50 protein-coding genes (1 of these 50 running past the window's edge) are annotated in these 57,041 nt (G+C 72.2%); 29 read left to right on the forward strand and 21 right to left on the reverse strand.

The genetic code is table 11. From position 1 onward, the window contains the following. Positions 1-341: 341 nt before the first annotated feature. Both AB0C96_RS06635 and AB0C96_RS06640 read left to right on the forward strand, forming a co-directional pair. A complete protein-coding gene (locus tag AB0C96_RS06635; RefSeq protein WP_362914353.1) occupies positions 342-1,070 on the forward strand; it encodes a ComEA family DNA-binding protein in 729 nt (242 codons plus the stop codon). Further along, complete coding sequence (locus tag AB0C96_RS06640) at positions 1,067-4,015, forward strand: ComEC/Rec2 family competence protein (protein WP_362914355.1); 2,949 nt, start codon at positions 1,067-1,069, stop codon at positions 4,013-4,015. The genes AB0C96_RS06635 and AB0C96_RS06640 overlap by 4 nt, the downstream gene beginning before the upstream one ends. On the opposite strand, the gene AB0C96_RS06645 is transcribed toward AB0C96_RS06640, so the two are convergent. Continuing rightward, positions 3,945-5,474, reverse strand: a complete 1,530-nt coding sequence (locus tag AB0C96_RS06645; protein ID WP_362914357.1) for a substrate-binding domain-containing protein — start codon at positions 5,472-5,474, stop codon at positions 3,945-3,947. The two genes, AB0C96_RS06640 and AB0C96_RS06645, sit on opposite strands and share 71 nt — an antisense overlap. Before the next feature lie 286 nt (positions 5,475-5,760). On the opposite strand from AB0C96_RS06645, the gene AB0C96_RS06650 reads away from it, so the two are divergent. Both AB0C96_RS06650 and AB0C96_RS06655 read left to right on the forward strand, forming a co-directional pair. Further along, the gene (locus AB0C96_RS06650) at positions 5,761-6,246 is read left to right on the forward strand and encodes an Rrf2 family transcriptional regulator (protein WP_362914359.1); all 486 of its coding nucleotides are present in this window, start codon (positions 5,761-5,763) and stop codon (positions 6,244-6,246) included. Further along, positions 6,246-7,052 carry an arylamine N-acetyltransferase gene (locus AB0C96_RS06655; RefSeq protein WP_362914361.1) on the forward strand — a complete coding sequence of 269 codons (807 nt, stop codon included), beginning with the start codon at positions 6,246-6,248 and terminating at the stop codon, positions 7,050-7,052. The genes AB0C96_RS06650 and AB0C96_RS06655 overlap by 1 nt, the downstream gene beginning before the upstream one ends. A gap of 55 nt (positions 7,053-7,107) precedes the next feature. On the opposite strand, the gene AB0C96_RS06660 is transcribed toward AB0C96_RS06655, so the two are convergent. Then, positions 7,108-7,377, reverse strand: coding sequence for a hypothetical protein (locus AB0C96_RS06660; RefSeq protein ID WP_362914469.1), 270 nt, complete (start codon positions 7,375-7,377; stop codon positions 7,108-7,110). Positions 7,378-7,539: 162 nt separating this feature from the next. On the opposite strand from AB0C96_RS06660, the gene holA reads away from it, so the two are divergent. Further along, positions 7,540-8,523 (forward strand): DNA polymerase III subunit delta, encoded by a 984-nt coding sequence (holA, locus tag AB0C96_RS06665; RefSeq protein ID WP_362914363.1) that lies wholly within the window; start codon positions 7,540-7,542, stop codon positions 8,521-8,523. A gap of 334 nt (positions 8,524-8,857) precedes the next feature. On the opposite strand, the gene AB0C96_RS06670 is transcribed toward holA, so the two are convergent. After that, positions 8,858-9,736: a hypothetical protein gene (locus tag AB0C96_RS06670; protein ID WP_362914365.1), complete on the reverse strand. Its 879-nt coding sequence runs from the start codon at positions 9,734-9,736 to the stop codon at positions 8,858-8,860. A gap of 462 nt (positions 9,737-10,198) precedes the next feature. Beyond that, positions 10,199-10,465, reverse strand: coding sequence for a 30S ribosomal protein S20 (gene rpsT, locus AB0C96_RS06675; protein WP_362914367.1), 267 nt, complete (start codon positions 10,463-10,465; stop codon positions 10,199-10,201). 294 nt (positions 10,466-10,759) lie between these two features. Here rpsT and lepA point away from each other — a divergent pair, with 294 nt between their 5' ends. From lepA to AB0C96_RS06700, 5 genes are all read left to right on the forward strand, one after another. Continuing rightward, positions 10,760-12,628 carry a translation elongation factor 4 gene (gene lepA / locus AB0C96_RS06680; RefSeq protein WP_362914369.1) on the forward strand — a complete coding sequence of 623 codons (1,869 nt, stop codon included), beginning with the start codon at positions 10,760-10,762 and terminating at the stop codon, positions 12,626-12,628. Between the two features lie 535 nt (positions 12,629-13,163). After that, positions 13,164-15,053 carry a long-chain fatty acid--CoA ligase gene (locus AB0C96_RS06685; protein ID WP_362914371.1) on the forward strand — a complete coding sequence of 630 codons (1,890 nt, stop codon included), beginning with the start codon at positions 13,164-13,166 and terminating at the stop codon, positions 15,051-15,053. A 553-nt stretch (positions 15,054-15,606) separates the two neighbouring features. Next, entirely contained in the window at positions 15,607-17,619 is a 2,013-nt protein-coding gene (locus tag AB0C96_RS06690) for an ATP-binding SpoIIE family protein phosphatase (protein ID WP_362914471.1), read from the forward strand. Between the two features lie 479 nt (positions 17,620-18,098). Next, positions 18,099-19,331 carry a radical SAM family heme chaperone HemW gene (gene hemW / locus AB0C96_RS06695; protein ID WP_362914373.1) on the forward strand — a complete coding sequence of 411 codons (1,233 nt, stop codon included), beginning with the start codon at positions 18,099-18,101 and terminating at the stop codon, positions 19,329-19,331. Positions 19,332-19,430: 99 nt separating this feature from the next. Further along, positions 19,431-20,009: a Uma2 family endonuclease gene (locus tag AB0C96_RS06700; RefSeq protein ID WP_362914375.1), complete on the forward strand. Its 579-nt coding sequence runs from the start codon at positions 19,431-19,433 to the stop codon at positions 20,007-20,009. Here AB0C96_RS06700 and AB0C96_RS06705 read toward each other — a convergent pair. Further along, entirely contained in the window at positions 19,987-20,820 is an 834-nt protein-coding gene (locus AB0C96_RS06705; protein ID WP_362914377.1) for a DUF3097 domain-containing protein, read from the reverse strand. The genes AB0C96_RS06700 and AB0C96_RS06705 overlap by 23 nt on opposite strands. Before the next feature lie 167 nt (positions 20,821-20,987). Then, complete coding sequence (locus AB0C96_RS06710; RefSeq protein WP_362914379.1) at positions 20,988-21,728, reverse strand: MBL fold metallo-hydrolase; 741 nt, start codon at positions 21,726-21,728, stop codon at positions 20,988-20,990. Between the two features lie 194 nt (positions 21,729-21,922). Between AB0C96_RS06710 and hrcA the strand changes: the two genes are divergently transcribed. From hrcA to AB0C96_RS06730, 4 genes are all read left to right on the forward strand, one after another. Beyond that, positions 21,923-22,939, forward strand: coding sequence for a heat-inducible transcriptional repressor HrcA (hrcA, locus tag AB0C96_RS06715; protein ID WP_362914381.1), 1,017 nt, complete (start codon positions 21,923-21,925; stop codon positions 22,937-22,939). Next, the gene (dnaJ, locus tag AB0C96_RS06720) at positions 22,940-24,076 is read left to right on the forward strand and encodes a molecular chaperone DnaJ (protein ID WP_362914383.1); all 1,137 of its coding nucleotides are present in this window, start codon (positions 22,940-22,942) and stop codon (positions 24,074-24,076) included. It abuts the gene before it with no gap. A 64-nt stretch (positions 24,077-24,140) separates the two neighbouring features. Next, on the forward strand, positions 24,141-25,232 hold the full coding sequence (locus AB0C96_RS06725) for a nitronate monooxygenase (protein WP_362914385.1): 1,092 nt from the start codon (positions 24,141-24,143) through the stop codon (positions 25,230-25,232). Next, positions 25,229-25,972, forward strand: coding sequence for a 16S rRNA (uracil(1498)-N(3))-methyltransferase (locus AB0C96_RS06730; protein WP_362914387.1), 744 nt, complete (start codon positions 25,229-25,231; stop codon positions 25,970-25,972). The genes AB0C96_RS06725 and AB0C96_RS06730 overlap by 4 nt, the downstream gene beginning before the upstream one ends. 182 nt (positions 25,973-26,154) lie before the next feature. On the opposite strand, the gene AB0C96_RS06735 is transcribed toward AB0C96_RS06730, so the two are convergent. After that, positions 26,155-28,638, reverse strand: coding sequence for a hypothetical protein (locus tag AB0C96_RS06735; RefSeq protein ID WP_362914389.1), 2,484 nt, complete (start codon positions 28,636-28,638; stop codon positions 26,155-26,157). A 187-nt stretch (positions 28,639-28,825) separates the two neighbouring features. Continuing rightward, positions 28,826-29,257, reverse strand: coding sequence for an OsmC family protein (locus AB0C96_RS06740; protein ID WP_362914391.1), 432 nt, complete (start codon positions 29,255-29,257; stop codon positions 28,826-28,828). A gap of 204 nt (positions 29,258-29,461) precedes the next feature. Here AB0C96_RS06740 and AB0C96_RS06745 point away from each other — a divergent pair, with 204 nt between their 5' ends. Beyond that, complete coding sequence (locus tag AB0C96_RS06745; RefSeq protein WP_362914393.1) at positions 29,462-29,821, forward strand: histidine triad nucleotide-binding protein; 360 nt, start codon at positions 29,462-29,464, stop codon at positions 29,819-29,821. Positions 29,822-29,827: 6 nt separating this feature from the next. Next, positions 29,828-30,733, forward strand: a complete 906-nt coding sequence (locus AB0C96_RS06750; protein ID WP_362914394.1) for a ribonuclease Z — start codon at positions 29,828-29,830, stop codon at positions 30,731-30,733. An 18-nt stretch (positions 30,734-30,751) separates the two neighbouring features. Here AB0C96_RS06750 and AB0C96_RS06755 read toward each other — a convergent pair whose 3' ends face one another. Beyond that, positions 30,752-31,567 carry an HAD family acid phosphatase gene (locus tag AB0C96_RS06755; RefSeq protein WP_362914396.1) on the reverse strand — a complete coding sequence of 272 codons (816 nt, stop codon included), beginning with the start codon at positions 31,565-31,567 and terminating at the stop codon, positions 30,752-30,754. 326 nt (positions 31,568-31,893) lie between these two features. On the opposite strand from AB0C96_RS06755, the gene AB0C96_RS06760 reads away from it, so the two are divergent. From AB0C96_RS06760 to AB0C96_RS06775, 4 genes are read left to right on the forward strand one after another with little or no spacing between them, the layout of a single operon-like run. Continuing rightward, positions 31,894-33,201 (forward strand): glucarate dehydratase family protein, encoded by a 1,308-nt coding sequence (locus tag AB0C96_RS06760; protein WP_362914398.1) that lies wholly within the window; start codon positions 31,894-31,896, stop codon positions 33,199-33,201. Then, a complete protein-coding gene (locus tag AB0C96_RS06765) occupies positions 33,198-33,332 on the forward strand; it encodes a hypothetical protein (RefSeq protein ID WP_362914399.1) in 135 nt (44 codons plus the stop codon). The genes AB0C96_RS06760 and AB0C96_RS06765 overlap by 4 nt, the downstream gene beginning before the upstream one ends. A 21-nt stretch (positions 33,333-33,353) precedes the next feature. Continuing rightward, positions 33,354-34,439, forward strand: a complete 1,086-nt coding sequence (locus tag AB0C96_RS06770; protein ID WP_362914401.1) for an S-(hydroxymethyl)mycothiol dehydrogenase — start codon at positions 33,354-33,356, stop codon at positions 34,437-34,439. Then, on the forward strand, positions 34,439-35,062 hold the full coding sequence (locus tag AB0C96_RS06775) for an MBL fold metallo-hydrolase (RefSeq protein WP_362914403.1): 624 nt from the start codon (positions 34,439-34,441) through the stop codon (positions 35,060-35,062). Before AB0C96_RS06770 ends, AB0C96_RS06775 begins: the two co-directional genes overlap by 1 nt. 136 nt (positions 35,063-35,198) lie before the next feature. On the opposite strand, the gene AB0C96_RS06780 is transcribed toward AB0C96_RS06775, so the two are convergent. Continuing rightward, complete coding sequence (locus AB0C96_RS06780; RefSeq protein ID WP_362914405.1) at positions 35,199-36,536, reverse strand: 6-phospho-beta-glucosidase; 1,338 nt, start codon at positions 36,534-36,536, stop codon at positions 35,199-35,201. Positions 36,537-36,602: 66 nt separating this feature from the next. Between AB0C96_RS06780 and AB0C96_RS06785 the strand changes: the two genes are divergently transcribed. The 6 genes from AB0C96_RS06785 (at position 36,603) to AB0C96_RS06810 (ending at position 42,684) form a co-directional block, all read left to right on the forward strand. Then, positions 36,603-37,835: a PfkB family carbohydrate kinase gene (locus AB0C96_RS06785; RefSeq protein ID WP_362914407.1), complete on the forward strand. Its 1,233-nt coding sequence runs from the start codon at positions 36,603-36,605 to the stop codon at positions 37,833-37,835. 163 nt (positions 37,836-37,998) lie between these two features. Further along, on the forward strand, positions 37,999-39,003 hold the full coding sequence (locus AB0C96_RS06790; RefSeq protein ID WP_362914409.1) for a PhoH family protein: 1,005 nt from the start codon (positions 37,999-38,001) through the stop codon (positions 39,001-39,003). Between the two features lie 43 nt (positions 39,004-39,046). After that, a complete protein-coding gene (gene ybeY / locus AB0C96_RS06795; protein ID WP_362914411.1) occupies positions 39,047-39,544 on the forward strand; it encodes an rRNA maturation RNase YbeY in 498 nt (165 codons plus the stop codon). 12 nt (positions 39,545-39,556) lie between these two features. After that, positions 39,557-40,882: a hemolysin family protein gene (locus AB0C96_RS06800; RefSeq protein WP_362914413.1), complete on the forward strand. Its 1,326-nt coding sequence runs from the start codon at positions 39,557-39,559 to the stop codon at positions 40,880-40,882. Positions 40,883-41,191: 309 nt separating this feature from the next. After that, on the forward strand, positions 41,192-41,551 hold the full coding sequence (locus AB0C96_RS06805; RefSeq protein WP_362914415.1) for a cytidine deaminase: 360 nt from the start codon (positions 41,192-41,194) through the stop codon (positions 41,549-41,551). A 143-nt stretch (positions 41,552-41,694) separates the two neighbouring features. Further along, complete coding sequence (locus AB0C96_RS06810) at positions 41,695-42,684, forward strand: GTPase Era (RefSeq protein WP_362914417.1); 990 nt, start codon at positions 41,695-41,697, stop codon at positions 42,682-42,684. A gap of 41 nt (positions 42,685-42,725) precedes the next feature. On the opposite strand, the gene AB0C96_RS06815 is transcribed toward AB0C96_RS06810, so the two are convergent. The 4 genes from AB0C96_RS06815 to AB0C96_RS06830 form a co-directional block, all read right to left on the reverse strand. Beyond that, positions 42,726-43,976, reverse strand: coding sequence for an MFS transporter (locus AB0C96_RS06815; RefSeq protein ID WP_362914419.1), 1,251 nt, complete (start codon positions 43,974-43,976; stop codon positions 42,726-42,728). Then, entirely contained in the window at positions 43,973-45,283 is a 1,311-nt protein-coding gene (locus tag AB0C96_RS06820; protein WP_362914421.1) for a GH1 family beta-glucosidase, read from the reverse strand. The genes AB0C96_RS06815 and AB0C96_RS06820 overlap by 4 nt, the downstream gene beginning before the upstream one ends. A gap of 251 nt (positions 45,284-45,534) precedes the next feature. Continuing rightward, the gene (locus tag AB0C96_RS06825) at positions 45,535-45,801 is read right to left on the reverse strand and encodes a protealysin inhibitor emfourin (RefSeq protein WP_362914423.1); all 267 of its coding nucleotides are present in this window, start codon (positions 45,799-45,801) and stop codon (positions 45,535-45,537) included. A 142-nt stretch (positions 45,802-45,943) separates the two neighbouring features. Further along, entirely contained in the window at positions 45,944-47,029 is a 1,086-nt protein-coding gene (locus AB0C96_RS06830; RefSeq protein WP_362914425.1) for a M4 family metallopeptidase, read from the reverse strand. A 302-nt stretch (positions 47,030-47,331) separates the two neighbouring features. Between AB0C96_RS06830 and leuA the strand changes: the two genes are divergently transcribed. The 3 genes from leuA (at position 47,332) to AB0C96_RS06845 (ending at position 51,255) form a co-directional block, all read left to right on the forward strand. After that, positions 47,332-49,110: a 2-isopropylmalate synthase gene (gene leuA, locus AB0C96_RS06835; protein WP_362914427.1), complete on the forward strand. Its 1,779-nt coding sequence runs from the start codon at positions 47,332-47,334 to the stop codon at positions 49,108-49,110. Positions 49,111-49,295: 185 nt separating this feature from the next. Continuing rightward, positions 49,296-50,318: an SGNH/GDSL hydrolase family protein gene (locus AB0C96_RS06840; RefSeq protein WP_362914429.1), complete on the forward strand. Its 1,023-nt coding sequence runs from the start codon at positions 49,296-49,298 to the stop codon at positions 50,316-50,318. Between the two features lie 175 nt (positions 50,319-50,493). Beyond that, the gene (locus tag AB0C96_RS06845) at positions 50,494-51,255 is read left to right on the forward strand and encodes a TerB family tellurite resistance protein (protein WP_362914431.1); all 762 of its coding nucleotides are present in this window, start codon (positions 50,494-50,496) and stop codon (positions 51,253-51,255) included. An 86-nt stretch (positions 51,256-51,341) separates the two neighbouring features. Here AB0C96_RS06845 and AB0C96_RS06850 read toward each other — a convergent pair whose 3' ends face one another. The 7 genes from AB0C96_RS06850 to AB0C96_RS06880 form a co-directional block, all read right to left on the reverse strand. Continuing rightward, positions 51,342-52,565 carry a cytochrome P450 gene (locus tag AB0C96_RS06850; protein WP_362914433.1) on the reverse strand — a complete coding sequence of 408 codons (1,224 nt, stop codon included), beginning with the start codon at positions 52,563-52,565 and terminating at the stop codon, positions 51,342-51,344. After that, complete coding sequence (locus AB0C96_RS06855) at positions 52,490-53,908, reverse strand: cytochrome P450 (RefSeq protein WP_362914435.1); 1,419 nt, start codon at positions 53,906-53,908, stop codon at positions 52,490-52,492. The genes AB0C96_RS06850 and AB0C96_RS06855 overlap by 76 nt, the downstream gene beginning before the upstream one ends. Continuing rightward, entirely contained in the window at positions 53,905-54,531 is a 627-nt protein-coding gene (locus AB0C96_RS06860) for an ATP/GTP-binding protein (RefSeq protein ID WP_362914437.1), read from the reverse strand. The genes AB0C96_RS06855 and AB0C96_RS06860 overlap by 4 nt, the downstream gene beginning before the upstream one ends. Then, positions 54,506-54,865 carry a DUF742 domain-containing protein gene (locus AB0C96_RS06865; protein ID WP_362914439.1) on the reverse strand — a complete coding sequence of 120 codons (360 nt, stop codon included), beginning with the start codon at positions 54,863-54,865 and terminating at the stop codon, positions 54,506-54,508. Before AB0C96_RS06865 ends, AB0C96_RS06860 begins: the two co-directional genes overlap by 26 nt. Continuing rightward, positions 54,862-55,290, reverse strand: coding sequence for a roadblock/LC7 domain-containing protein (locus AB0C96_RS06870; RefSeq protein WP_362914441.1), 429 nt, complete (start codon positions 55,288-55,290; stop codon positions 54,862-54,864). Before AB0C96_RS06870 ends, AB0C96_RS06865 begins: the two co-directional genes overlap by 4 nt. Then, on the reverse strand, positions 55,287-56,729 hold the full coding sequence (locus AB0C96_RS06875; protein WP_362914443.1) for an ATP-binding protein: 1,443 nt from the start codon (positions 56,727-56,729) through the stop codon (positions 55,287-55,289). Before AB0C96_RS06875 ends, AB0C96_RS06870 begins: the two co-directional genes overlap by 4 nt. A gap of 243 nt (positions 56,730-56,972) precedes the next feature. Next, on the reverse strand, positions 56,973-57,041 hold the end of the coding sequence (locus AB0C96_RS06880; protein WP_362914445.1) for a DUF397 domain-containing protein. It continues 144 nt past the right edge of the window; 69 of the gene's 213 nt are visible here — the last part of the coding sequence; its start codon lies beyond the right edge, outside the window — the gene reads right to left on this strand; the stop codon is at positions 56,973-56,975.

A 57,041-nucleotide genomic window follows, 5' to 3' on the forward strand; every position in this document is an offset into this window, starting at 1 on the left:
TACCGTCGATCGCTATGAACACGTCTCGATCCACTCGGGTGGATTCCCCGGTCCTCATGGCGTCGGCGGCCCCATCGGCAGCTCGGCGTGCACCGGCCGCTGCGGCTCCGGCACCGTCCTGCGATCCGTCCCTCCCCGCCGGCCCGTCGGGCCGGTCGGCACCGTCCCGTGCGGCGGAGCGGAGGGAGGAGGAGCGCGAGCGCGCGCGGGCCCGGATCGCGGCCGTCTTCGGCGAGGCCAGGGCGGCGGTGGCCGGTCCGGCGCCTCCGGGACACGATCCACCAGGCCCCCGCCGTCGGGCGCGGGCGTGGCTCGCGGTATGCGAACGGCTGCCGCTCTGGGTGCAGTTACGGTGCGGCACCGATCCCAAGGCGCTGGCCGCTCTGGTCCTGGTGCTCGTGGTCGCCGTGGGGTTCGCCGTCCAGCACTTCTGGACCGGGCGCCCCGAGCCGGTGCGCGCCCCGGCGGCGGAACGGCCGGCGGCCCCCGGCCCCGACCCCGGCGCCCGAGCGTCACTGCTGCCGCCACCGTCCGCTGCGGCGTCCTCCGCCGGGGCGGCCGGCGGACCGCCGGGTGTGGCGGGGCGGCAACTGGTCGTCGATGTCACGGGCAAGGTCCGGCACCCGGGAATTCACCGGATGCCGCCGGGGTCTCGGGTGATCGATGCCCTACGGGCCGCGGGCGGAGTGCTGCGGGGGACGAGCACCCGTGGGCTGAACCGGGCGCGGCTGCTGACCGACGGCGAACAGATCGTGGTCGGTGCGGCTGGTGAGGCTGGAGCGGGCGCTGGGGGCGGGGGCGGGGGCGCTGCCGGCTCCGGCGACATGGGACCCGGCGGCGCGGGAGCCGGGCCGTCGGGGTCCGGGGGCGGGCCGCCCGGGCCGGTGAGCCTCGGCACGGCGACCGAGCAGCAGCTGGACGCCCTGCCGGGAGTCGGGCCCGTCCTGGCCCGCCACATCATCGAATTCCGCACCCGGCACGGCGGGTTCAGCTCGGTGGACCAGCTCCGCCAGGTCACCGGGATCGGTGAGCGCCGGTTCGCCGATCTCCGCCCCTTGGTGCAGCCATGACCAGCCCTCGCGGTCCACATGGCGCGGACGTGACCGTGCACGCCACGACGGATGCGCCACCCGGCTCCTCCGCTGCGGCACAGGACGGTCCGGCCGATCTGCGGCTGGTCGTGCCGGCACTGGCGGCCTGGGCGGCCGCGGCGCTCGCCCTGGGCGCACCCGGCGGCGGGGTGGCGGTGGTCTGCGGGGTGACCGTCGTCCTTGCGGCGTGTGTGGTGCGGGTGGCCGTGGTCCGGCGGAGGGCGGACCACGGGGCGGGGACGGGCCGGCGGCCCGGTGGTGAGCCGGTGCGGGACGAGGCCGGGCCGGGTGCCGACCGGGAGGCGGCGGGCCCTTGCCCGGCCCGTTCCCCGCGCCTGTGGTCCGCGGGGGCCTGCGTCGCCCTGGCCGGGGCGCTGCTGGGTGCCACGGCGGGAGCCGCGTCGGCGGCGCTGCATGCGGCGGACGTCCGGCGCGGACCGCTGCCGGCCTTGGCCGAGCAGAGCGCGCGGATCACGGTGGAGTTGGAGGTGACCGGCGATCCGCGGCTGACACCGTCCCGGGTGCGCGGCTCCCAACGGACGCCGCCGGCAGTGGTGTTCACCGCCGAAGCGGTCCGCGTCACCGCACCGGACGGCGAGGTCACGGCCGTGCGCACGCCGGTGCTCGCCGTCGTGCGGCAGGGGGGAGGGGACGGCGCCGGGCATCGTCCGGCGGTGTCGACGGCCTGGCGCCGGGTGCTGCCGTCGACCCGTCTCCGCGTGGCGGCCCGTGCCGTTCCTCCGCTGCCGTCGTCGGGCGGGCAGGTCGCCGCCGTGCTGCGGGTCGGCGGCGGTGCGCAACCGGTCATGGTCCGTCCTCCCGGTCTGTTGCAGCGGCTGGCGGGAAGGCTGCGCGGCGGGCTCCGGGACGCCACCGAGGGGCTGGGGGTCGATGCCCGGGCGCTGCTGCCCGGCCTGGTCGTGGGGGACACCTCACGGGTGTCACCGGACCTGGACGAGGCGTTCCGCGCCACGGACCTGACGCATCTGCTCGCCGTCTCCGGCAGCAATCTGACGATCGTGCTCGCCCTGCTGGTCGGCCCGACGCACCTGGCCACCCGGGCCGAGCGCCGGGGCCTGGCGCCACGCCTGGGGCTGTCGCTACGGGGCACGGCCGTCCTCGGCGGGGCACTCGCCCTCGCGTTCGTCGTCGTGTGCCGCCCGGATCCGAGCGTGCTGCGGGCCGCCGCCTGTGGCCTGATCACGCTGCTGGCGATCGGCACCGGGCGCCGCCGCTCGCTGCTCCCCGCGCTGGCGGCCGCGGTGCTGCTGCTGGTCCTCTACGACCCCTGGCTGGCCCGCAGTTACGGCTTTCTGCTCTCCGTGCTGGCCACCGGCGCGCTGCTGCTGCTCGCACCGCGCTGGAGCGCCGCCCTGCAACGGCGCCGGGTGCCACCGCGGCTCGCCGAGGTGCTCGCCGCCGCGGCCGCCGCCCAGGCGGTCTGTGCGCCGGTCGTCGCCGTGCTCGCCGCCCGTGTGGGCCTGATCGCCGTGCCCTGCAACCTGCTGGCCGAGGTTGCCGTGGGTCCGGCGACGGTGCTCGGGTTCGCGTCTCTGGCCGCCGCCCCGGTGGCCCTGCCGGTCGCCCGGGCGCTGGCGTGGTGTGCCGGCTGGCCGGCCGAGTGGATCGCCGGCGTGGCCCGTACCGGGGCGGCGCTGCCGGGGGCGGAGCTCGGCTGGCCCGGTGGCTGGGCGGGCGGGCTGGCGCTGGCGGCCGTCACCGTGGCGCTGGTGCCGGTCGCCCGACGGGTGCTGCGGCGACCTTGGTTGTCCGTGCTCTGCGTGCTGGCGGTGATCCTGGCGGTGTGCCGACCGGCCCCGTTCACCCGCGTCATCACGGGCTGGCCGCCGCCCGGGTGGCGCGCCGTGGTCTGCGACGTGGGGCAGGGCGACGGCCTGGTGCTGGCGGCCGGGGACGGCACGGCGCTGGTGGTGGACACCGGACCCGAGCCCGGTGCGATCGACCGCTGCCTCACCGAGCTCGGCGTCCACCGCATCCCCCTACTCGTCCTGACCCACTTCCACGCGGACCACGTGGACGGGCTCCCGGGTGCGCTGCGCGGTCGCTCGGTCGGCGCGATCGAGACCACGACGCGTCAAGACCCGCCGGGGCAGGCCGCGTTCGTGCGTGCCACGGCCGCCGCCGCCCGTATCCCGGTCGTCCGCGCGGTGCCGGGGGAGCGGCGCCGTCTGGGCCCCCTCACCTGGGAGGTCCTCTGGCCGCCGGCCCCCTCGCCCCCGCCGGTGCCACCCGGTGCGCCCGCCCCGTCGGACGCACCCGGCTCCGTCGACGTCGGAGCCGTCGACGGTCCCAACGACGCCAGCGTCACCCTGCTCGTCCGCACCGGCGGGTTGACCCTGCTGCTGCTCGGCGACCTCGAACCACCCGCCCAGCAGGCGCTGTCGGCCGCTCACCCCGAGCTCTCAGCCGTCGACGTCCTGAAGGTGGCGCACCACGGCTCCGCCCACCAGGACGCGTCGCTGATACGGAGGCTGGCGCCGCGCCTGGCGCTGATCTCCTGCGGCGCGGACAATCCGTACGGCCATCCCGCACCTCGGACGGTCGCGGCGCTGCGCGGCCTGGGGGCCCGGGTGCTGCGCACGGACACCGACGGCGCCATCGCGGTCCTGGGCTCGCCCGGTCGGCTTTCGGCGGCTTCGGCCGGCCGCCGGGCCGGGGACCGGCCGCCCGACTTCCGGCGAAGACCCCGTTCCCCGCCGTTCCCCGCAGGGCTCCGCCGTTCCCCGCAGGGCTCCGCCGTTCCCCGCCGTTCCCCGCAGGGCTCCGCCGTTCCCCGCAGGGCTCCGCCGTTCCCCGCCGGGCTCCGCAGGTCCCCGTCGGATGCCGGCGGTCTCACGGCCGGCAGACGGCGTCCGGCAGGCTCTGCCGGTCGGCGCAGGGCACGTGCTTGTACATCCGCATGATGTTCTTCGCCGTGTCGGAGTCCATGAACGCGAGGAACTTCGCGGTCAGCGAGCCGTTTTCGGGCCGCCCGTACGTGTAGAGGTACTCCACCGTCCAGAAGGGGTAGTCGCGTTGCCGTCCCCACTCGATGTCCGGCTCGTGCCCGTTGAGTCGCACGCCGACCACGTGCTGCCGCTGTGCCGCCGCATAGACCTCGGCGTAGCCGATCGCTCCCGGCACCCGGTCCACCGCGTCCAGCAGGCTCTTGGTGCCGTTCACCTCACAGCGCGTCAGGCGCGCCCGTTCGTCGCGGTCCTTGTCGCCGCAGTCGTACGACGACACCACGCCGGGTTCCGAGCGGTGCAGCACGGACGTCTCGAAGGCCCGGCGGGTGCCCGAGGCGGCGTCCCGGCTGACGAGGCGGATCGGCAGGTCGTTGCCGTGCAGCTGCCGCCAGTTGGTGTAGGTCCCGTCGTAGACCTTGCGGACCTGGTCAGAGGTGAGGTTGTCGATGCCGGCCCTCTCGTTCGCCACAAGACCGAGCACGATGACGCCCACCCGGGCACCCTCCAGCCGGCGATACAGGGAGGGCGCCGGCACATCGGACACCGCGATGAAACCGGGGCCCTCGGCAGTCGCGGGTCTGCCCTGCCGGTTGAGGTTGCCCAGGCCCGACAGGCTGCCGCTCTCCGCGACGTCGATCTCGGCGTCCGCGCACCTGGCCCGGTACTGCCGGGCGATCTCCCGCATCGGCGGGGCGAACGCGGTGGATCCGTCGACGGTCAGCCGCCCCGCGGCGCACTCGGCGGGCGGAGGCGTCACCCGGCCGTTGAGGAGCAGACCGCCGAGCAGTCCGAGCAGGACGATGAAGGTGCCGCCGAGGGCGAGGCTGAGCTTGCGCGGGCCCCAGCGCTGGGCGTTGCGCCGGATCCGTCCCCCGCTGATGAACCCGCCGACGGTCACGGCACCGGCTGCCCTGCCGGCGCGCCCGCCCTGGGGATCGAGGACCGTTCCGGGGCCGGAGAGGAGCACCAGCAGCTTGAAGTGGTTCCGCTTGTTCAGCGGCACCTTGGGGATGAACAGCCGGCCGCCTTCATGCCGCAGCCCGCTGCCGCGCCGGGTCAGCATGCCCACCAGATCCGTCGGATTGGCGTCCGGCACCTCGACGCCGAGGACGGTACGGCCGGGGAACTCGACCGTCAGCGGCTCCTGATAGTCCTGCCGGACGATGTCCTTGCCGCCGTCGTTCTCGAACCGCAGCAGCGCCAGCGTGGCATCGCTGATCTCCTGGTCCTGCCGCAGCAGCCGCAACTGCACCAGGCTGTGGGCGTCTTGGGGGTTCATGCCGATCGCGGTGTCCATCTGGACGCGGTAGCCGATCCGCTTGCGCCCCGGCAGGAACCGCTCGACGGCCCAGACCAGGGCCGTCGCCACGAGCCCGGCAGCGGTGAGGATCGTCTCGGTGTCCGGCAGCGTCACGACAACCTCGCACAGATGAACGGACGTTGGGAGGTCAAAGCCTCAAGGACCTCCGACGCGGCGGGAGCGGCTTTCGGCAGCCCGTCACCAGAGGTTCATCCGACGTCTTCCGGCCACGGTGCGAGCGGGCTGGATGGAGCGAGCGGGCCGGATGGATGGAGCGAACTGGCCGGTTGGAGCGGGCCGGTTGGATGGAGCGAGCGGGCCGGTTGGAGCGGGACGACCAGATAGGGCGAGCCGGCCGGACGAAGAGGAACGGTGAATCTGGATGTGTATCATCCAGATAATGAGGATGAGTGAAGGCGTCGAATGGGGCTTGCACTGCTGTGTGACGCTGGCCTGGCTCGACGGTGAAGGGCCCGTGTCGACCGCTCGGTTGGCGGCTGCCTTCGAGCTGCCGGCCGCCTATCTGAACAAGCGGCTCCAGACCTTGGTCCGGGCCGGCATCCTCAGCTCCACGCCCGGGGCGCGCGGCGGTTTCCAGCTGGCCAGACCGCCCGAGCGGATCACCCTGATGGATGTGGTCGCTGCGATCGAGGGCACCGAGGACGCTTTCCGCTGCACCGAGATCCGACGGCAGGGAGCCGGTGCCGAGGCGTCCGACCGGGAGCACGGTCGGCCCTGCGGCATCTCCACGGCGATGCGCAAGGCCGAACTGGCCTGGCGGCGCGAGCTGGCGGCACAGACGATCGCCGATGTCGCGGCAGGGACCCCCGCCTCGGCGGTGGAACGCACCCGCCGCTGGTTCACCTCGGAGAGGACGCACAACTGATGGACACCGCGCACCAGACGGAAGCCGTACCCCGGATCTCCGCCGCTGCCGCCGACGCCTACCTCGACCGCATCGGCGCCGCACGCCCCGCGTCCCCCGATGCCGATGCGCTGCGCGCGCTGCACCTCAGCCATCTGCGGGCGGTCCCCTTCGAGAACCTCTCCCTCCACCTCGGCGAGGAGATCGTGCTGGCGGCGCAGCCACTGCTGGACAAGATCGTCGGCGCCCGACGCGGCGGCTTCTGCTACGAGCTCAACGGCGCCTTCGCCGCGCTGCTGCGGGCCCTCGGCTATGAGGTCGAGCTGCTGTCCGCCCGTGTCTTCGGCCCCGACGGGCTCGGCATCCCGTACGACCACCTGGCGCTGCGGGTGCACACGCCGAGCGGGCCGTGGCTCGCGGACGTCGGCTTCGGACGGAACAGCCACGCTCCGCTGCGCTGGGACAGCCGCGCCGAGCAGACCGACCCCGCGGGCGTCTTCCGGATCGAGGAGACCGACGAGGGCGACCTCGATGTGCTGCGGGACGGCGTCCGGCAGTACCGGCTGGAGCAACGTCCGCGGACGTTCGCGGAGTTCGAGGTCGGCTGCTGGTGGCACCAGACGTCGCCGAAGTCGCACTTCACCCAGTCCCTGGTGTGCTCCCGGCTGACGGAGAGCGGCCGTGTCACGCTCTCCGGCCGTACGCTCGTGACCACCGGCGCGGACGGAGCGCGGGTGGAGCGCCAGGTGGGCGCGGACGAGGTCCTCGCCGTCTACCGCGAGCACTTCGGGATCGTGCTGGACCGGGAGCCGGTGGTCTCCGGCTGACCGCCGGCGGTCTCCGGCTGACCGTGCGGCCCCGGGCCCGCCGCCCCAGCCGTGCTCACTCGGCCTCGCGCCAGCCCTCGTACTCCGCCGCGAGCGCGTCCAACCGCTCCGGGGCGTGGACCCCGTCCGGATCCTCGACCACCACCAGCCACTGGGCGTCCTCGGCGTCGTCCTCGCCGGCCAGGGCGTCCCGTACGAGCTGCGGCTCCTCGGTGACGCCGAAGCGTTCGGCCAACGCCTCGGCGACCTCCTCGGCGGCGTCGCGGTCGGGCAGGACCAGTACGTGTCGGGTGTGGTGTGCGGGCTGGGCGGCGTCGTCGTTCACCGGGCCATTGTCCGGCAGCGGGCCCGTGGCGCCGTCGGGCGGGGTGGGACGGCGGTCCGCGAGGCGGGTGCTCACGGGAGTGCTTCCGAGGGGTGCCCCGGGGAGCGCCCCGGGGAGCGCTCCGGGCAGCGTTGTCAGTGGCGCGTGGGATGCTGGACCGCGATGGCCAGGAAGACAGCTAACGACGACCCGCTCGCCCCCGTCACGATCGCGGTGGGCCAGGAAGACCTGCTGCTGGACCGCGCGGTGCAGCAGGTGGTGGCGGCCGCCCGGGCGGCGGACGCGGACACCGATGTGCGTGACCTCACCCCCGATCAGCTCCAGCCCGGCACCCTCGCCGAGCTGACCAGCCCCTCGCTCTTCGCGGAGCGGAAGGTCGTGGTGGTGCGAGCCGCACAGGATCTGTCCGCGGACACCATCAAGGACGTCAAGGCCTACCTCGGCTCGCCCGCCGAGGAGATCACGCTGGTACTGCTGCACGCCGGCGGCGCCAAGGGGAAGGGCCTGTTGGACGCCGCCCGTAAGGCCGGCGCGCGGGAGGTGGCCTGCCCCAAGATGACCAAGCCGGCCGACCGGCTGGCGTTCGTCCGGGGCGAGTTCCGGTCGGCCGGGCGTTCGGCGACGCCGGAGGCCTGCCAGGCGCTGGTCGACGCGATCGGCAGCGACCTGCGGGAGTTGGCGTCGGCCTGTGCGCAGCTGGCCGCCGACGTCGAGGGCACGATCGACGAGACCGTCGTCGCCCGCTACTACACGGGTCGGGCCGAGGCGTCCAGCTTCACCGTCGCGGACCGGGCCGTCGAGGGCCGGGCCGCCGAGGCGCTGGAGGCGCTGCGCTGGGCGCTGGCGACCGGCGTCGCCCCCGTCATGATCACCAGCGCGCTCGCCCAGGGCGTCCGCGCCATCGGCAAGCTGGCCTCCGCCCCGCGCGGCGCCCGCCCCGGCGACCTCGCCCGCGAGCTGGGCATGCCGCCCTGGAAGATCGACCGGGTGCGCCAGCAGATGCGCGGCTGGTCGGCGGACGGCGTGGCCACCGCGCTGCGTGCGGTGGCGGCGGCCGACGCGGGCGTGAAGGGCGGCGGGGACGATCCGGGGTACGCCCTGGAGAAGGCCGTGGTCACCATTGCCCGGGCGGCGCGGTCCCGCTGAGGCGACGGGGGCGACCGGAGCGAACCTCGACCGCCCCGGCCGAAGGCGTTGCCCCGCACCGCCCGGCCCCGGCCCCCGGCTGCCGAACTGACCGGCACCGGCCCCCCGGCTGCCGCACCGACCGCACGACCCCCGGCCCCTGCCGCACCCGCACCCACGACCGCACCCACGACCGCACCCACGACCGCACCCACGACCGCGACTGCACACGAACGCACGCACGACCGCACCCGCACCCGCACCCGTGAACCACCCGTCACCCGGACCCGTCACCCGGATCGATCACCCGGACCCGTCACCTGGCCCGTCAGCCGTCAGCCGTCACCCGGACCCGTCACCTGAACCGCTGGAGCTGCTTGAGGGTCTGGGTCGCGCTGGTCTTGAGCATGGTCGCGACCTCGGTCGCGGTCGGCTGCTTGCCGGAGCTGCTGCTCGACGCATAGCCCGCCCACGTCGACTGGTACGTCATCCAGCCGTCCCGGACGCCGAGGATGACGTAGGCGCCGTTGCTGGAGCCGCCCTGGTCGTTCCGGGTCACCAGATAGGCCTCGTCGCCGAGGCCCGGCACGGACTCGACCTTGTAGCCGATCGAGGTGTCCTGCTTCTCGTACGAGCGGTAGCTGTCGGCGAACTCCGGCGTGGGGTCGGCCTTCTTGTGGAGCGACACGGTGCTGTACAGCCAGGTCGAGGAGTAGTCGGGGCTGCCGGCGTTCTCCTGCTGCAACGAGATGTTGCACCACATGGTGTCCAGCGAGGGCTGCCGGGACGCGCTGTGCTGCGGGTTGGCGTCCTTGGCGGAGGTGCCGGAGCTCTCCTTGGCCTTGAAGTGGGCGTTCTCGAACGGGGTCATCGAGGTGTCGGCGCACAGATCGCTGGTGTAGCTGTAGCCCGCGAGGTCGGGGCTGGGTTCGGAGGAGAAGCCGCCGGTGGCGAACAGCAGGGAGCCCCAGATCGCGGAGGCGGCTATCGCGCCGCCGATCGCCCAGAGCCACCCGAACGCCCCCCGGCCCGGGCTGTCCGGGCCGCCCGGCGCGCCCGGTGCGCTACCGGCTCCGGCGGGGGCGCCGGGGGCCGGATAGCCGTAACCGCCGCCCGGCCCCTGTGGCGGGGCCGGCTGTGCGTACGGGTTCTGCTGTGCGGGCACCTGGCCGTAGGGGTTGGGCTGTGGTTGGGCATAAGGATGGTGCGGATGAGGATCCCCCGGTATGGACATGGCCGCAGGGTAGCGGAGCCCTCCGACAACGGACCCCCGGGCATGCGGTCCCAGCGCGCGCGACCCGCGGGCGGCGACGGCCGGCGCGCCACACGAGACGCTCCCGACCACACGGGGCACACCGCTGACAACAGCTGACCACATCGGGTACGGCGAAAGGCCCCGCCCGCCCCTGGGGAAGGGGCGAGGCGGGGCCTTCGCATCACACGAGAGCGGCTCCGTCAGCGGAACGAGCCGCTGGTGAGCCGGGGTGCGCCGCACCCGCGTGGCGAACGCAGGCCGTGTGCGGCGCGGTGGTGCACCGACCGGGGAGCGGTGAGAGGGGCCGCTGGGTCCCCGTCGGCGGAGGGTCTTGCAGGTGTTGCAGAGGTGCTAACAGGAGGCCCTGTAGCTACCGCAGATGCTGCGACCGGAGGATGATCAGGGCCCGGAACGGGCCGACGACCTCCTGCCGGAGAAGGTTCAGCCCTTGAGGGCGTCGACCTTCTTCGCCAGCGCCGACTTCTTGTTGGCGGCGGCGTTCTTGTGGATGACACCCTTGCTGACGGCCTTGTCGAGCTTCTTGGCCGCCTCGGCCTGAGCAACGGTGGCCTTCTGGAGGTCGCCGGCCTCGATGGCCTCACGGGTACGACGGATCGAGGTCTTCAGAGCCGACTTGACAGCCTTGTTGCGCTGACGAGCCTTCTCGTTGGTCTTGATCCGCTTCATCTGGGACTTGATGTTCGCCACGAAAGAGCCTTTTCAGGTTCGTTGGAGTTTCTCGGTGCGCCGCGCACGAGAGAGGGCACGCAGCGCAGTGGACCAGGCTACCAGCAGGGTCCATGGCGTCCCAAACCGGCCGGCGGCCCGGCCGGCGACCGCTGTCCGGCACCCGCCGAGCGGCCCTTCCGCGGTGCTGTTCGGCCGCATCCCGGGACGGCGCCGGGCCGCCCAATCCGGACCGACCCCGTCGCTCATGGGACCATAGGGGAAGACGTCACATACCCGAGTCCCGCCTACCCGCGTTCACTGAATGGACCCTGCGTGCCCGCGACCCCTACGAACGTGCCGGAGCCGAGCCGTACCGATCCGGCCCTCCTCCGTAACTTCTGCATCATCGCGCACATCGACCACGGCAAGTCGACGCTCGCCGACCGGATGCTCCAGCTGACCGGTGTCGTCGACCAGCGGCAGATGCGCGCGCAGTACCTCGACCGCATGGACATCGAGCGCGAGCGCGGCATCACGATCAAGTCCCAGGCGGTCCGGCTGCCCTGGAACCCCTCCGAGGGCGAAGAGGGCAGTGGGACGACCCACATCCTCAACATGATCGACACGCCGGGCCACGTCGACTTCACCTACGAGGTCTCCCGCTCGCTCGCCGCGTGCGAGGGTTGCATCCTCCTCGTCGACGCCGCCCAGGGCATCGAGGCCCAGACCCTCGCCAACCTCTACCTGGCGATGGAGAACGACCTCACGATCATCCCCGTCCTCAACAAGATCGACCTGCCGGCCGCGCAGCCCGAGAAGTTCGCCGCCGAGCTGGCCAACCTGGTCGGTTGCGACCCAGCGGACGTGCTGAAGGTCTCCGCCAAGACCGGCGTCGGCGTGCCCGAGCTGCTGGACAAGGTCGTCCGTGAGGTGCCGGCCCCGGTCGGCGTCAAGGACGCCCCCGCCCGCGCGATGATCTTCGACTCGGTCTACGACGCCTACCGCGGTGTCGTGACGTATGTGAAGGTCGTCGACGGCACGCTCGGCAAGCGCGAGCGCATCAAGATGATGTCCACCGGCGCCGCGCACGAACTGCTGGAGATCGGCACCAACTCTCCCGAGATGAAGCCCGCCGACGGCCTCTCCGTCGGCGAGGTCGGCTACCTCATCACCGGTGTGAAGGACGTCCGCCAGTCCAAGGTGGGTGACACGATCACCCAGCTCGCCAAGGGGGCGGAGGAGCCGCTCGGCGGCTACAAGGACCCCAAGCCGATGGTGTTCTCGGGGCTGTATCCGCTGGACGGCTCCGACTACCCCGAGCTGCGCGATGCGCTCGACAAGCTCCAGCTCAACGACGCCGCGCTGGTCTACGAGCCGGAGACCTCCGCGGCGCTCGGCTTCGGCTTCCGCGTCGGCTTCCTGGGTCTGCTGCACCTGGAGGTCGTCCGCGAGCGCCTGGAGCGCGAGTTCGGCCTCGATCTGATCGCCACCGCGCCCAACGTGGTCTACCGGGTGGACATGGAGGACGGCACCGAGCACGTCGTCACCAACCCGAGCGAGTTCCCGACCGGCAAGATCGACATGGTGCACGAGCCGGTGGTGCGGGCCACGATCCTGGCGCCCAGCGAGTTCATCGGCGCGATCATGGAGCTGTGCCAGACCCGCCGCGGCACGCTGCTCGGCATGGACTACCTCTCCGAGGACCGCGTCGAGATCCGCTACACCCTGCCGCTCGCCGAGGTCGTCTTCGACTTCTTCGACCAGCTCAAGTCCAAGACCCGCGGCTATGCGTCGCTGGACTACGAGCCCACCGGCGAGCAGACCGCCGACCTGGTCAAGGTCGACATCCTGCTGCACGGCGACAAGGTCGACGCGTTCTCCGCGATCACCCACAAGGACAAGGCCTACGCCTACGGCGTGCGGCTGGTCGCCAAGCTGCGCGAGCTGATCCCGCGGCAGAACTTCGAGGTGCCGATCCAGGCCGCCATCGGCAGCCGGGTGATCGCCCGGGAGACCGTCCGCGCCATCCGCAAGGACGTCCTCGCCAAGTGCTACGGCGGTGACATCTCCCGTAAGCGGAAGCTGCTGGAGAAGCAGAAGGAAGGCAAGAAGCGGATGAAGATGGTCGGCAGCGTGGAGGTCCCGCAGGACGCCTTCATCGCGGTGCTGTCCTCGGACTCCGACGGCGACAAGAAGAAGTAGCCGGGAGCGGGAGCGGCGGTCGGAGCAGGTGCGTCCGGGAGCCGCCCCGAGCAGCGGCAGCGACAGGGCGTCGGTCCCCGCCCGGGGCCGGCGCCCCGTCGTCGTCCTCCGCCCGGTTCCGCCCCGTTCCACCCTTTTGTGCGGCCCTGCCCTGCCTTTTACGCGGCCCTGCCCTGCTTGCCGTGGCCTGCACTGCCCGGGCCGCTGCCCGCTGCCCGTTGAAGCGACCCGTCGGGGTCACCTGCGGCTCGTGTGGACCGCACCGGGCGGCTCGGGCGGTGGCTCGACGGGATGAATGCGGAGCGCGCCGTTCCGCCAGAGCGTGCTCCCCGCCGCCCACTGTGGTCTGGTGAGGGTGATCGACCCGCCCGCGCATATCGGGCGATGCGAGTGCTACGTACACCTATCGCACTGGTCACATCGTGAACCAGTCGGCCGTAGCCCCTTACGCGTCGGCGCAACGCGCTCTACTCTGATCACTGCTCAAAGGTTACTCGCGAGTCACCACGCAACGAAGCGGGCCCCGGAGGACGCCGTGACGGACACCTACACGCTGATCGAAAACCGGCCGCCCTCGGTGGCACACCTCTTCCTGGAGCGCGTCGCGGCCACGCCCGACGTCGAGGCCTATCGCCATCCGGTCCCGCCCGCTTCGGGTCAGGGTCCCGACGGCTGGAAGGCGATCAGCTGGGCCGAGGCCGCGGACCGGGTCTACGCGGTGGCCGCCGGGCTCATCGCGCTGGGTGTACGCCCCGAGGAGCGGGTGGCGCTGGCCGCCAACACCCGCGTCGAGTGGATCTTCGCCGACCTCGGAGTGCTCTGCTCCGGCGCCGCCACCACCACGGTCTACCCCAGCACCAACGCCGAGGAGACCGCGTACATCCTGGCCGACTCCGACAGCCGGGTGCTGATCGCCGAAGACGCCGGACAGCTTGCCAAGGCCCGCGAGCAGCGGGCCGAGCTGCCCGACCTGGCGCATGTCGTCGTCATCGACGAGGTGGGCGTCGAGCCCGCGGCGGACGACCCCGAAGGATGGGTGGTCACCCTCGCCGAGCTGGAGAAGCGCGGCGCGGCCCATCTGGAGAAGCACCCGGAGTGTGTCAAGGAGCGGGTCGCCGCGCTGCGCGCCGACCAGCTGGCGACGCTGATCTACACCTCCGGGACCACCGGCCGCCCCAAGGGCGTGCGCCTGCCGCACGACTGCTGGGCGTACATGGCCCGCGCGATCCAGTCGACCGGGCTGATCACCCAGGAGGACGTGCAGTACCTCTGGCTGCCGCTGGCGCATGTCTTCGGCAAGGTGCTCACCGCGGGGCAGATCGCGACCGGCCAGGTGATCGCCGTCGACGGCCGGGTCGACAAGATCATCGAGAATCTGCCGGTCGTCCGGCCCACGTACATGGCGGCCGTCCCGCGGATCTTCGAGAAGGTCTACAACGGTGTCGCGGCCAAGGCCCGGGAGGGCGGCGGCGCCAAGTACAAGATCTTCCAGTGGGCCGCCGAGGTGGCCCGCGAGTACGCCAAGGTCTCCCAGGACAACTTCCGGCGCACCGGCAACGCCTCGGTGCCGTTCGCGCTCGGCGCCAAACACAAGATCGCCGACGCCCTCGTCTACGCCAAGCTGCGGGAAGCTTTCGGCGGCCGGCTGCGCGCCGCGGTCTCCGGCTCGGCCGCGCTCGCCCCGGAGATCGGCTACTTCTTCTCCGGCGCCGGCATCCACATCCTGGAGGGCTACGGCCTGACCGAGTCCAGCGCCGCCAGCTTCGTCAACCCCGGCGAGGCCTATCGCACCGGCACGGTCGGCAAGCCGCTGCCCGGCACCGAGGTCCGGATCGCCGAGGACGGCGAGATCCTGCTGCGCGGCCCGGGCATCATGCAGGGCTACCACGGCCTGCCGGACAAGACCGCCGAGGTGCTGGAGGAGGACGGCTGGTTCCACACCGGCGACATCGGCGAGCTGTCCCCCGACGGCTACCTGCGGATCACCGACCGCAAGAAGGACCTGATCAAGACCTCCGGCGGCAAGTACATCGCGCCGGCCGAGGTCGAGGGCCAGTTCAAGGCGGTCTGCCCGTTCGTCTCCAACGTCCTGGTGCACGGCGCCAACCGGAACTTCTGCACCGCGCTGATCGCCCTCGACGAGCCGACGATCATGGGCTGGGCCAAGGAGCACGGCCTGGAGGGCAGGACGTACGCCGAGGTCGTCGCCACCGACCAGGTCCGCGAGCTGATCGACGGCTATGTCGAGCGGGTCAACGAAGGCCTTCAGCGCTGGCAGCAGATCCGCAAGTTCCGGCTGCTGCCGCGCGACCTGGACATCGAGCACGGCGAGGTGACCCCCAGCCTCAAGATCAAGCGGCCGGTGGTGGAGCGGGCGTTCAAGGACCTGCTGGAGGAGATGTACGCGGGGACGCGGGAGGCGTAGCGGCGGCATTCCTGTGGGGTGGCCTCTGCGGGGTGGCGCCTGTGAGGTGACGCCTGTGAGGTGAGGTGAATCCTGCTGGGTGGCCTCTGCGGGGTGATCCCTTTCGTTGTGGGGGCGGGCCGGTGCGGTCCGTCCCGTAACGGTGTCCGGCGCGCCGGGTCGTCCTGTCGAAGATGCTCACACCACCCGAAGTCGCTCATTCCGCACGCAAGTTGCCCATAGCGGTGCATCGGCCCCACCCTTCGCGCATCGGCCAACTCCCACGGTGCGTCAGCCGAATTGACCGCTGCGACCTCCCACTTCCGTGACTCCGCGCTTATGGATGCGCTCGTTCTGTCACTCTGTCGGTGGCGCATCCGGCGCTGTAGCGGAGCTGCTCGGGAGTTGCTCAATGAGGACGACAACTTCGTCTCCACGGGACGACGACGTCACGGCGACGCGCACGCCGATGCCGTGCGGAACCGACGGCGGACCCGCGACGATCGGATCCGCGGCGACCGGATCCGGGACGGCCGGGCCCGTGACGATCGGACCTGGGACGGCCGGGCCCGCGATGGCTGGACCCGGTACCGAACCCGTCGCCGAACCCGCCGCCGGTCCCTGCGCAGGCCCCGGCACCCGTACCCGGCGGGCCGGGCTTCCCGGGAACCCGGAGGCCGCGGCCGCCGCCCGGCGGTTCGTCCGGGACTCCTTCGCCGACTGGACCGCCCAGCGGCTGCCCGGCGCGGAGGGACTCACCGACCGCCTCGCGGACGAAGCGGTGCTGCTGGTCAGCGAGTTGGTCACCAATGCGGTGGTGCACGCCGGCACCACCGTCGAACTCCGCTGCCGGCTCGACCCCGCGCCCGAGCCGGACGACGAGGCCGCCCCCGGCCCGGCGCCCCTGCCCGGCGTGGTCGTCGAGGTCTCCGACCGTCACCCGACGCGGCCGATCCGCGCCCGCAGGGAGAGCGCCGCCTCCGACGGCTCCGGCTCCGAAAGCGGCGGCCACGGGCTCCAGTTGATCAGTGCCGTCGCCGAATCCTGGGGCATCACCTACCAGCGCGCCCTGAAGACCGTGTGGTTCCGGCTCCCCGTGGACGCCCCGGGCGCCGGCACCCGGCCGGAGCCGGAGATCGCCTACGACGACCAGGCGCTCCACCGCGAACTGCGGGCCGCCGAACTCCTCGCCCCCGCCCCGCGCCGCCCCGCCCGCCGGGAGCCGGCTGCCGACCGGGTCGACAACGGCGCGCTCTCCTTCCTCGCCGAGGCCTCCGATCTGCTCTCCGGCCAGCTCGACGCCGACCAGGTCGCCGCGCTGGCCGCCCAGTTGATCGTCCCCCGGCTCGCCGACTGGTGCGCGGTCTGGCTCCATGACGGCGACGGCGGCGCACCCGGTCGGGGCCTCACCGCCGGCGGCCAGGAGCAGCGGCTGGCCCGCGTCTGGCACACCTGCGAGAGTCGGATCGACTCCCTCCGCACGGCGCTGGAGAAACAGCCGCCGGAGGTGCCGGGCGGCACCTCGCCCGGCGGCGTGCCGGCCGCCGCGGTCACCTGGCCCTGGCCGCACGAACCCGGCGGCCATGAACCGGGCGGCGCGGCACTGGCCTGCCCCCTGTCCGCCGGCGGCCGTCGGCTCGGCACGCTGCTGCTCGGCCGGGGCGGGTTGCTGCGCTTCCCCGACGAGGTGGTCGGACTGATCGAGGACCTGGGCCGCCGGGTGGCCCGCGCCGTGGCCACCGCCCGCGCCTACAGCCGCCAGGAGCGGATCAGCCAGGTCCTCCAGCGCAGGCTGCTGCCCAGGGGACGGGCGCGGGTGCCCGGGGTGGAGTCGGCGGTGGTCTACGAGCCCCGCGAGGGCGCCTGGGCGGGCGGCGACTTCTGGGACCTCTTCGACGCCGGGAACGGTCGCTGGTGCTTCGCGCTCGGCGACGTCTGTGGCAGCGGGCCGGAGGCGGCCGCGGTGACCGGGCTGGCCCGGCCGGTGCTGCGGCTGCTGGCCCGCGACGGCTTCGGCGTCGCCGAGGTCCTCGACCGGCTCAACAAGACCATGGCCCGGGAGGCCGCGGACTCGGTCGCGGCGGTCGCGGCGGCGGTGGCGGCGGCCGGCGCGGGCGCGGAGGCCCCGGTGGAGATCCGCGAGGAGGGCGAGCAAGCCCGCTTCCTCTCCCTCCTCTACGGGGAGATCGCCCCCTACCCCGGTGGTTCCGACGGCGCCCGCTGCACCCTCGCCTGCGCCGGCCACCCGCTGCCGCTCGTCCTGGGCGCGGACGGCGCGGTGCGGGTCGTCGCGGCGCCGCAGGTGCTGCTCGGGGTGGTCGAGGACGCCAGGTACGTCAGCGAATCGTTCGACCTCCGCCCCGGTGAGACTTTGCTGTGCGTCACCGACGGGGTCACCGAGCGCCGCTCCGGCCAGCGGCTCTTCGACGACGAGGACGGCCTGGCCAAGGCCCTCGCTGCGGGGGCCGGCCTCGACGCCACCGCCCTCGCCGACCACATCCGCAACACCGTCCACGCCTTCGACCCCACCCCGCCCGACGACGACCTGGCGCTCCTGGTCCTCCAGGCGGCGGGCGGGTGCCCATAGGACGCCCTTAGGGGGCCGTGGAGGGGATTCCGTAGGGCGGCGGGGGCGGGGGAGGGGGAGGGGATCGGTCCCGTAGGGCGTGTGGGAACAGATCCCGTAGGGGTTGGCTGGGCCCCCTGCGGGGCCACAACCGGGCGGGGCGGGGCGGTATTCCCGATTCCCGTGGGTTGGCGCGCCGACCACCGGAGGAACCGCAGGGCGTGCTGCCAAGGAGCGCTGCGAGGGCGTGCCGCGAAGGTGTGCCGCCGAGGCGCGCCACCAAGGCGCGCCGCGGGCGTACGCCGCGCGGGCATTGCCAGGGGCGTCGCCGGGGTGCGCCACGGGCGCGTTACGGAGGCGCTCCGCCCGGGCGCTCCGCCGTCGGGACCTCCGGGGAATCCGCGCTCCCCGCCGTCGGGAGCGCCAGGGAATCCGCGCTCCCTGCCGTCGGGACCTCCGGGGAACCCGGGCTCCCCGCCGCATGACGGACAATGGGTCCCATGCCTTCCGCACTGCCTGATGGTGAGCCGATGCCCGAGGACGGGGCGCTGCCCCGTCATGCGCTGGCGGGGGCGGCCGGGCGGCCCCTCGGCTTCTATCTGCACGTGCCGTACTGCGCGACCCGCTGCGGCTACTGCGACTTCAACACCTACACCGCGAGCGAGCTGCGCGGCTCCGGCGGCGCCCTGGCCTCCCGCGACAACTACGCCGACACGGTCGTCGAGGAGATCCGGCTGGCCCGCAAGGTGCTGGGCGACGACCCCCGCCCTGTCGAGACGGTCTTCGTCGGCGGCGGCACCCCGACCCTCCTCCCGGCCGCCGACCTGGCCCGGATGCTGGCCGCGATCCGTGACGAGTTCGGCCTCGCCGCGGACGCCGAGATCACCACCGAGGCCAACCCGGAGTCCGTCGACCCGCGCTACCTGGCCGAGCTGCGCGAAGGCGGCTTCAACCGCGTCTCCTTCGGCATGCAGAGCGCGCGGCAGCACGTCCTGAAGATCCTCGACCGCACGCACACCCCGGGCCGCCCCGAGGCCTGCGTCGCCGAGGCCCGCGCCGCCGGCTTCGACCACGTCAACCTCGACCTGATCTACGGCACCCCCGGCGAGACCGACGACGACTGGCGGGCGTCCCTCGACGCTGCCCTCGGCGCCGGCCCCGACCACGTCTCCGCGTACGCCCTGATCGTCGAGGAGGGCACCCAGCTGGCCCGCCGGATCCGTCGCGGCGAGGTCCCGATGACCGACGACGACGTCCACGCCGACCGCTACCTCATCGCCGAGGAGGCCCTGACGGCAGCCGGTTTCCACTGGTACGAGGTCTCCAACTGGGCCACCACCGAGGCCGCCCGCTGCCGCCACAACGAGCTGTACTGGACCGGCGCCGACTGGTGGGGCGCCGGCCCCGGCGCCCACAGCCACATCGGCGGCGTCCGCTGGTGGAACGTGAAGCACCCCGCCGCCTACGCCCAGGCCCTGAGCGAGGGCCGCTCCCCGGGCGCGGGCCGCGAGGTCCTGGCGGCCGAGGACCGGCGGGTGGAGCGCATCCTGCTGGAGCTGCGACTGTCCGACGGCTGTCCGCTGGACATCCTCGCGCCGGAGGGGGCCCGGGCGGCGGAACGGGCGCTGGCGGACGGGCTGTTGGAAGCGGGGCCCTACGGGGACGGCCGCGCCGTGCTGACGCTCCGTGGACGGCTGTTGGCGGACGCGGTGGTGCGGGATCTGGTGGACTAGTACTCGAACGAGTGATCCGATGCCAAGAGTATGAGGCCGCGCCTAGTCTGCTCCTAACCTGTGCCGTACACACGGCGACAGGAAACGGAGGCCACGGAGATGACCGCTGTGGATGAACGCCGGATGATGAAGCTCTTCGAGGACCTCGATGTTCCCGAGGGGGTCAAGGTCGAGCTCCTCCGGGGGAACATCGTGATGATGGCGGGGCCGGATGTGGTCCATAACGACATCGTGGAAGCTGTCGTGGACCAATTTCCGAGGAAGAAGTGGCGGCGTCTGCAAACCCAGGATGTCGCACTCCCTCAAGAATCGAGTGAGCCCCAGCCAGACCTCGTTCTGGTGGAGCGCGGAACAGGAGCCGAATCGGGGCGACTGATGCCGCCCGAGGTGATCAGAATGGTCGTCGAGGTTGTCTCCAAGACCAGCGTTGACCATGACTACGTCATCAAGCGCTCGATCTACGCGGCTGGCAAGCTTCCCATCTACCTGATCATCGACCCCATCGTGGCCCACTGCGTCCTCCTCGCCGAGCCCACAGGCGTGGGGGAGAGTGCCGACTACAGGTCGCAGTCGATCTACAAGTTCGGCGACCCGGTGCCGTTGGACCAGCTCGATGCCGTACTCGACACCAGCGAGTTCCGGACCCTCGCCGACGTCAAACGGCACCGCCGACCGTGACGAAGTCGATCAGCTCCTCCACCCGCCCCAGCAACGCCGGCTCCAGGTCCCGGTAGGACCGCACGGACGACAGAATCCGCTGCCACGCCGCCCCCGTGTTCTCCGGCCAGCCCAAGGCCCGGCACACCCCCGTCTTCCAGTCCTGCCCGTGCGGCACCGCCGGCCAGGCCGGGATCCCCACCGACGACGCCTTCACCGCCTCCCACACGTCGATGTACGGGTGGCCCACGACGAGCACGTGCTCGCCCGTCACCTCGGCCGCGATCCGGGACTCCTTCGAGCCGGGCACGAGATGGTCCACCAGCACCCCCAGCCGGGCGTCCGGACCGGGGGAGAAGCCGCGGACGATCGCCGGGAGGTCGTCGATGCCCTCCAGGTACTCCACGACCACGCCCTCGATCCGCAGGTCGTCGCCCCAGACCCGCTCGACCAGTTCGGCGTCGTGGCGCCCCTCCACGTAGATGCGCCCGGCGCGTGCGACCCGGGCGCGGGCGCCGGGCACGGCGAGCGAACCCGATGCCGTACGGGCCGGGCCGCTCGGCGCCGGCCGGCCCTGCGGGCGGACGAGGGTGACCACCTTGCCCTCCAGCAGGAAGCCGCGCGGCACCATGGGGAAGACGCGGTGCTTGCCGAAGCGGTCCTCCAGGGTGACGGTCGGCCCCTCAGCGGTCTTCTCGCAGCGGATCACGGCACCGCAGAAGCCCGTGGTGACCTCCTCGACGACCAGATCGGGATCGGCCGGCACCTCGGGCGCGGGCTGCTGCTTCTTCCAGGGGGGAGTGAGGTCGGGGCTGTAGCGCTTGCTCTGCATGGGGCCTGTTCTGTTCGGGTCGGAGGGGTGGCTCGGGTCGAAGGCGTGGCGGGCCGGGGCGGCCGGTCGGGGTGGCGGTCAGTTCGGATCGATGGGGCCGGTCGTGGTGTCGGATCAACGGGGGCGGGTCGTAGCGTCGGAGCAATGGGGGCGGGGTGTAGTGGCGGTCAGGACGAACGGGGGACGCCGAAACGGGCGGCCAGGGCGTCCCGCTGGGCCCGGACGAAGGCGGCGTCCACCACCGCGCCATGGCCGGGTACGTACAGCGCCTCCTCGCCGCCGAGTGCCAGCAGCCGGTCCAGGGCCGCCGGCCACTGCTGGGGCAGCGCGTCCGGGCCGGCCTGCGGTTCACCGGACTCCTCCACCAGGTCGCCGCAGAAGACGATCTCCCGGGCGCCGTGCCGGCCGGGTACGAGAACGGCCAGGTCGTGGGCGGTGTGGCCGGGGCCCACATTGGCGAGCAGCACCGTGCGGTCGCCCAGGTCGACGGTGAGCTGACCGTGCACATGATGGTGCGGGACGACGAGCAGATCGGTGGCCTCCGCGGCGGCGTCCCGGTCCACGCCGTGGCGCACCGCGTCATGCCGCAGCTCGTCCTTGCCCCGGCGCAGCAGCAGCTCGCCCAGGCCGGCCGCGCCGAAGACCTCGACACCCGCGAAGGCCGCGGTGCCCAGTACATGATCGAAATGTGGATGGGTGAGCGCGACATGCGTCACGTCCCGGCCCAGTACGCCGCGGACCGAGCGGCGCAGCTCCGCGCCGTCGCGGATGCTCGCCCCGGTGTCGACGATCATGATCCCGGCCGTCCCGGTGATCACGCCGATCGTCTCGTCCCAGCCCGGCATCCGGCGCCGGACGACGCCTTCACCGAGCTGTTCCCACCCGGCCTCTTCCCAAGCAGTGCGCATACCGAGACGCTAGCTCCATCGCGATAGCGTTGCCCGGCAGATCGCCCGAACACGGTCATCGGCCACGCGCTGTGCGAGGCCACCCTTGCCGTGCCCGTGCTACCCGGCCGTACACTGGCTCCGGGTCTGGCACTCGGCCCGGGTGAGTGCCAGGAGAACGAGACGGCGGGACGGCCGGACTGGAGGTGCGCGGGATGCTCAGTGAACGCAGGCTCGAAGTGCTGCGCGCCATCGTCCAGGACTACGTCGGCACGGAGGAGCCGGTCGGCTCCAAGGCGCTCACCGAGCGCCACAAGCTGGGGGTGTCCCCGGCCACCATCCGTAACGACATGGCGGCGCTGGAGGACGAGGGCTTCATCGCCCAGCCGCACACCAGCGCCGGGCGGATCCCGACCGACAAGGGCTACCGTCTCTTCGTCGACAAGCTGGCCGGCGTCAAGCCGCTGTCCAGCCCCGAGCGGCGGGCGATCCAGAACTTCCTGGACGGTGCCGTGGACCTGGACGACGTCGTGGGCCGCACGGTCCGGCTGCTGGCGCAGCTGACCCGGCAGGTCGCGGTCGTGCAGTACCCGTCCCTGACCCGCTCCACGGTCCGGCACGTCGAGCTGCTGGCGCTGGCCCCGGCCCGCCTGATGCTCGTCCTGATCACGGACACCGGGCGGGTGGAGCAGCGGCTGATCGACTGCCAGGCGCCGTTCGCCGAGACGTCCCTCGCGGACCTGCGGGCGCGGCTGAACAGTCGGGTCGTGGGGCGCCGGTTCACGGACGTGCCCCAACTGGTGCAGGATCTCCCGGAGTCCTTCGAGCAGGACGACCGCGGTACGGTCTCGACAGTGCTGTCGGTGTTGCTGGAGACTTTGGTGGAGGAGACCGAAGAGCGGCTGATGATCGGCGGTACCGCCAATCTCACGCGCTTCGGACACGACTTCCCCCTGACCATCCGTCCGGTACTTGAGGCCCTTGAGGAGCATGTGGTGCTGCTCAAGCTCCTCGGGGAGGCCAAGGACTCGGGCATGACCGTACGCATCGGGCATGAGAATGCCCACGAAGGCCTGACGTCCACCTCGGTCGTCACGGTCGGCTACGGTTCGGGCGACGAGGCAGTCGCCAAACTCGGCGTGGTCGGACCGACCCGCATGGACTACCCCGGAACGATGGGAGCGGTACGCGCAGTGGCACGTTACGTCGGACAGATCTTGGCGGAGTCGTAAGTGGCCACGGATTACTACGCGGTCCTGGGCGTTCGGCGCGATGCCTCGCAGGACGAGATCAAGAAGGCCTTCCGGCGGCTGGCGCGGGAGCTGCACCCGGACGTGAACCCGGATCCCAAGACCCAGGAGCGGTTCAAGGAGATCAACGCCGCTTACGAGGTCCTGTCGGATCCGCAGAAGAAGCAGGTCTACGACCTCGGCGGCGACCCCCTCTCGCAGGCCGGCGGTGCCGGCGGGGCGGGCGGCTTCGGCGCGGGCTTCGGCAACTTCTCCGACATCATGGACGCCTTCTTCGGCACCGCGTCGCAGCGCGGCCCGCGGTCGCGCACCCGCCGCGGCCAGGACGCCATGATCCGGCTCGACATCGAGCTGAACGAAGCGGCCTTCGGCACGACCAAGGACATCCAGGTCGACACCGCCGTGGTGTGCACGACCTGCACCGGCGAGGGCGCCGCCCCCGGCACCTCCGCCCAGACCTGCGACATGTGCCGCGGCCGCGGTGAGGTCTCCCAGGTCACCCGGTCCTTCCTCGGTCAGGTCATGACGTCCCGGCCGTGCCCGCAGTGCCAGGGCTTCGGCACGGTCGTGCCGACGCCGTGCCCCGAGTGCGCCGGCGACGGCCGGATCCGCTCCCGCCGCACGCTGACGGTGAAGATCCCGGCCGGTGTCGACAACGGCACCCGCATCCAGCTCGCCGGCGAGGGCGAGGTCGGCCCCGGCGGCGGCCCTGCCGGTGATCTCTACGTCGAGATCCACGAGCTGCCGCACCCGGTCTTCCAGCGGCGCGGTGACGATCTGCACTGCACGGTCACCATCCCGATGACGGCGGCGGCGCTGGGCACCAAATGCCCGCTGGAGACGCTCGACGGGGTGGAGGAGATCGACGTTCGGCCCGGCACCCAGTCCGGCCAGTCGATCCCGCTGCACCAGCGCGGCGTGACCCATCTGCGCGGCAACGGCCGAGGCGACCTGATCGTCCACGTCGAGGTGCAGACGCCCACCAAGCTCGACCCCGAGCAGGAGGAGCTGCTGCGCCGGCTCGCCAAGCTGCGCGGTGAGGAGCGGCCCACGGGCCAGTTCCAGCCGGGGCAGCAGGGGCTGTTCTCGCGTCTGAAGGACGCGTTCAACGGCAGGTAGGCGGTACCGCCGGGGGGGTCGTCCCTGGTTCGGAGCGGTGTGTTGGGCGTGACACGATGTGCGCATGCCCACCGCACTGACCGATCTCTGCCGGCACCCGATCGTGCAGGCCCCGATGGCCGGAGGCGGCTCCGGACCCGAGCTGGCCGCTGCCGTCTGCGGCGCCGGCGGCCTCGGTTTCCTCGCCGCCGGCTACAAGACCGCCGACGGCATGTACCAGGAGATCAAACAGCTGCGGTCGCTGACCGACCGGCCCTTCGGCGTCAACCTCTTCATGCCGCAGCCCTCCCTGGCCGACACCTCCGCGGTCGACGTCTACCGCGAGCAACTCGCCGGCGAGGCCGCCTGGTACGAGACCGAGCTCGGCGACACCGACGGTCCCAGCGACGACGGCTACGAGGCCAAGCTCGCGATCCTGCGGGAGGACCCGGTGCCGGTGGTGTCCTTCACCTTCGGCTGCCCCTCGCGCGCCGTCCTCGACTCCTTCGCCAAGGTCGGTACGTACACCGTCGTCACCGCCACCACCGCGGCCGAGGCACAGGCCGCCCAGTGGTCGGGGGCGGACGCGGTCTGTGTGCAGGGCGTGGAGGCGGGCGGCCACCAGGCCACGCACCGGGACGATCCGCACCTGGACGGGACCGGTGCGGGCCTGGGGCTGCTGGCGCTGCTCGGCCAGGTCCGTGAGGCGGTGCAGATCCCGGTGATCGCCGCGGGCGGGCTGATGCGCGGCGCGCAGATCGCCGCCGTGCTGGCCGCCGGGGCGACCATGGCGCAGCTGGGCACCGCCTTCCTCGCCACCCCCGAGTCGGGTGCCAACCCGCTGCACAAGCAGGCGCTGACCAACCCCCTGTTCACGCATACGGAGTTGACCCGGGCGTTCTCCGGGCGCCCGGCCCGAGGCCTGGTGAACCGTTTCCTGCGCGAGCACGGCCCGTACGCCCCGGCCGCCTACCCCGCCGTCCACTACCTCACCTCCACCGTGCGCAAGGCCGCGGCCAAGGCGGGCGACGCGCAGGGCCTGAACCTCTGGGCGGGGCAGGGGCACCGGCTGGCCCGGGAGCTGCCCGCCGCGCAGCTCATCGAGGTCCTGATGGCCGAACTGGACGCGGCGCGCGCCTCGATGAACCTGCCCGCCGACGGCGGTGTCGCCTCATGACCGCGCCGGTCTTCCTCGTCGATTCGCTCGCGGACGTACGGGCCGGCGGCACATTGACCCTGGACGGCCCCGAGGGGCGGCATGCGGTGTCGGTGCGCCGGCTGCGGGTCGGCGAGGAGGTCGTGCTGACGGACGGTCAGGGCGCCGGTGCCTACGGCACGGTGGCCGCCGTCGAGGGCAAGGACCGGCTCACCGTGGCCGTTGCGGAACTGCGCACCGAGGAACCGCCGAGCCCCACCCTCACCGTCGTCCAGGCGCTGCCCAAGGGTGACCGCGGTGAGCTGGCGGTCGAGACGATGACCGAGACCGGCGTGGACGCCATCGTGCCCTGGCCGGCGGCGCGTTGCGTCACCCAGTGGAAGGGCGAGCGGGCCGCCAAGTCGCTGGCCAAGTGGCGCGCCACGGCCCGGGAGGCCGGCAAGCAGTCGCGCCGGCTGACCTTCCCCGAGGTCGCGGACCCGCTGACGACCAAACAGGTGGCGGCTCTGCTCGCCGACGCGGACTTCGCCGCCGTCCTCCACGAGGAGGGCAGCTCCCCGCTCGCCACCGCCGAACTCCCCACCACCGGCCGCATCGTGCTCGTGGTCGGCCCGGAGGGCGGCGTCTCCCCGGAGGAGCTCGCCACCTTCGCCGAGGCCGGTGCCAAGCCGTACCGCCTGGGCACGACCGTGCTGCGCACCTCCACGGCCGGCACCGCGGCGACGGCACTCCTACTGGGACGCACGGGGCGCTGGAGCTAGCTGGAGCTGGCTGGGGCTGGCCGGGGCTGGCTGGGCAGCGGGAATACCGGCCGGGCGGCGCCGCGTTGAGGGCCCCACAGGGGGCGCTCGCGTCCCCTACGGGAAGTGTTCGCCCCGCCCCTAGGGAGACGGAGACACCCCCCAGGGCCCGCCCACCTCACCCCCCGCCGTCGCGGCAAACCTCAGACCGCCGCCGGCTGCATGATCGCCCCGGCCGTCGCCACCAGCTCCGCCAGGCTGCCGGTGAACGTCGGCAGCAGGTGGAGGCAGACCGCCCAGGCCTCGATGTCGGTGCCCAGATGCTCGCCGGTCAGTGCGGCGGCCCGAGCCCGCAGTCGTTGGCGATCCGTCTGCCGGCCGGGGGAGTCGACGACCTTCAGGAGATGCGCGAGGGCCGTCCGGGCGGGGCCGGAGCGGGTCAGCAGGTCCTCCGGTGTGAGCGCGCCGCGCTCCAGCGCCCGCCGGACCCATGAGGCGTCGTGGCGCCCGCCCTCGGGAGTGCGGGCCAGCAGCTCCAGCAGCAGCTCGCGCGGGCAGTCCGTGCACTCCGCGAGGTACTCGGCGAGGTTGTCGGTCAGTCCGCCGGAGCGGTACGCCTCGACCAGCGCGGGCCAGGGGAGCGCGATGCCGTCACCGGTCAGCTTGCGCGCCTGCTGACCGGCGTCGTAGGCCGGCGTCTTGGTGAGGAACGCCACCAGCTTCGCCGGCTCCTCCTCGGCGGCCAGCCGGGCGCGCAGCTGCCGCAACCCGTCGGGGGCGTCCAGGGCCTTCTCGGTCTGCCGGCGCAGGGTGACCGGGAGGCGGTCCAGCGCCAGGACCTCGCGCACCGCGTCCGGGCCGCTGCGCTCCCACACGGATATCAGCAGCCGCAGCCGCGCCGCCGGTATCTGAAGCCGCAACCGTCCGACGATCGTGCGGGCGACGCCCGGATCACCGGATTCCAGGCCCGCGACGAGCCAGTGGCGGTAGTGGCCGAGGTTGGTCTCGTCCAGGACGTGCAACAGCTCCTGGGGGACGGTGCGGGTGCCGCCGCCGCGCAGCCGGCCGGCGAGCATCCGCTCCCGCTCCCGCTGGTCGATGCGGCAGTGGAAGAAGAGGTTGGCGTCCACCCGCGGTTCGTCGAGGTCCAGCAGCGCGGTGAGCTGCTCCTCGGAGAGGGAGTGGGTGGAGGCCTGCGCGGCCGCCGCCGACACGCCGTGGGCGGCCAGCACCGCGTCCCGGACGGCGGGCGTCGGATCGCCGTACACCAGGAGGTGTTGTACGGCCCGGGCGTCGAAGTGCGGTACGACGGCGATCTGGGCCTCCTCGGAGGCGCACTCGAACAGGCCCAGGAACGCGGCCCGGGACGCCTCGGGGGCGGTCGCGGGGAACACCGCCTCCAGCGGACGCGGCCAGGTCGTGCTGCGCTTCCTGCGGGAGGTGTCATCGGCGGCATCACCGATCAGCTCGGCCACGCTGCCCTGGGCCCGCCCCATCCGGGCGTAACAGGTCAGCCAGTTGACCGGGTCCGTGCCGAGCGGTTCGAGCAGATCGGCGAGGGCCTCGCGGGTCGGCTCGTGGTCGTACGGCAGGGCCTTGAGCACCTCGGTCGCCGGGCCGACCTCGGCCAGTACCCGGTCCACGGGCAGCCAGCCCGCGCGGATGCCGCGCCCGAGGACCTCGTCGAAGTCCAGCTTGCCCGCCCGGGCCTCGGGCCCGAGCAGGGCCTCGAAGGGCAGCTCCGCGGCGAGCCGCGCGGCGACCCCGGGAGTCTCGCGGAAGCTCTCCATGACCAGTTCGCGGGGGCAGCCCTCCCACTTGATCAGCCGCAGCAGCCGGTTGCCGCCCCAGTAGCCCCGGCCGCGGCGGTGCTCCGAGCCGAAGGGCTGGCGGAGGTGCTCCCGGCGGACGAGCTCCCAGTCCAGGCCGTCGGGCTTCGCCGGCGGCTCGTAGCCGTCCCGGATCATCAGCACGGCGCGCAGCGCGGCCGGGTCGGTCCACTCCCCGGCCGGCCGGCGTTCGCTCAGGAAGGCCTCCGGATCGGCGGCGGTCGCGGCGGACCGCAGCAGGTCCAGCAGCCCGGGGTGCCCGAGGTCGATGTCCTCCGCCCCCTCGACGGCACGGACGAACGCGGCGATCCCCTCGCCGCCCGCGAGCCGGGCCAGGGCGACCGCGGCGTCCAGCACGGCCGGCAGCGGGAGGTTCGGCGCCAGCCGGACCAGGGCGTAGGCGATCAGTTCGGGGAACGGGCCGGTCAGCGCCGGTGCGAGCTCGACTCCGGTCGCCTCCTCCTGGAGCAGCGGGACGAGACCGTCCTCGTCGTACCAGCGCGGGTCCGAGGCGTCGGCGGCGCCCAGGACCGCCGCCAGCAGGCCCGGGACGTCCTTCACGCGCCGCGGGTACTGGGAGGCGGGGTGGTACCGCGCGCCCCACAGCTCCCGGGCGATCACCGGATCGCCGGTCCCGGCCGCCCGGATCAGGAACGCCTCCTCGTCGGACTCCCACGCGGCCCGCAGCGCCGCACCGCCCGGCCCGACCAGCTCCGCCACCCTCTGCGCCGGCAGCCCGAACCGCTGGGACAGCGCGGCCAGCAGTTCCGGGCGCAGCCGCTCGGCCAGCGCATCGGCGGTGTCCGGATCGGCGAGGCGCAGCGCCAGGCGGAGTGCGGTGGGCGAGCTGTCGGTCACGTGGTGGGTCCCTTCGCGTGCGGGCGTGCGACGTCCTGCGGAGCGGCGCGGGGCCGTCCGTCGAAGAGATCGTGGCACAGCCCACTGACAACGCCGCCGACCACGCAGCGGTGCGCCGACCGGACCCAAGGGCCGGCCGGCGCACCGTCGTTCACCAGGGGCGACGACCGTGCCGGCCGTCGCCGGATCAGCTCAGCAACTCGGCGGCGAGCGTGATGTTCTTGACGCCCGCCAGGGCCTGGCTCACCGGGCAGTTCTTCTTGGCGTCCTCGGCGGCCGCCTGGAAGTCCTCCTCGGACAGACCGGGAACCCGGGCCTTGACGGTCAGGACGATGCCGGTGATGCCCTCGCCCGGCTGGAAGGTGACATCGGCCTGGGTGTCCAGGGCCTCGACGGTGTAGCCCTTGCCCGCCAGACCGTGCGAGAAGGCCATGGAGTAGCAGGAGGAGTGGGCCGCCGCGATCAGCTCCTCGGGGCTGGTGCGGCCGTTGGGCTGCTCCGCGCGGGAGGGCCAGTTCACGTCGAACGAGCCGATGTTGGAGGACGTCAGGGCGACGGTGCCCTTGCCCTCCAGGAGGTTGCCTTCCCAGTGGGTCGAGGCGGTGCGCGTGGTTGCCATGGTGCATAACTCCCGGTTGTGGTGCGAAAGCGATCGGCCGTCAGCTTAGTGATCGGGAAGCGGCCCGCGCCCGCTCCCCGCCATGGCGTGTGCGGGGCGCCCGCGCCGCGTACGGGTGCGATGGACGCCCCCGCAGGCCCCGCCCGGTAGCATCCGAGGCCGTGCGCACCGTGCGCATGACGGATGACCTGGGAGGAGCCACCCGTGGCGGGTGAACCGCAGGCCGACTGCCTGTTCTGCAAGATCGTGGCGGGGGAGGTGCCGGCGACCATCGTCCGGGAGACCGAGACCACCGTCGCGTTCCGCGACATCAACCCCCAGGCACCGACGCACGTCCTGGTCATCCCCAGGGTGCACTACCCCGACGCCGCGGCCCTCGCCGCCGCCGAGCCGCAGGTCGTCGCCGACATACTGCGCGAGTCCCGCGAGGTCGCCGCCGAGGACAAGGTCGAGGACCGCGGCTACCGGGTGGTCTTCAACACCGGCGCCGGTGCGGGGCAGACCGTCTTCCACGCCCACCTGCACGTGCTCGGTGGCCGTGGCCTCCAGTGGCCCCCCGGGTAATCAGCCGTGTCCGTACGCGAACTGGTCGTCCTCGGCACCGCCAGCCAGGTCCCCACTCGGCACCGCAACCACAACGGCTACCTGCTGCGGTGGGACGGCCAGGGGCTGCTCTTCGACCCCGGCGAGGGGACCCAGCGCCAGATGCTGCGCGCCGGCGTCGCCGCCCACGACCTCAACCGGATCTGCATCACGCACTTCCACGGTGACCACTCGCTCGGCCTGGCCGGGGTGATCCAGCGGATCAACCTGGACCGGGTGCCCCACCCGGTCACCGCCCACTACCCGGCCAGCGGGGAGCGCTTCTTCGACCGGCTGCGCTATGCCACCGCGTACCGGGAGACGGTCCGGCTGGTCCAGCGGCCGGTCGCCGTCGACGGTGTGCTGGAGCGGTCGGCGTCGTACGTCCTGGAGGCGCACAAGCTCTCGCACCCGGTCGAGTCGTACGGCTACCGCCTCGTCGAGCCGGACTCCCGGCGGATCCTGCCGGAGCGGCTGGCGGAGCACGGGATCAGCGGGCCGGACATCGGGCGGCTCCAGCGGCTCGGCGAGCTGAACGGCGTCACCCTCGACGAGGTGAGCGAGCCGCGCCCCGGACAGCGCTTCGCCTTCGTCATGGACACCCGGCTGTGCCCCGGGGTCCACGCCCTCGCGGAGGGCGTGGACATGCTCGTCATCGAGTCGACGTTCCTCGACGAGGACGTCCAACTGGCCGTGGACCACGGCCATCTGACCGCGGGGCAGGCCGCGGAGGTGGCCGCCCGGGCGGGGGTGCGGCACCTGGTGCTGACGCACTTCTCGCAGCGCTACGACGACCCCACGGAGTTCGAGCGGCAGGCACGCGCAGCGGGTTTCACCGGCGAACTGGCCGTCGCCAAGGACCTGTTGCGCGTGCCGATGCCGAAGCGGCGCTGAGCGCCCGGAGGTGCGCGGTTACGGCAGGTAGTACATCGGGTTCGGCATCTTGAAGGCACGGTCGGCGGCGCCGCCGCTCAGGTCGCTGTACTGGTCACCGAAGTTGGCGACGATGTGGTAGCCGAGCGACTCGATGTGCTTGCGGGTACCCGACTTGTACTCGATGGTGGTGCAGGTGGCGCCGCAGGGCAGGTAGGCCGGCGGGTGCTCCTTGTCCTTCAGGTAGACGTGGGTGCGGTCGAGGGCCACGTCGTAGCCGATGTTCTTGAGGTTGCGCACGCTCCAGTCGCGCTGCGCCTCCTTGCGGCCGGTGATGAAGAAGACCTCGGCGCCCTTGTCGTGTGCCCAGTTGACGAGCCGGTTCATACCGAACACCGGGTCCATGTCGGTGCTTTCGAGGTACTTGTCCTGGCTCTCGGGGGTGAAGTGGAAGCCCACCTGGAGCTCGTAGTTGTAGGTGAGCAGGGTGGTGTCGTCCATGTCGAGGACGATGGCGGGGCGGGTCGTCGCGTCGGTCCCGGAGTGCTTGGCGAGGGCCTTGGTCAGGTAGGTGCGGGCCTTGGACTCGATGCCGCGGACCTGGCGGGCGTAGTTGCTGCGCGGGGAGGCGTAGTGCTCGCCGTCGGCCGTCACCGTGTCGCCGTAGTACGCCTTGATCTTGTCCTGCACCTGCGTGAGGTTGGGGATCTCCTTGTCGGTGCGCGGCACGGAGTGTTCCGCGGTGGCCTGGCCGATGCCGAAGGCGGCGGTGCCGGCGACGAGGGCGGCGACCGTGGCGGCGCCGAGGCGGGCGCGACGGGACAGGCCGAGGCGGAAGCGAACGGGGCGCGGCATGCGCGGCTCCTTCGGTGAAGCAGGTTGTGGGGTCACCGGTAGATGTAACAGAGCCTCATATGCCTATCTACGCGCGAAGATTCAAGGATTGGCAAAGGCTACGCGTGGAGGGTTTGTGCAACCGGGCGACTGCCGGGGGTGCGGGTATTGACGGTCGGATGGCGGCTCCCTAGTCTCCACGCGCATGCGTGGACGTCGTCTATATATAGGAACGAGCCGAACGAGTCGCAGGAACAAGCCGAACGAGTCGTAGGAACGAGCCGAACGAGTCGTAGGAACGAACTGAAGGTGCCCGGATCTCGCCCCGACCCCGCAGGAGCCTTTGGATGACCCCCTCCCCGCACCGCCTCGACATCGCCGAGGTCCGGCTCACCCCGATCCTGGTGGCCGATCCACCCCTGCTGAACACCCAGGGCGTACACCAGCCGTACACGCCCCGACTGATCGTCGAGGTGGTCACCGAGTCGGGCGCCACCGGCGTCGGCGAGACCTACGGGGACACCAAGTACCTCGACATCGCCCAGTCGTTGGCGGGTGCGCTGATCGGTCGGCCGGTCACGGACCTGAACGGTCTGCCCGCCCTCGCCGCCGAGGTCTGCGGTGACTCGTCGGCCGCGACCGCCGCCGCCGCCGTCGACACCGGCGGACTGCGGGGCGCACAGACCGCCGACAAACTGCGGCTCTCCGTCCTCTCCGGCTTCGAGGTCGCCTGCCTGGACGCCTGGGGCAAGGACACCGGGCTGCCCGTGCACGCCCTGCTCGGCGGCAGGGTGCGCGACCGCGTGGAGTACAGCGCCTACCTCTTCTACCGGTGGGCCGAACATCCCGGCGGCCGTGGCGAGCGGGACGACTGGGGCGCGGCGCTCGACCCGGCCGGCGTGGTCGCACAGGCCCGCCGGCTGGCCGACACCCACGGCTTCAGGTCCTTCAAGCTCAAGGGCGGGGTGTTCGCACCGGACCAGGAGGTCGCGGCGATCCGGGCGCTGGCCGACGCGTTCCCCGGCCGGCCGCTGCGGCTCGACCCCAACGGCGCCTGGAGCGTGGCGACATCGCTTGAGGTCGCCGACGCGCTGCGGGACGTGCTGGAGTACCTGGAGGACCCGGCGAGCGGCACGGCCCGCATGGCGGAGGTCGCGTCCGCCACGGATCTTCCCCTGGCGACCAACATGTGCGTGACGACCTTCGACGAGATCGCCGAGGCCGTCACCCGGGGCGCCGTCCAGATCGTGCTCTCCGACCACCACTACTGGGGCGGGCTGCGCAACACCCGCGAACTCGCCGCCGTCTGCCGCACCTTCGGCATCGGCCTGTCCATGCACTCCAACACCCATCTGGGCATCAGCCTCGCCGCGATGACGCACGTCGCGGCGACCGTGCCGGACCTCCACCACGCCTGCGACAGCCACTACCCCTGGCAGACCGAGGACGTCCTCACCGAGCGGCTCGCCTTCCGCGACGGCCGGATGGACGTCAGCGACGCCCCCGGCCTCGGTGTGGAACTCGACCGCGACCGGCTCGCCGCGCTGCACCGCCGCTGGCTGGCCGACGACGGCGCGCTGCGCGACCGGGACGACGCCGCGGCGATGCGGCTGGCCGACCCCGACTGGGTCACCCCCGCCGTCCCGCGCTGGTGACCGGCACCGGCGCGGCCCGCGCGGCGGAGCCGGAGATCACGGACCTGGCCGGGGTCCTGCGCCGCGCGGTCCGGCACGCGTACGGTGAGGCACGGCTCAGTGGCGGTACGCCACAGTGGTCCCGTACGTGATCTTTGAAAGGGGCTGTTCCGATGGCACAGGAAGTGCGCGGCGTGGTGGCGCCGGGGAAGAACGAACCGGTCCGGCTGGAGACGATCCTGGTACCGGATCCGGGGCCGGGCGAGGCCGTGGTGAAGATCCAGGCGTGCGGGGTGTGCCACACCGATCTGCACTACAAGCAGGGCGGCATCAACGACGAGTTCCCGTTCCTGCTCGGGCACGAGGCGTCCGGCGTGGTCGAGTCCGTCGGCGACGGCGTCACCGACGTCGCCCCGGGCGACTTCGTCATCCTCAACTGGCGTGCGGTGTGCGGCCAGTGCCGGGCCTGTCTGCGCGGCCGTCCCCAGTACTGCTTCGACACCCACAACGCCGAACAGAAGATGACGCTGAAGGACGGCACGGAGCTGACCCCCGCGCTGGGCATCGGTGCCTTCGCCGACAAGACGCTGGTGGCCGCCGGGCAGTGCACCAAGGTCGACCCGGAGGTGTCGCCCGCGGTGGCCGGACTGCTGGGCTGCGGGGTGATGGCGGGCATCGGCGCTGCCCTCAACACCGGCGGCGTCGGTCGCGGCGACGCGGTCGCGGTGATCGGCTGCGGCGGAGTCGGGGACGCGGCCGTGGTCGGCGCGCGGCTGGCCGGCGCGTCCAAGATCATCGCGGTCGACATCGACGACCGCAAGCTGACCACCGCGCGCACCATGGGCGCCACCCACACCGTCAACTCCCGCACCATCGACCCCGTCGAGGCGGTCCGGGAACTCACTGGCGGCTTCGGCGCGGACGTCGTCATTGACGCGGTCGGCCGGCCCGAGACCTTCCAGCAGGCCTTCTACGCCCGCGACCTGGCCGGAACCGTCGTCCTGGTGGGCGTCCCCACCCCGGACATGACCCTGGAACTCCCCCTGCTGGACGTCTTCGGCCGCGGAGGGGCTCTCAAGTCCTCCTGGTACGGCGACTGTCTGCCCTCCCGGGACTTCCCGATGCTGATCGACCTGCACCTTCAGGGCCGGATCGACCTGGCCGCCTTCGTCACCGAGACCATCGGCATCGAGGACGTCGAGCGGGCCTTCGCGCGGATGCACGCCGGCGACGTCCTGCGCTCGGTGGTGGTGCTCTGATGGCGGCCCGCATCGACCACCTGGTCACCTCCGGCACCTTCTCCCTCGACGGCGGCACCTGGGAGGTCGACAACAACGTCTGGATCGTCGGCAACGACGACGAGGCGGTCGTCATCGACGCCGCCCACGACGCCGACGCCATCCTGGAGGCCCTCGGCGGCCGGACGCTGCGCGCGATCATCTGCACCCATGCGCACAACGACCACATCGACGCCGCCCCCGCGCTGGCCTCCCGCACCGGTGCCCGGATCCATCTGCACCCCGCCGACCTGCCGCTGTGGAAGATGACCCACCCCGACACCGCACCGGACGCGGAGCTGGCCGACGGGCAGGTGCTGACCATCGCCGGCACCGACCTGACCGTGCTGCACACCCCGGGGCACGCCCCGGGCGCGGTCTGCCTCTACGCGCCCGACCTGCACACCGTCTTCACCGGGGACACCCTCTTCCAGGGCGGCCCCGGCGCCACCGGCCGGTCCTACTCGGACTTCCCGACGATCGTCGCGTCGATCCGGGACCGGCTGCTGACCCTGCCCCCGCAGACCCAGGTCCGTACCGGGCACGGCGACTCGACGACGATCGGGGAGGAGGCCCCGCACCTGGACGAGTGGCAGCGGCCCTAGCGGCTGCGCCGCGGGAGCGCGGCCCGTAGGGCGTGGGCGAACAGATCCCGTAGGGGACGGGAGCGCCCCCTGCGGGGCCACAACGCGGCGGGGGCGGACGGTATTCCGTACGGGTGCCGGACGTGCTCCCGTCTCCTCACGCCTCCTTGGCCGCCCGCTCCAGGATGCGGGCGGCCACCGCGGGGGAGTCCACCAGGGGGTGCAGCGCCAGCGCCCGCAGGGCGGCGCCGCGGTCCTTGAACACCGCGGCCTCGACCGCCGCCCGTTCCACCGCCTTGACCTGCAACATCAGCCCCAACTGGTCCTCCCGCAGCGGCGCGCAGGGCAGCGGCCGGGCGCCGCGGTCGGTCACCTCGCACACCGTCTCCACGATCGCCTCCGGCGCCAGCTGCGGCACCGTCGTCCCGTTGCGGACGTTGAGGATCAGCCGGGTCCCGCTGTTCCGGATGATGGCGTGCATCAGGGCCAGCGCCACCCGGTCGTACCCGCCGCCCTCCAGGTCGTGGCTGTCGCGCTGCCAGCCGCCGCTGGCCTCCCGGCTGTGCGCCATGTACGTCTCCTCGCGCTCCAGCCGGGTCCGCTCCCACAGCGCGTACGACGCGTCGGGGTCGCCGGCCGCCGCGGCCCGCGCGAAGAAGCCGCCCTGCTGCCGGTCGAGGAACTCGCCGCGGGTCTCGGGGGTGTCCCGTACGGAATCGAGGGTCTCGCGGCGGAAGTAGTAGTAGTGCAGGTACTCGTTGGGGAGCGCCCCCAGGGTGCGCAGCCACTCCGCGCCGAACAGCCGGCCCTCCTCGAAGGACCCCAGCGCGGTGTCGTCGGCGAGCAGCCGCGGCAGCAGCTCGGTGCCCTCCAGCGTCAACGACCGCAGCCAGCCGAGGTGGTTGAGCCCCACGTAGTCGTAGCCGACGTCGCCGTGTTCGAAGGCCGCCGGGTCCGCGCCGGCCGCCCGCGCCGCCCGGCGCACCAGCCCCACGGGTGAATCGCAGATCCCGATGACGCGGTCGCCCAGCACCTGGGACATCGCCTCGGTGACCATGCCGGCGGGGTTGGTGAAGTTGATGACCCAGGCGTTCGGGGCGAGCGCGGCGACCCGCTCGGCGATGTGCAGCGCCACCGGGATCGTCCGCAGACCGTAGAGGACCCCGCCCGCACCGACCGTCTCCTGGCCGAGCACGCCCTCGGCGAGCGGGATCCGTTCGTCGCGGATCCGGCCGGCCGTACCGCCCACCCGTATCGCCGAGAAGACGAAGTCGGCGCCGGCCAGCGCCTCGTCCAGCCCCTTCGCGACCCGTACGGGCACCGGCGCCGGATGCCCCCGGGCCAGCCGTGTCAACACCGCGGCGATCACCGCCACCCGGCGGGGATCGGTGTCGTGCAGGACCACCTCGGAGACGGATCCGGCCGGGTCGGCCAGCAGCGCGCGGTAGACCAGCGGCACCCGGAAGCCGCCTCCACCGAGAATCGTCAGCCTCATGGGGCGGAACGTACCCCAGCATCAGGCACACTGGCGGCACGTGCCGATACGAGAGGGGCGTGCACGGTGAGCAGCCGACGCGATGTCCATCCGCCCGCGGGGCCGGCCGCGGTGTCACCGGGGCTCGATCCGCTGGCCGAGGTGCGCGCCGAAGGCGATCCCCGTACCGACGTGTACCTCACCGGCACGGTCTTCTTGGACATCATCTTCACCGGCCTGGACTCCGCGCCGGTCCGCGGCACCGAATCCTGGGCCCGCGGCATGGGTTCCAGCCCCGGCGGCGTCGCCAACATGGCCACCGCGCTGGCCCGGCTCGGGCTGCGCACCTCCCTCGCCGCGGCCTTCGGCGACGACAAGTACGGCGAGTACTGCTGGGAGGTGCTCGAACAGGGCGAGGGCATCGACCTGTCGCTGTCGCGCACGGTCCCCGGCTGGCACTCCCCGGTGACGGTCTCCATGGCGTACGAGGGCGAGCGCACGATGGTCTCGCACGGCCACGAGGCGCCGCCGCCGGACTTCGCCTTCGACGGCAAGCACGCGCCGGGCTGCCCGCCGCCGTCCCGGGCCTGCATCGCCTCGCTCGTGCCCGGCCGACGGGAGGGCTGGCTGGGCTGTGCGGCCGGCCGCGGCAGCCGGATCTTCGCGGACGTGGGCTGGGACGAAAGCGGCCGATGGGACCCGGCCGACCTCGCCGACCTCGAACACTGCGAGGCGTTCCTGCCGAACGCCGAGGAGGCGATGCGCTACACCCGCACGGACTGCCCGCGCGCGGCCGCCCGCAAGCTCGCCGACCTGGTCCCGCTCGCCGTGGTCACGCTCGGTTCCAAGGGCGCGTACGCGGTGGACGGGCGGACCGGCGAGACCGCCGAGGTGCCCGCGATCGCCGTGCAGGCGCTGGACCCGACCGGCGCCGGCGACGTGTTCGTGGCCGGGTTCGTCACCGGCACGCTGGCCGACTGGCCGCTCGCCGACCGGCTGTCCTTCGCAGGGCTGAGCGCCGCCCTGTCCGTGCAGGAGTTCGGCGGTTCGCTCGCCGCGCCCGGCTGGGCGGAGATCGCGGCGTGGTGGCAGCAGGTGCGCGGGCGCGGGGCGGGCGCGGCGGCGGGAAGCAGCGCGGCTGGGTCGGGCGGAAGCAGCGCGGCGGAGGGCCTGTGCCGCCAGTACGCCTTCCTGGACGAGGTGCTGCCCGCCCCCGGCGCGAGCACCGGCTCCACCGGAGCGGCCGACGCCGCACGCCCTGGCGGGCCCGCCCCGATGGCCCGCGCCGTGCCCACCATCGGCTTCCGCCGGCCGGCCTGAGCGGCGCCCGCACGGACGGCTGCCCGCCCGCTCGGGCCGGCGGCACGGAAAAGCCCTCGGGCTTGTCAGTGCCCCGTCGTACTCTTGTATCGCAAGGAGCCGGTGCAGGCAGGCACCTCTGATGAGCAAAGGATGGGGGTTGAGCAGGCCACCGAGCCGCCCTATGACTCAGACACCCACGCAACCGCAGGCGCACGCCCAGTTCACCGTCCCGGCCAAGCACCCGATGGTCACGGTGCTGGGTTCCGGAGACTCGCTACTGCGCGTGATCGAAAAAGCCTTCCCGGCGACCGACATCCATGTCCGGGGGAACGAAGTCAGCGCTGTCGGCGACCCCGGGGAAGTCGCCCTCGTCCAGCGCCTCTTCGACGAGATGATGCTGGTGCTCCGCACCGGACAACCGATGACGGAGGACGCAGTGGAACGCTCGATCGCCATGCTGCGCGCGGCGGAGGACGGCGACGGAGCGGTGAGCGAGACGCCCGCCGAGGTGCTCACCCAGAACATCCTGTCCAACCGCGGGCGCACGATCCGGCCCAAGACCCTCAACCAGAAGCGCTACGTCGACGCCATCGACAAGCACACCGTCGTGTTCGGCATCGGCCCGGCCGGCACCGGCAAGACGTATCTGGCCATGGCCAAGGCCGTCCAGGCGCTCCAGGCCAAGCAGGTCAACCGCATCATCCTGACCCGCCCCGCGGTCGAGGCCGGCGAGCGGCTGGGCTTCCTGCCCGGCACCCTCTACGAGAAGATCGACCCGTACCTGCGCCCGCTCTACGACGCGCTGCACGACATGCTCGACCCCGACTCCATCCCGCGCCTGATGGCGGCGGGCACGATCGAGGTCGCGCCGCTGGCGTACATGCGTGGCCGGACGCTCAACGACGCGTTCATCATCCTCGACGAGGCGCAGAACACGAACCCCGAGCAGATGAAGATGTTCCTCACCCGCCTCGGATTCGACTCCAAGATCGTCGTCACCGGTGACGTCACCCAGATCGACCTCCCGGGCGGCACGAAGAGCGGTCTGCGGCAGGTCCGGGAGATCCTGGACGGCGTCGCCGACGTGCACTTCTCCCTGCTCACCAGCCAGGACGTGGTCCGGCACAAGCTCGTCGGCCGTATCGTCGACGCCTACGAGAAGTACGACAGCCGCAACGGCCAGTGAGCCGGGGCACCGCGCGATCAAGAAGCGAGAAGCAACTCCCCTCATGTCCATCGACGTCAACAACGAGTCCGGCACGCAGGTAGACGAGCAGGCGATCCTGGACGTCGCCCGCTACGCCGTCGCCAGGATGCGAATCCACCCGCTCTCCGAGCTGTCCGTCATCGTCGTCGACGCCGAGGCCATGGAGCAGCTCCACCTCCAGTGGATGGACCTGCCGGGACCGACCGATGTGATGTCCTTCCCGATGGACGAGCTGCGTCCGCCGACCAAGGACGACGAGGAGCCCCCGCAGGGGCTCCTCGGTGACATCGTGCTGTGCCCGGAGGTCGCCGAGAAGCAGGGCGCGGAGGCACCGACCGGGCACAGCATGGACGAGGAGCTCCAGCTGCTGACCGTCCACGGCGTGCTCCACCTCCTCGGCTACGACCACGAGGAGCCCGACGAGAAGGCCGAGATGTTCGGGCTTCAGGCGGCGATCATCGATGGTTGGCGCGCCGAGCGGGGCCTGACCGGCCCCTCCCCGGCCCCCACCGTCACCTGACGGGCGCCCGCGATGACCACCCAGCTGATCGCGGTCGCGGTCCTGCTCGTCGTGATCGCCTGGCTCGCCGCCTGCGCGGAGGCCGGGCTGGCCCGGACGACCAGCTTCCGGGCCGAGGAGGCGGTCCGCTCCGGCCGCCGCGGCAGCGCCAAGCTCGCCCAGGTCGCCGCCGACCCCACCCGCTACCTCAACGTCGCGCTGCTGGTGCGGGTGGGCTGCGAGATGGCCGCCGGCGTCCTGGTCACCTACGCCTGCCTGCGGTCCTTCGACGAGACCTGGCAGGCGCTGACCGTCGCCATCGCCGTGATGGTGCTGGTCTCCTATGTCGCCGTCGGCGTCTCGCCGCGGACGATCGGCCGCCAGCACCCGCTCAACACCGCCACCGCGGCGGCGTACGTGCTGCTGCCGCTGGCCCGCATCATGGGCCCCATCCCGCAGCTGCTGATCCTCATCGGCAACGCCCTCACCCCCGGCAAGGGCTTCCGCAAGGGCCCGTTCGCCTCCGAGGCCGAGCTGCGCTCGCTGGTCGACCTGGCGGAGAAGGAGTCGCTGATCGAGGACGAGGAGCGCCGGATGGTGCACTCCGTCTTCCAGCTCGGCGACACCCTCGTCCGCGAGGTGATGGTGCCGCGCACGGACCTGATCTCGGTCGAGCGCTTCAAGACCATCCGCCAGGCGCTGACCCTCGCCCTGCGCTCCGGCTTCTCCCGGATCCCGGTGACCGGCGAGAACGAGGACGACATCGTCGGCGTGGTCTACCTCAAGGACCTCGCCCGCAAGGTCCACATCAGCCGCGACGCCGAGAACGAGCTGGTCTCCACGGCCATGCGGCCGGCCGTCTTCGTTCCCGACACCAAGAACGCCGGTGATCTGCTGCGCGAAATGCAGCAGGACCGCAATCATGTCGCGGTGGTCATCGACGAATACGGCGGCACGGCCGGAATCATCACCATCGAGGACATCCTCGAGGAGATCGTCGGCGAGATCACCGACGAGTACGACCGTGAACTGCCGCCCGTGGAAGAGCTCGGCGACGGCCGTTATCGCGTCACCGCCCGGCTCGACATCGGCGATCTCGGTGAGCTCTACGGCCTGGCCGAGCTGGACGACGAGGACGTCGAGACGGTCGGCGGACTGCTGGCCAAGCTGCTCGGCCGGGTCCCGATCGCCGGTGCCACCGCCGAGGTCGACGTCGCGGACTACGCGGCCGACTCCGGTCTGAAGGCGCTGCGGCTGACCGCCGAGTCCCCGGCCGGCCGGCGCAACAAAATCGTGACGGTGCTGTGCGAGCCGGTCCGTTCGGAGGACCTGAAGGAATCCGAGGAACTCTCCGCATAATCCGCGACACATTCGGGAATATTCTGCGCTGCGCGCGGCAGCAGAAAAGCAGTTGTGTCGTTCGCCCGGCTACTTATCTCCAGTGCACCGGAAATGTTCTGCAAGCCATTTCCGGTGGGGCTGGATTCTTCCGCGCGGGCCGTGGAAGGATCTTCGGGCGGTCGCCGTAATGCGACCGACCTGCGTGTGGGACGGCGTCGGAGAGATCCCGCAGCGCACGGTTGCCCCGGCGGCGGGGGACCGGGGCAACCCGGGTCGCCGGGTGATCCCCGTACGGCCGCCGCGATCCCGGCGCATATGCTCGCCCGTATGACCGAAGCCGCACCGCTGGACCCCGAAGACCGCAAGATCGTCACGCTCGCGCGTTCGGCGCGGGCCCGTAACGGCGTACCCGAGGGCGCGGCCGTGCGCGACGAGACCGGCCGCACCTATGTCGCCGGCACCGTCGCCCTGGAGTCGTTGCAGCTCAGCGCGTTGCAGACGGCCGTGGCGATGGCCGTCGCCAGCGGCGCGACGTCCCTGGAGGCCGCCGCCGTGGTCACCGAGGCCGAGCAGGCCGCCGACGCGGACCGCGCCGCCGTGCGCGACCTCGGCGGCCCCCGGACGCCCGTCCTGGTCGCCGGCCCCGACGGCACCGTCCGCGTCACCGTCCCGGCGGGCGACGCATAGGACGGAGCGCGGAGCGGAGCGTGGGGCGGGGCGCGGGGCAGGCTCCCGGTGGCGCCCGCCCCGGCGGGTCGCGGTCGTGACCGACCGGGGGCCGGTGCGCCGGGTGGTCGGAGCGGCGTCCGGGATCGGGGAGAATGGGCGCCATGAGCGTTCGTACTGACTCCTCCGCCCCGCACCGCGCCGGCTTCGCCTGCTTCGTCGGCCGCCCCAACGCGGGCAAGTCCACCCTCACGAACGCTCTCGTCGGCACGAAGGTGGCCATCACCTCCAACCGCCCGCAGACCACCCGGCACACGGTGCGCGGCATCGTGCACCGCCCCGAGGCCCAGTTGGTCCTCGTCGACACCCCCGGTCTGCACAAGCCGCGCACCCTGCTCGGCGAGCGGCTGAACGACGTCGTGCGGACCACCTGGTCCGAGGTGGACGTGATCGGCTTCTGTCTGCCCGCCGACCAGAAGATCGGCCCCGGTGACCGCTACATCGCCGGTGAGCTGGCCGACATCAAGAAGACCCCCAAGGTCGCCATCGTCACCAAGACCGACCTGGTCGACTCCAAGACGCTGGCCGCCCAGCTGATCGCCATCGACCAGCTCGGCAAGGAGCTGGGCATCGAATGGGCGGAGATCATCCCGGTCTCCGCCGTGGACGCGGAAGGGGCGGGGCGAAGCGCCTCGACCAAGGGCGGTGGCGGGCGAGGGGCCGGCCAGGTCTCGCTGCTGGCCGACCTCCTGGTCCCGCTCCTCCCGGAGGGCCCGGCTCTCTACCCGGAGGGCGACCTCACCGACGAGCCCGAGCAGGTCATGGTCGCCGAGCTGATCCGCGAGGCCGCGCTGGAGGGCGTCCGCGACGAGCTGCCGCACTCGATCGCGGTGGTCGTCGAGGAGATGCTGCCGCGTGCGGACCGTCCCGCGGACAAGCCGCTCCTCGACATCCACGCCAACGTCTACATCGAGCGCCCCAGCCAGAAGGGCATCATCATCGGCCCCAAGGGCAAGCGCCTGAAGGAGGTCGGCACCAAGTCCCGCAAGCACATCGAGGCGCTGCTGGGGACGCCGGTCTTCCTCGACCTGCACGTCAAGGTCGCCAAGGACTGGCAGCGCGACCCCAAGCAGCTCCGCAAGCTGGGCTTCTGACCCGATCACCCCTGACGGCGGCCGGGCCGGCGTCCCCGGCCCTACGCCACGCCCCGGATCCTGCGCACCAACAACGCCCCCACCAGCCCGATCGCGGCCGCGACCCCGTACAGCACCCGATAGCCACCCAGGTGGTGCACGATCGGCGCGGCCAGCGCCGGGGCGGCCACCTGCGGCAGCGAGTTGGCGATGTTGATGACGCCCAGGTCCTTGCCGCGGTGCGCGGCGGCCGGCAGCACGTCCGTCATCAGCGCGAGGTCGACGGAGGTGAAGACCCCGAAGCCGACGCCGAGCAGCGCCGCCGCGCAGAGCGCGCCCACCCATGTCTGCCACACGGCCAGCAGCCCGGTCGCCACCGTCATGATCACCCCGGCCACCAGCACGAACGGCTTCCGCCGACCGGCGCGGTCCGACCAGATGCCGCCCACCACGACCGTGCCCAACAGGGTCACGCCGTTCACCGCCGTCAGCACCAGCACCCCGCCGTCCGGATCCGGCCGCCGCAGCACGTCCCGCAGGTAGTACAGGAGGTACAGCAGCGCGATCGCGTTGCCGAGGTTGATCAGGAACCGGGTCAGCCAGGCCCAGCCCAGGTCGGGATGGCGCCGCGGGCTGATCCAGAACCCGCCCAGCACGGCCCGCCAGGACAGCTCCGGTCGCCGCTCGGCCGGCAGCACCAGGTCCCGGTGCAGCAGCACGTAGGGGAGCGTGCCCAGCACCGTGAACGCCGCGCAGGCGGCGTACCCGGCGGCCACCCCGCCCGCGACGGTCGCCAGCCCGGTCCCCGCCACCACGCCCAGGATCTGCGCCGCCCCCAGCCAGCCCCCCACCGCGCCCCGCTGCCGGTGCGGCACCCGGTCGGGCAGCGCCGCGGTCAGGGCCGCGAACGCCGCATTGAGGGTGAGCTGCACCAGACACCACCCCGCCGCCATCACCGGCACCGTCCGGGCCCCCGCCAGCAGCACCAGCGCCCCGGCCCCGCCCGCGACTCCCGTGACGATCCACGGAGTTCGCCGCCCGAACCGCGACGTCGTACGGTCCGACAGGGCCCCGAACAGCGGATTGGCGAGCATCGAGACGGTGGCTCCCAGCCCCGTCACCCACGCCAGCACCGACTCCTTGGACACCCCCGCCGGCGCCAGCTCCGCGGCCTGAAGCGCCAGCAGGATCTGGATCGGCCCGTACCACCCCACCCAGACGGCGCCGTTCGCCAGCGACAGCGAGGCGGTCCAGGCCCGCCCGACCGGCGCGGACGGCTCGGCGAGCGCCGCCGCGGCCGCCGAGCGGCTCACCCGCCCGCCTGCTCCCGCAGGACGTCCCGGAACCAGCGGTACGAGGCCTTCGGCGTGCGCGCCAGCGTCGCGTAGTCCACGTGCACCAGCCCGAACCGTCGGGCGTACCCCTCGGCCCACTCGAAGTTGTCCAGCAACGACCAGACGAAGTAGCCCCGGACGTCCACCCCGGCGTCCACGGCCGCGTGCAGCGCCCGCAGGTGCCCGTCCAGGAAGGCGATCCGCTCCCGGTCGTCCAGCCCCTCGTAGCTACAGCCGTTCTCCGTGATGACGACGGGCGGGAGCCGGTCGCCGTAGCGGTCCCGGAACCCGGTGAGCAGCTCCGTCAGCGCCGCGGGGACCACCGGCCAGCCGAAGTCCGTCACCGGGTAGCCCTCGATCTCCCTTACCGAGAAGGGGAGTTCGGCTGGCAGCGTCAGTCCCGAGAACTCGATCTCGGTGCCCTCGGGCGCGCCCACCTTCGTCGGCTGGTAGTAGTTGATGCCGTACCAGTCGACGGGTTCGGCGATCACCTTCAGGTCGCCGTCGACGTCGCCCGGCAGCATCTCGGCGATGCCCTCGGGGTACCGGCCCAGCAGCAGCGGGTCGGCGAAGAGGCGGTTGAGGAGGACGTCGTAGAAGTCGGCGGCCGCGATGTCCTCGGGTCGGTCCGAGGCCGGCCAGGTGGGGCCGTGCGAGTTGGCGATCCCGATGTTCCCGGCCCCGGCCGCGCGCAGGGCCCGGACCGCCAGGCCGTGTGCCAGGAGCTGGTGGTGGGCCACCGGCAGTGCGTCGAACAGGAGCTGTTTGCCGGGTGCGTGCGCGCCCAGGGCGTGGCCCAACAGGGTGTGCTCCGCGGGCTCGTTGAGGGTGATCCAGGTGTCCACCCGGTCGCCGAGACGGTCGACGACCGCCGCCGCGTGGTCGGCGAACCGGGCCGCGGTGTCCCGCTCCAGCCAGTCGAGGCCCAGCGGCAGGTCCCAGTGGAAGAGGGTCGGTACGGGGCGGACGCCCGCCGCGCACAGCTCGTCCACCAGCCGGTCGTAGAAGTCGAGGCCGCCCTCGTGGGTCACCCGGGGCCAGGCGACCGAGAAGCGGTAGGCGCCCACGCCCAGGTCGCGCAGGAGCGCCACGTCCTCGCGGTAGCGGTGGTAGTGGTCGCAGGCCACGTTCGCCGTCGAGCCGTCCTTGATCCGCCCGGGCTCGGCGGTGAAGGCGTCCCATACCGACGGGTCCCGCTCGTCCACGGCCCCCTCGATCTGGTGGGCCGAGGTGGACACGCCCCACAGGAAGCCGGGCGGGAACGGGGGGAGGGGGGTCGTCGCCATGAGCCGGATCTTTGTAACCGGCGGTAACCCTGTCAAGGGGTGCGGCGCACGGCGCTCGGTCCGGGGCCCGTAGGGGGCGGCCGAACAGATCCCGTAGGGGGTGCGAGCGCCCCCTACGGGGCCACAACGGGGCGGCGCGGGAGGGTATTCCGGGCTCGGGCGCAGAGTGCTCGGGTACAGGGGCAGACGACATCCGCCCAACGCCCCAACGCCCCCTGCGCCTCCTGTGCCCCCTACACCCCCAACGCCCCCTACGCCCCTTCCTTCATCACCCTGGTGATCAACGTCCGTTGCTCGGCTGTGAGGCGCGGGTCCGAGCAGTACACGGTGTGGCCGTCGACGGTGATCTGGTAGCTGAAGCCGTCGGGGACTCCCACGGGGGGTTCGGTGTGGCCGGTGGCGATGGCCCGCTCGGCGAGGGTGTGCCAGTCGGCGGCGTCCGGGCGGTCCGCGGTGTCGATCTCGGCGCGGCGGTCGATGGCAGCGAAGCCGCCGGTGCGGTGGATGTGAATGCGCATGACGGGCTCCTCCGACGTCGTCGGATGTCCGGTGACGTCCTCCGTTGTCCTGCGACGGTCTCCTACCCCGTGTGACCACGGTAATCGCGGGCGGGGTGGGCGCGCCTGCCGACCGCCCCCACCCCGCAGCGGACCGCGGGCCCTACTCTCCGCCGATGCCGACCTGGTTCCAGGCCTTCACCACGGCCTGGTGCGCGTCGCCGGAGCCGAAGCGGGCCTGGGCGGCGGCGATGGTGAGCGAGGCGAAGTCGGCGAACCGGGCGTTCTTGTGGAGCTCGCCGCCGGTCAGCACGTCGTACCAGACCTGGCCCGCGCGCTCCCAGGCCTTGCCGCCGAGGGCGCTGGCGACCAGGTAGAAGGCGTGGTTGGGGATGCCGGAGTTGATGTGCACGCCGCCGTTGTCGTCGGTGGTGCGGACGTAGCCCTTCATCGCGGCGGGCTGCGGGTCCTTGCCGAGGACGTCGTCGTCGTACGCCGTTCCGGGGGCCTTCATGGAGCGCAGGGCGGTGCCGGTGACGTTCGGGCCGAGCAGGTCGGCGCCGATCAGCCAGTCGGCCTGGTCGGCGGTCTGGCCGAGGGCGTACTGCTTGATCAGGGAGCCGAAGACATCGGAGATCGACTCGTTGAGGGCGCCCGCCTGGTCCTGGTAGTCGAGGTTGGCGGTGTACTGGGTGACGCCGTGGGTGAGCTCGTGGCCGATGACGTCGACGGGGATGGTGAAGTCCCGGAAGAGGTCGTTGTCGCCGTCGCCGAACACCATCCGCTCGCCGTCCCAGAACGCGTTGTCGTAGTTCCGGCCGTAGTGGACGGTGGCGTTCAGTGGCAGGCCGGCGCCGTCGATGGACTTGCGGCCGTAGACCTTGAGGTAGAGCTCGAAGGTGGCGCCGAGACCGGCGTGCGCGCGGTTGACGGACGCGTCCTTGGACGGGCCGTCGGACTCGGCGTGCACCTTCGTGCCGGGCAGGTTCTCCTGGTGGCCGGCGTCGTAGACGGTGCGGTTCGGCTTGTCGGCGGCCGCGTCGGGCTCGCCGGGCGTCCGGTCCTCCGCGGCGATCTCGCGGCGCCGGGTGCGCCGGGCGTGGTCGTGCTCCAGGGTGCGGCGGGCGGGCTCGTGCCGCGCCGGGTCATCCGACTGGGCGAGGTTGTCGAGGATGTGCGGCGGGATGATCGTGCAGAAGACGGGGGTCGTGGGGACGGTGGCCTTCGCGGTCGCGTCGTTGAGGTCCATGGACAAACGGTGGCACCGTGTAGTGCGGCTGTCACCGCCCGCGGTGGAGATTCCCGAATATGTGTGGTCCGTCGCATTTGGGCCGTAACGCCGGCCCCGGTCCCGCATACTGATACGCACCCGCCGCTCAGGGCGGACCTCGGCTAGGGTGCTGTGCATCATGCGTTTCGGGCTGCTCCTCCTTAGCTGCCGCGGCGAGGGCCTGTAGTCGTAGGCCGACCCCCTCCCCGCGGAGTTCGGTGTTGCGATCTTTCGCCCCGTCGGCCGTGCCCCCCGCGGACATACGAGGAGCCCCACGCATCATGACGAACCCGTCGAGCCCCGCAGGCAACGCCGTCGGTCGCCGCACCCCGATCACCAACGCGACGCAGACGCAGCGGCCCTCCGGCATGCCGATCCACAAGTACGGCCGCTACGAGGCCGTCGACATCCCCGATCGCACCTGGCCGGACAACCGGATCACGGTCGCGCCCCGCTGGCTGTCCACCGACCTGCGCGACGGCAACCAGGCGCTGATCGACCCGATGTCGCCGGCCCGCAAGCGCGAGATGTTCGACCTGCTGGTGCGCATGGGCTACAAGGAGATCGAGGTCGGCTTCCCGTCGTCCGGGGAGACCGACTTCGCCTTCGTCCGCTCCATCATCGAAGAGGGCGCGATCCCGGAGGACGTCACGATCTCCGTGCTGACGCAGGCCCGCGAGGAGCTCATCGAGCGCACCGTCGAATCGCTGCGCGGCGCCCACCGCGCCACCGTCCACCTGTACAACGCCACCGCCCCGGTCTTCCGCCGCGTGGTCTTCCGCGGCTCGAAGGAGCAGGTCAAGCAGATCGCGGTGGACGGCACCCGGCTGGTCATGGAGTACGCCGACAAGATCCTGGGCGACGACACGGTCTTCGGCTACCAGTACAGCCCCGAGATCTTCACCGACACCGAGCTGGACTTCGCGCTGGAGGTCTGCGAGGGCGTGATGGACGTCTGGCAGCCCGAGGAGGGCCGCGAGATCATCCTCAACCTGCCCGCCACGGTGGAGCGTTCGACGCCGTCCACGCACGCCGACCGCTTCGAGTGGATGTCGCGCAACCTGTCCCGCCGCGAGCACATCTGCCTGTCCGTGCACCCGCACAACGACCGCGGCACCGCCGTCGCCGCCGCCGAGCTGGCCGTCATGGCCGGCGCGGACCGCATCGAGGGCTGCCTGTTCGGACAGGGCGAGCGCACCGGCAACGTCGACCTGGTGACGCTGGGCATGAACCTGTTCTCCCAGGGCGTCGACCCGCAGATCGACTTCTCGCAGATCGACGAGATCCGTCGCACCAGCGAGTACTGCAACCAGATGGAGATCCACCCGCGCCACCCCTACGCGGGCGACCTGGTCTACACCGCCTTCTCCGGCTCCCACCAGGACGCCATCAAGAAGGGCTTCGACGCCATGGAGGCCGACGCGGCCGCCCAGGGCAGGACCGTCGACGAGATCGAGTGGGCGGTGCCGTACCTGCCCATCGACCCCAAGGACGTCGGCCGCTCCTACGAGGCGGTCATCCGCGTCAACTCGCAGTCCGGCAAGGGCGGTATCGCCTACGTCCTGAAGAACGACCACAAGCTGGACCTGCCGCGCCGGATGCAGATCGAGTTCTCCCGGATCATCCAGGAGAAGACCGACGCCGAGGGCGGCGAGGTCACCCCGGCCGCCATCTGGTCGGTGTTCCAGGACGAGTACCTGCCCAACCCCGAGAACCCGTGGGGCCGCATCCAGCTCAAGACCGGCCAGACCACGACGGACCGCGACGGCGTCGACGCGCTCACCGTCGAGGCGGTCGTCGACGGCCGGGACACCGTCCTGACGGGCTCCGGCAACGGTCCGATCTCCGCGTTCTTCGACGCCCTCCAGGGCATCGGCATCGACGTACGGCTGCTGGACTACCAGGAGCACACCATGAGCGAGGGCGCCTCCGCGCAGGCCGCCTCGTATATCGAGTGCGCGATCGACGGCAGGGTGCTGTGGGGCATCGGCATCGACGCCAACACCACCCGCGCCTCCCTCAAGGCGGTCGTCTCCGCGGTCAACCGCGCCGGCCGCTGACCCGTTAGCCGTCCGTTCACCACGCCCCCGCGGCTCGCACCGAGCCGCGGGGGCGCCGGTCGTGCACCTCCGCCACCTGAACGGGGGGTTTGAAGATCCCTGCTCGTTACGCTGAGTAATTCACTTGGTACGTCTAGTGACAGCGTCCGTCGGACAGGCCGCGGCGCGGACACAAGGACGTGCAGATGAGCAGATGTCGTATGCCCGCCCTGGCCCGGCTGGCCCTGGCCGGGCTCGCCTCCCTCGCCGCGGTGGGCGCCTCCCTCGCCCCGCCGTCGTCGCCGGCCGCTGCCGCGGACCGCCCGGAGTACGTCGCGCTCGGCGACTCCTACAGCGCCGGGGTGTTCGTCCGACTCTGGGAAGAGAAGGACGGCTGCGGCCGCTCCGGGCGCAACTACCCCCACCAGGTCGCCGCGCGGCTCGGGTACGCGCTGAAGGACCGCACCTGCGGCGCCGCCGAGGTCGTCGACGGCGTCCTTGCGCCCCAGCCGGCGTCGAAGGTCTACGGGCCGCCCACCACCCCGCCCCCGGGCGGCTGGCGAAGCCTCCCCGCGCAGGTCGACGCGCTGTCCGACCACACGCGCGTGGTGACCGTCAGCATCGGCGGCAACTCCCTCGGCTTCGGCCCGATCATGACCAAGTGCCTCACGCTGGGGGCCACGACCCCGTGGTCCGCGCCCTGCCGCCGCTACTTCGGCCAGGGCGAAGGGAAGGCGTGGCTCGACGGCCGCTTCGCCGCCCTCGGCCGCGACTTCGGCCGCATGATGGGCGAGATCCACGACCGTGCGCGGCACGCCAGGGTCGCCGTCGTCGGCTATCCGGCCATCGCCGCGGACGGCTCCGGCTGCGGTTATCTGCACTGGGACCAGCTCGGCAGCGTCAAGAAGGGCGACATCCCCTGGCTCGACGAGCTGGAACAGAGGCTGAACCGCCTGCTCGAAGAGCAGGCGGTCAGGCACCGCGCGACCTACGTCGACACCTACGGCCCCAGCGTGCGGCACGGGGTGTGCGAGAGCGGCGAGGCGAAGTGGATGTACGGAATCCGCGACGACCTGACCGGTGACGGCGACCAGACCGACCAGCCGCCGTCGCAGGAGTGCCTAAAGATCCCCGGCAGCGGTCAGTCCTGCACCTTCGTCCACCCCAACGCCCGAGGTCTGGACAATCAGGCGCACCAGGTGATCCGGGCGCTGACCTCGGGACGCTGAGCAGCACGGCCCTCCGCGCACCGTCAAGGGAATCCGCCCTTCTCCCCCCGGAAGGGCGGAGCCCTTCGCCTTCCGGCCAGTTGTCCGATACGAGATGCTGACGCCGCATCAATGATGTGGCTAACATCACGTCCCAAACGGCGATGGAGCCGCAGCGTTACGGAGGGCTGACGCAATGCACAAGATGTGTGTGATGGGCGTGCGCACGTCCTGGCGTACCGTCGCCGACGGCGAGTTCTTCTGCCCGGACTGCGGCGGCGACCGCAACTACCTCCGCCGCAGCGGCCAGCGACGACTCACCGTCCTCGGCGTCCCGCTCCTCTCCCGCGGTGTCACCGGCCCCGTCGTGCAGTGCTCCGCCTGCCACGGCCACTTCGGCCTGGACACCCTCGACCACCCCACCACCGTCCGCTTCTCGGCGATGCTCCGGGACGCCGTCCACACCATCACCCTCGCGCTGCTGGCCGCGGGCGGCACCTCCTCCCGGGCCGTCCGCGACACCGCCGTCCACACGGTCCGCGCGGCCGGCTTCGCGGACTGCTCCGAGGACCAGCTGCTCACCCTCCTCGCCGCCCTCGCCGCCGACACCGGCCTCTCCCCGGGACCCTCGACGGGCTCCGGCCCCGGGGGGCCCGCCATCCCCGGCGCCTACGACGCGGTCGCCGGCGACTACGACCTCGTCACCGGCGGCCACCCCGGCCTCGACCCCTGCGGCACCGCGCTGGCCATAGAGCTCCACGAATGCCTGGATCCGCTCGCCCCGCACCTCGCCCCCGCGGGCCGGGAGTCCCTGCTCCTCCAGGGCGCCCGCATCGCCCTCGCCGACGGCTCCTACACCCCCGCCGAACGCGAGGTGCTCACCACGGTCGGCAGCGCCCTGATGCTTCGCCCGGCCGACACCGCCCGCCTGCTGGCGGCGGCCCGTACGCCGTCCTGAGCGCGGCCGGCCACGAGCCCGGACAACGCGGCGGGACCCCGGCGCCGCGGCGGCGTCGGGGTCCCGGTCGGGCGTGTCCGTTCGGATCAGGCGTTCGTCAGCCGGATCGGGAGGCTGCGCAGCCCGCCCGTGATGAAACCGAGTGAGGGCTCCAACTCATCGGCAGGGACCGCCAGTTGGAGATCGGGGAACCGCTTGAAGAGGGCCGGAAGGGCGATCCGCGTCTCCATCCGGGCCAGCGGGGCGCCCAGGCAGTGGTGGACACCGTGGCCGAAGCTGAGGTGCTCCACGTCGGGACGCCGGATGTTGAACTCGTCGGCGGTGGGGCCGTGCTGTTCGGGGTCGCGGCCGGACGCCGCGAACGACGGCAGGATCGCGTCACCCTTGCGGATGGTGGGCCCGTCCGGGACCTCGATGTCCTCGACGGCGAAGCGGAGCGGAAGGTTGGCGACGCTGGGGGACCAGCGGAGGGTCTCCTCGATGACGTCGTTCCACGAGGCCTGGCCGGAGAGCACCTGCTTCTTCTGTTCCGGGTGCGTGAGCAGGTTGTGCACCGCGTTGCCGATGAGGTTGACGGTGGTCTCGTGCCCGGCGACCAGGACGAGCAGCAGCGTGTCGATCAGCTCCTGCTCGCTCATCTTGTGACCCTCTTCGTCCCGCGAGGAGACCAGCAGGCTGGTCAGGTCGTCCCCGGGCTGCCGGCGCTTGAGCGCGACCAGACCGCGCAGCAGCTCCTGCACGGCCACGAACGTCGCCCCGGCCTCGACCGGGTCGACGCTGGTCATGATGCTCTCGGCGAGCCGGGCCAGCTCGGTGCGGGTGTCGTCGCTCGGGATGCCGAACAGCTCGCAGATGACCTGCATCGGCAGCGGGTGCGCCAGACCGGAGCGCAGGTCGGTGACCGCGCCGGCCGGGGCCGCCGCGAGCTCGTCGAGCAGGGCCGTGGTGATGCGCTCGACGGACGGCTGCATGGCCTCGGTGCGGCGGGCGGTGAAGGCCGGCGCGATGAGCTTGCGCAGCCGCCGGTGGTCCTCGCCGTACGCGGTGAACATGTTGGTGACGCCGACCCAGGTCGCCAGCCAGCTGTTGTGGTACTCACCGCGCTGCCAGGCGGGCCAGTGCTTCCGCGGGTCCTTGGAGACCCGCGGGTCGGTCAGCAGCTTCTTGATGAGGGAGTGGCTGGTGATCGACCAGGCCTCGGGGCCCTCGGGGATCTGGACGCGGGTGGCAGGCCCTAGCGCACGGAGGCGTTCTGCCTCGCCGTGGACGTCGGATCCGGACGGGTCGAGGGCGATGAGCTGTTGTCCCATGGGGTGGCTCCTGCCTGATCGGGGGTGATGGGGGTGAAGCGGGCCGGAAGCGCGGTGAGAGCCCGTTGGAACGCGCCGGGCCGCCACTTCAACTGATCGGTGGGGATGGCGAGTTCGATGTCGGAGAGCCAGGCGGTGAGACGTTCGATCGCGGTGGTGGCGATCACCAGCGCATGCCGCGGCACCGGGCAGGCGTGCGGGCCGGACGCCCAGGTCAGATGGGCGCCGCTGCCCGAGCCGCTGTCCAGCGTGACCTCACCGAACTGGGTGTTGGCCGCCGCGTAGGAGACCAGCACCAGCTGCCCCTTGCGTACCCAGGTGCCGTGGAAGAACACATCGCGGCGGGCGTAGTGCGCGGAGTACTGGCCCATCGGCGGGTCGTTCCACAGCACTTCGTTGATGGCGTCCTGGACGGTCAGCGCACCGCCGGACAGGGTGCTGTAGTAGCGGTCGTCGGAGAGCATCCGGGACAGCGCGTTGGCGGTGAGGTTGGCCAGCGGCTCGTTGCCCGCGGCCATCGTCACCACGATCTGCGCCACGACCTCCTCGTCGGACAGGCCGTTGGGGTGGTCCAGGAACCAGGACGTCAGGTCCGCCCCGCGCTCCGCCTTCTTCCGGCCGACCAGCTCCATGATGTACGCCGAGAACGCCGCGTCGGCGCTCGCCGCCTCCTCCGGCGTGGCACAGTCCATCAGCCCGCTGATGGCCGCGACCAGTTGGTCACCGTACTCGTCGGGCATGCCGAAGAGGTTGTTGAACATCAGCAGGGGCAGCTGCTGGGCGTAGGCGGGGACGAGGTCGACCTCGCCGGACGCGCCGAACCTCTGGATGAGGGTGTCCGCGGCGCGCCGCACCCGGGTCCGCAGCTCGTGCGGGTCGACCAGCCGGAAGCTGTCGGTGATCACCTGGCGGTAGCGCCGGTGCACCTCGCCGTCGTTGAACAGGCAGTTGGGCCGCCAGCCCAGCATCGGCATGACCGCCGTGTCCGCCGGTACCGTCTGCATCCAGGCCCGGGAGTCCTTGGACCAGGTGGCCTCGTCGTTCAGCAGCTCCAGCGCCGCCCGGTAGTCGGTTACCAGCATCGCGGTCACGCCGGCGGCGATCTCCACCGGCGCCAGCGCGCCGTACTGCCGCAGGTAGGCGTAGTAGCGGTGCGGGTCGGCGGCGAACTCCGGTTCGTACAGCTTGACCAACGAGTGGCGGTCGACCCGGTCCAACGGGTGGCTGCCGGGCGCCGGGGCGTCCTGCGCGGGAGCCTGGGCCGGACCGGCGGCCGTACCGCCCTGGGCATGGGCGGGGCAGCCGGGTGGCGGGGTGGCGCCCGGCTCGTACGGGGAAGTCACGAGGTCTGGTTCTCCTGGGGCGTATGGGCGAGCACGTGCCCGACGAGCGCGATCAGTGCATCGACGGACTGGTCGCGGTCGCGCGCGTCGCACATCACCAGCGGCGTCTCGGGGTGTAGGTCGAGGGCTTCGCGGAGCTTCTCCGCGTCGTAGTGCGGCGCGTCGGGGAAGGTGTTGACCGCGACCGCGTAGCGCAGCCCGGCCTCCTCGATGATGTCCATCACCTCGAAGGAGTCCGCGAGGCGGCGGGTGTCGGCGAGTACCAGCGCGCCCAGCGCGCCGCGTGCGATGTCCTGCCACAGCGGACGGAATCGTTTCTGTCCGGGCGTGCCGAACAGGTACAGCACCAGGTCCCCGGGCAGCGTGAGCCGCCCGAAGTCGATGGCGACGGTGGTCGTGGTCTTGTCCCGCACACCTGCGAGATCGTCCACGAACGCACCGGACTGCGTCATCACCTCCTCGGTGTGCAGCGGCGGGGTCTCCGACAGCGCGCGGATGAGCGTGGTCTTCCCGACCCCGAACGGCCCCGCGACCAGGAGCTTGACCAGCGTCTGGTCGGCTCCGGAGAGGTACATGCCGTCGGTGCCCAGGCCGTTGTCAGGACTTGAGAGAGCGGAGTCCATCGAGAACCCTCTCCAGGATCTGCCGGTCGAATTGCTCGGCTTCGGGGATGGGGACACGGGCGTGCAGGCGGCCGGCGTCGACAAGGTCGGCCACCAGCACCTTCACCACGCTGACGGGCAGGTGGAGATGGGCTGCGACCTCGGCCAGAGACAAGGCTCCGGGCTGGAGCAGCTCCAGGATCCGGTGCTCTTCCGGTCGAACCTCACTGGTGATCGGCATACCCGCGCTGTGCAGCAGCGTGAGCCGGTCCAACGTGTTGCGGCTGGGTTGAGCGCGTCCGCCGGTCGCCAGATAGGCCGGTACGAGGCGCCTGGTGCTCTGGCGCGGGGTCATGCCGGGCTGCCGAGGTCCCGCGCCGGGCTGCTCATGACCTTGCTGCCCAGCGTCGTCACCTGGATCTGCATCTGGTGTGCGACGACTCCCATGTTGACCTCCGGTCCGGCGAAGACGGCCAGGCAGGTGTTCTCGCCCGCGGGGATGGCGAAGACCCAGCCCTGTTCGGATTCGATGACGGTCTGCCGCAGCCTGGCGTCGTCCCGCTCGGCGAACGCCGCGGTCACCGCGCGTCCGGCGCCCTGGAGCGCGGACATCATGGCGGCGACACCCTCGGCGGCGTCACGGTTCAGGCCGGGGGACGATCCCTCGATGAAACCGTCGCCGGATATCACGGCTGCGTGGATAACATGCGGCAGCTCCAAGAGGGGGGCCAGCACCCAGGACTTGTCCTCGGTGACGCGGCGGCGAGTGGGGCTGTTCATGGCTGGGCGTTCCCTTCGGGGCTGCGAGGGGGCTCTGACTGGGCTGCGGCACGGCCGGACTCGGTGCCCTGCTGGAGTGCGGCCCAACGAGAGGCGGCCTCCTCCGGGGAACGTTCGCGGACGGGCTCGGTGCGCGGCAGGCTCTGCTCCTGCTCGGCCATCGGTGCCCGGCGGCGCCTGCGCGGCAGTTCGCCCTCGGCGGGGGCCGCCGCGGCGTCGGGCTGCGCGGTCACGCCGCCCTGCGCCGGAGCGGCCGGTGCGGGGGCGTGGTGTGCGGGGGCGTGGGGGGTGGGAGCAGCGGCTCCGGTCGGGAGCACGGCGGGCCCGGAAGCGCCGGAACGATTCGGCAGCGGAGCCATCACGGACATGGGTTGGGTGCTCTCGTCGAGGAGGGTGAGGAGGGGGTCACCCGGGATGTAGACCACGGCCCGCACACCGCCGTACGGCGACGACTCGACGTGCACACCGAAGCCGTACTGGCGCACCAACTGGCCGGCCGCCGCGAAGCCGGACCGCGGCGGGTCACCGAGCTGGGTCAGCAGCAGGTCGGTGTCGCTCGCCAGGAGCTCCATCGCGGCCTTGACCTCGTCGTCGTGCATACCGACGCCGTAGTCGTCGACGATGATCGAGGCGCCGCGGTTGCCCTGCTGGAGCGTCACGGTGACGGGCAGTTCACGGTGCGAGTGGTGCAGCGCGTTGGCGAGCAGCTCGGTGACGGTGATCGCGATCGGCTCGACCGCCCGCGCCACCACCGCGACCGGGTCGCGCAGCTGGTTGCTGACCTGTACGCGCTCGTAGCCGCGCAGCCGCGAGGCGGCGCCGACCACCAGCTCGGCGAGGTAGGAGTCCTCCCGGGTCAGCCCCGGCCATGCCCCGCACACCACACCGGTGGCCTGGATGCGCCGCAGCGCCTGCTCGTTGAGGAAGTCGGCGTTCAGCAGGTCCTGGGCGACGTTCGGGTCGTCGTAGCGGTGCTGCATGTCCTGCAACGCCGTCTGGAGGCGGTAGAGCAGCGCCTGGATGGTGGTGGTCGCGCCGCGCAGCGTGGACTGCGCCGCCGCGTCGACCCGGGCCCGCTCCTTGGTGATGGCCTCGCCGACCTGCTCCAGTACGGCGTTGAGTGCCTGGTCGGTCTCCGACCCGGCGAACCGGCTGTCCAGCAGCCCCCGCACGGGAACGTGCGGATGGGCCAGTGCCGTCGTCAGGTCGGGCAGCCGGGTCCCGGCCAGATGCCGGATCTCGGCCTCGGTGGCGCGCAGCCGGGCCGAGAGCTCCGTATTGCTGTGGAGCGTGGCGCTGTTCTGTTCCTCAGCGGCGGTGAGACGCGCTCTCAGGGCTTTGCGCTGTCCACTCGCCCGGATCGAGAGCGCCGCCAGGACCACGGCGGCGGCCGTACCTGCGCTGAGGCACCACAACAGCGCCTCCGGTATGGATGTCATCGAGATCCTCAATTGGGGGTACTGACGGGGGGCGGCCGGCCATCACGGCTCCGTGTGCCGATCGTCACCGGATGCTACCGGGGAGTTGACGTGCCGTGAGGGCCAGATCCCAAGGGGTGACTGAGAAGTACGGAAGGTCACCATCCGCCCACGATAACGGGACATTAACGTGATGCGGCCCCGTCATCCAGGGCAGATGGCGGGGCCTGTGCGCTCTTCCTGTGAGCACGTGGTGAAGGCCGGTCAGGCGGTCTCGAACCGCGCGTTCTTGACGGCATTGATGAAAGCGGACCAGGCGGGCGCCCGGAACGT

The organism is Streptomyces sp. NPDC048506, assembly GCF_040651315.1.
Classification (GTDB): Bacteria; Actinomycetota; Actinomycetes; order Streptomycetales; family Streptomycetaceae; genus Streptomyces.

Bases quoted from the DNA above. Each gene is read 5' to 3' on its own strand.
- ybeY (WP_362914411.1), top strand. From the start codon at position 39,047: ATGTCCATCGACGTCAACAACGAGTCCGGCACGCAGGTAGACGAGCAG.
- AB0C96_RS06845 (WP_362914431.1), top strand. From the start codon at position 50,494: ATGCACAAGATGTGTGTGATGGGCGTGCGCACGTCCTGGCGTACCGTC.
- AB0C96_RS06830 (WP_362914425.1), bottom strand. From the start codon at position 47,029: ATGGACCTCAACGACGCGACCGCGAAGGCCACCGTCCCCACGACCCCC.
- AB0C96_RS06640 (WP_362914355.1), top strand. From the start codon at position 1,067: ATGACCAGCCCTCGCGGTCCACATGGCGCGGACGTGACCGTGCACGCC.
- AB0C96_RS06850 (WP_362914433.1), bottom strand. From the start codon at position 52,565: ATGGGACAACAGCTCATCGCCCTCGACCCGTCCGGATCCGACGTCCAC.
- AB0C96_RS06840 (WP_362914429.1), top strand. From the start codon at position 49,296: ATGAGCAGATGTCGTATGCCCGCCCTGGCCCGGCTGGCCCTGGCCGGG.
- leuA (WP_362914427.1), top strand. From the start codon at position 47,332: ATGACGAACCCGTCGAGCCCCGCAGGCAACGCCGTCGGTCGCCGCACC.
- AB0C96_RS06775 (WP_362914403.1), top strand. From the start codon at position 34,439: ATGGCGGCCCGCATCGACCACCTGGTCACCTCCGGCACCTTCTCCCTC.
- AB0C96_RS06860 (WP_362914437.1), bottom strand. From the start codon at position 54,531: ATGGACTCCGCTCTCTCAAGTCCTGACAACGGCCTGGGCACCGACGGC.
- AB0C96_RS06755 (WP_362914396.1), bottom strand. From the start codon at position 31,567: ATGCCGCGCCCCGTTCGCTTCCGCCTCGGCCTGTCCCGTCGCGCCCGC.
- AB0C96_RS06865 (WP_362914439.1), bottom strand. From the start codon at position 54,865: ATGACCCCGCGCCAGAGCACCAGGCGCCTCGTACCGGCCTATCTGGCG.
- AB0C96_RS06875 (WP_362914443.1), bottom strand. From the start codon at position 56,729: ATGACATCCATACCGGAGGCGCTGTTGTGGTGCCTCAGCGCAGGTACG.
- AB0C96_RS06870 (WP_362914441.1), bottom strand. From the start codon at position 55,290: ATGAACAGCCCCACTCGCCGCCGCGTCACCGAGGACAAGTCCTGGGTG.
- AB0C96_RS06705 (WP_362914377.1), bottom strand. From the start codon at position 20,820: ATGCAGAGCAAGCGCTACAGCCCCGACCTCACTCCCCCCTGGAAGAAG.
- AB0C96_RS06650 (WP_362914359.1), top strand. From the start codon at position 5,761: ATGAGGATGAGTGAAGGCGTCGAATGGGGCTTGCACTGCTGTGTGACG.
- AB0C96_RS06825 (WP_362914423.1), bottom strand. From the start codon at position 45,801: ATGCGCATTCACATCCACCGCACCGGCGGCTTCGCTGCCATCGACCGC.
- AB0C96_RS06670 (WP_362914365.1), bottom strand. From the start codon at position 9,736: ATGTCCATACCGGGGGATCCTCATCCGCACCATCCTTATGCCCAACCA.
- AB0C96_RS06710 (WP_362914379.1), bottom strand. From the start codon at position 21,728: ATGCGCACTGCTTGGGAAGAGGCCGGGTGGGAACAGCTCGGTGAAGGC.
- AB0C96_RS06730 (WP_362914387.1), top strand. From the start codon at position 25,229: ATGACCGCGCCGGTCTTCCTCGTCGATTCGCTCGCGGACGTACGGGCC.
- AB0C96_RS06820 (WP_362914421.1), bottom strand. From the start codon at position 45,283: ATGGCGACGACCCCCCTCCCCCCGTTCCCGCCCGGCTTCCTGTGGGGC.
- hemW (WP_362914373.1), top strand. From the start codon at position 18,099: ATGCCTTCCGCACTGCCTGATGGTGAGCCGATGCCCGAGGACGGGGCG.
- AB0C96_RS06725 (WP_362914385.1), top strand. From the start codon at position 24,141: ATGCCCACCGCACTGACCGATCTCTGCCGGCACCCGATCGTGCAGGCC.
- AB0C96_RS06700 (WP_362914375.1), top strand. From the start codon at position 19,431: ATGACCGCTGTGGATGAACGCCGGATGATGAAGCTCTTCGAGGACCTC.
- AB0C96_RS06690 (WP_362914471.1), top strand. From the start codon at position 15,607: ATGGCTGGACCCGGTACCGAACCCGTCGCCGAACCCGCCGCCGGTCCC.
- AB0C96_RS06740 (WP_362914391.1), bottom strand. From the start codon at position 29,257: ATGGCAACCACGCGCACCGCCTCGACCCACTGGGAAGGCAACCTCCTG.
- AB0C96_RS06760 (WP_362914398.1), top strand. From the start codon at position 31,894: ATGACCCCCTCCCCGCACCGCCTCGACATCGCCGAGGTCCGGCTCACC.
- holA (WP_362914363.1), top strand. From the start codon at position 7,540: ATGGCCAGGAAGACAGCTAACGACGACCCGCTCGCCCCCGTCACGATC.
- AB0C96_RS06770 (WP_362914401.1), top strand. From the start codon at position 33,354: ATGGCACAGGAAGTGCGCGGCGTGGTGGCGCCGGGGAAGAACGAACCG.
- hrcA (WP_362914381.1), top strand. From the start codon at position 21,923: ATGCTCAGTGAACGCAGGCTCGAAGTGCTGCGCGCCATCGTCCAGGAC.
- AB0C96_RS06810 (WP_362914417.1), top strand. From the start codon at position 41,695: ATGAGCGTTCGTACTGACTCCTCCGCCCCGCACCGCGCCGGCTTCGCC.
- AB0C96_RS06780 (WP_362914405.1), bottom strand. From the start codon at position 36,536: ATGAGGCTGACGATTCTCGGTGGAGGCGGCTTCCGGGTGCCGCTGGTC.
- AB0C96_RS06790 (WP_362914409.1), top strand. From the start codon at position 37,999: ATGACTCAGACACCCACGCAACCGCAGGCGCACGCCCAGTTCACCGTC.
- AB0C96_RS06805 (WP_362914415.1), top strand. From the start codon at position 41,192: ATGACCGAAGCCGCACCGCTGGACCCCGAAGACCGCAAGATCGTCACG.
- AB0C96_RS06655 (WP_362914361.1), top strand. From the start codon at position 6,246: ATGGACACCGCGCACCAGACGGAAGCCGTACCCCGGATCTCCGCCGCT.
- AB0C96_RS06800 (WP_362914413.1), top strand. From the start codon at position 39,557: ATGACCACCCAGCTGATCGCGGTCGCGGTCCTGCTCGTCGTGATCGCC.